The following is a 57671-nucleotide window of genomic DNA, read 5'->3' on the forward strand; positions in this document are numbered from 1 at the left end:
GCGTGTTGTATCACCGTCGTTCCCCGCTCGACCATCTGTGGCAGTTGAAAAACCAACTGGTGTCCGGTGGCGAGTTGGTGCTGGAAACGCTGGTCATAGAAGGGGATGAAAATCAGGTGCTGGTGCCGGGAGAACGCTACGCTCAGATGCGCAATGTTTACTTTATCCCCTCGCCCGCCGCGCTGACGCAGTGGCTGCAAAAATGCGGTTTTGTGGATATCCAGGTGGTGGACATCTGCACCACCACACCGGATGAACAACGCAGAACAGACTGGATGATCACCGAATCACTGGCTGATTTCCTCGATCCGAACGATCGGAATAAAACCATTGAAGGTTATCCTGCGCCGACACGCGCCGTGTTGGTGGCACGTAAGCCTTAACACGCTCGGCGGCTGTTATGTCGGGGCATAAGCCCCGTCATCAATAGGGGGAGCATGATGAAGCGCTAAAATACGTCCGGGAGCTTAGAGCGCATCATCTCCCTTCTGTCAATCCGCTGCCCATCTACGATGAACGTTCCATCGCCCACGGCGTGGAGCATTCTCTTCTCGGCTCGCGCATCGTCGTAATACGCGGCAATACCGTCAAGCACGATAATGCTATGTTGGTCGATGATGTCGACAACCCGGCATTCGATATTTGCCAGGCTCTCTTTGATGAGCGGCGCTTTAACATGCCGACCGCGCACTGGCGTGAGCCCGAACTTGCGAAACTTATCGGTGTCTTTCCCTGAACATGTTCCAATACCGACAACCGTATCGATCATGTCGACCGTGGGAATTGAAATCACACACTCTTTTGAGGTTTGAAGCGCGGCGTATGAATAGTTCCACGGCCCGGTCGTAATGGCGAATGATGCCGAGAACCCCAAAACCATCGTCCAGGTGATGGTCATCACATTATCTTTCTGACCATCGTGGGTCGTAACCAGGATGACCGGTCCCGGTTCTATCAGCGTGAACGCTTGCTCAATGGGAAGATCTTGCATATTCGCCTCCATCCTACGATCTATAGTATAGATTTTAGCCTACGACAGCCATGCGCGCCGCCAAGTCGTTAACGAAGATGGCGTGCCTATACATGGTTTTTATGAATATCAGCGAGAAATATATTCGCACAGCTGTTCTTTATATAACGTGCTTACGAGCGTGCTGTTACCGCAACCCGGTGGATCGGTAATAACGATCTTCATTTTCTTTCTGTTGCAAACACCGCAACTTACCTATAACTATAATGAATAGAATGTTATCAATTCATGCTTTGACATGTATAAACTTCCGGTATGCGTCAGGACGGCGACACCGCTAATGCGGCCTCTCCGCGTGAAGATGAGAATGGCAATAATCTTGGCAGAGCGATGCGGCACATATAATAGGTTTCTATCCTATGATTTCCGTGATAAAAGAATGGCACATAATTATCTGAATTATTTCAATTTTATTACAAGCAACCATACTGCAAGGCACCAAAATGAAAACCGTAAAAGCGATGAATATGCAAGAGGCCCGGCAACTCCTTAGCGCAGGGCGATATCAGAAAGTTGAATTGGCTTTCGACATTAGCAGTGATGAATTTTTCCAGGTCGCGAGCGAATGGTGCGCCCGTGGCGCAAAAATAAAACATGAGAATGGTAATTTCGTTTTGAAAATCAAAAGCGTTTGTCATCCATCAGAAAAATGACCCGCCATTATCGTTCGGTGCGCACCCGGCATATAAAGAAAAAAAGCCCCGGCAACACGCCGGGGCTTGGTACTCGCAAGCAAACCTGATGGTAAGCTGCGCGGCAAGGTGCTCTGGCAGGCTGAGGTCGCTCAACCTGAAATGTTTATGAAACCGACGATGCCGTGCGATCTGAACTTAACGCTCGCTTCATTGCCGCGACCACGTCGCCATCGACACAATATTGGTTGAACTCATCAATATCGGTATCCGTGCACATGGAAACGCCAATTTTACGATACCGCATCACTGATGGAGCCCACAGCCCTGCGGAGCTGTGTAATTCCCGAATACCGCTTTGCTGAAACTTGTGGAGATTGGTTAACCGCACACCGGATCCGGCCATAATGATTGGACCGCAACTGGCATGAGTTAGTTCACGCAATAATGCTAATCCGTTTTCTGCCGTCTGCTGTTGCCCGGATGTCAGGATGCGGGCGATCCCCAAATCAGTCAGCTGTTGCAGCGCAACATGCGGATTCAGGCACAGATCAAATGCGCGATGAAAAGTAACCTCCATGCCTTGAGACAGGGCCATTATTTCTTTCATCCGTGGTAAATCAATATGTCCTTCCGCGTCAAGAATACCCACGACAACGCCGGGAAACCCCATATCCTTCATTAGTGCAATATCGTGTTTAATCGCGGCGAATTCCGTTTCACTGTAACAAAAATCACCGCCGCGAGGACGGACCATCGGATGAACGGGAATAGTTATTTTTTCACGAGCAACCCGCAATAGACCGTATCCCGGCGTTAATCCGCCATCCCGTAGCCCGGAACAGAGTTCAACCCGATCGGCTCCTGCCTGTTCCGCGGTCACTGCGCATTCGATGCTATAGCAGCACACCTCCAGTTTTGCCATCTCCACCTCCATTAAAACCAATAAATTGCATTTCTCTTTTTAGACAAAGAGTGAGCCTATCCTAATAACGGGAATAACTAACTATGGCATTCATGCGAGCGCAGTAAGGAGACGATGGTCACAATGAACGAGATAAGTAACAGAAACAAATATGACATAAACCACAATTTTATTAATATTTTTTAACGTGATGATTAGGCACCAAACTAATTAATTGTCATTAGCTAAAATGGTCACTTGTAATCATTTTTATTTGCTATCGTTTTCACTTATGACAATTTCGCGAATATCAAATGAATGAAATTTTATGGTTACCTTACCATTAGACGCAGCCAAGGTCGGATTAGGCAGCCTCTCTTTTTCACCCTGCGGTGAATTAAAGTTGAGTTTCACCCCGTGCGAACACAACGCTTCGTCGGATAAACACGCCAGCGCCCTCTGATACAGCGTATCAGGCTCTCCCGGCAAGACTAATTCCACATGCTCCCACCCTTCATGGGGATAATGTTTCTTCCCTGGCCAGGGTAACTCGATACAATCAATCTTCCATGGGCCGACGTTGACTTTAGAATCCAATATAAACAAGCAGATAATCCGCCCATTAATCATTTTTTCAGAAAACAACGTCCCGATGCGCAGCAATTGCGCTTTCCAGCGTTCAGCGGTCACATTTTGGTGACAACGCAACGAAATATGATCGGCGCGGAATTGCGTCAGATCCAACTTAAGTAACGCGGCCAAATCACTTAAGTCTTGTTCAAAACGCTGTAAATCCAGTAGCAGATCTTTAGGTAACATAACGGATATAAACTCCTTACTAGTTATTTAAACTGTTAAAGAATAATTTACATGGCGATAATATCCGTATCCATAATTTTTTGTTAATAAAGCTATATTTTTTCTTTCCGCGCTTGCTCATACTTTCAGCGTAAAAAACAGCCATAAGATTATTATGATAAGGGCGAAGCAAAAAGATTGATTAATAAACATATCGCCAACATCACTTCATACCGCAGGGTGTAACGAACACCCCCTGATAGGCTTACTAAACCCAGTGTTATAGGTGAGTAAAAACCGATGACCATGCTACTACATTAAGTAGAAATAGTATAAATGCCTTTTATTGTCCCTCTGCGTATATACGCAGCCCATGTACCATACATACTCCATTTTGTTGAGAGTTATCTTAAATAAAATTCCCCCCATTGAATGAAGAAAAAAAAAAGGATAATTTGAGCTATCAAATAATAATCTTGAGTCATAATCATGGTGCTATTAATCATTTCCATTCTGCTGATTATCATTGCGGCCTATGCTATTTTTCGCCACTTTAGAGTCAGGAATGAACAAAAAATCGGGGCGCATCCCAGAACCAGAAAACGTTAACGAAGGCGTATTTATTGTTGCGGTATTTTTACATAAAAATTATAGCGTTCCCTTAGTATTTTCTATTTTTTCATTTCATTCACCCACGTTTAATGTAGGCATGCCATCCGTTGCGCTCCCCCCCATCTGCTGACTCGTCAAGGCAAATATGGTATAAGCAGGGCTTGATTTTTTATTTAAGGTAAACCGGTGAACATACAGGCTCTTCTTTCCGAAAAAGTCAGCCAGGCATTGACCGCAGCAGGGGCTCCTCTCGGGAGCGAAGCTCAGGTCCGCCAATCGGCAAAAGCACAGTTTGGTGATTATCAGGCCAACGGCGTGATGGCCGTGGCCAAAAAACTTGGCATGCCGCCTCGTCAATTGGCGGAAAAAGTGGTTCAGCTTTTAGCGTTGGACGGCATCGCAACAAAAACAGAAATTGCAGGCCCCGGCTTTATTAACATCTTCCTTGATAAACAGTGGGTTGCCGACCAGGTAGAGAATGCGCTGAGTACGCCGAAACTGGGCGTGGCGCCGGTTGAACCACAGACTATCGTCATCGACTACTCCGCGCCCAACGTCGCGAAAGAAATGCATGTGGGTCACCTGCGTTCCACCATTATTGGCGATGCCGCCGTTCGTACACTGGAGTTCCTTGGCCACCATGTCATTCGAGCCAATCATGTCGGCGACTGGGGAACGCAGTTCGGCATGCTGATCGCCTATCTCGAAAAAGTGCAGAATGATAATGCCGGCGAGATGGCGCTGGCCGATCTTGAAGCGTTTTACCGTGAAGCGAAAAAACATTACGACGAAGATGCCCAGTTCGCTGAAAAAGCCCGCGGCTATGTGGTGAAGCTACAAGGCGGCGACGAATATTGCCGTCAGATGTGGCGCAAGCTGGTTGACATCACCATGACGCAAAATCAGCTCACCTATGAGCGTCTTAACGTCACGCTGACCAAAGATGATGTGATGGGCGAGAGCCTGTACAACAGCATGCTGCCAGGCATCGTCGCAGACCTGAAAGCGAAAGGCCTGGCGGTTGAGAGCGAAGGCGCCACGGTGGTATTCCTTGATGAATTTAAAAACAAGGAAGGCGAACCGATGGGCGTCATCATTCAGAAGAAAGATGGCGGCTATCTCTACACCACCACGGACATTGCCTGCGCGAAGTATCGTTATGAAAAACTGCATGCCAATCGCGTGCTGTACTACATCGATTCACGCCAGCACCAGCACCTCACGCAAGCCTGGACCATCGTGCGTAAAGCCGGTTATGTCCCGGATTCCGTCAGCCTGGAACATCACATGTTCGGCATGATGCTGGGCAAAGACGGCAAACCGTTTAAAACGCGTGCGGGCGGTACGATTAAGCTTTCCGATTTACTGGATGAAGCTTATGAGCGCGCTTGTAAACTCATCGCGGCAAAAAATCCGCAAATGGACGACGATGAATTGCGTGCGTTGGCGAAGGTGGTGTCCATCGGCGCGGTAAAATATGCTGATCTATCCAAAAGCCGCACCACTGATTACATCTTTGACTGGGATAACATGCTGGCATTTGAAGGCAATACCGCGCCTTATATGCAATATGCCTACACTCGCGTGGCATCCATCTTTAAACGCGCGGATATTCAGGAAGATAGCCTGACGCAGCCGGTTATTCTGAGCGACGAACGTGAATTTGTTCTCGCCACCCGCCTGCTGCAGTTTGAAGAGACCATCACGACTGTCGCCCGCGACGGCACGCCTCACGTGATGTGCGCTTATCTATACGATTTAGCTGGCCTGTTCTCCGGTTTCTACGAACATTGCCCGATTTTGAATGCGGAAAACGATGGCGTTCGTCAAAGCCGCCTGAAACTGGCGCTGCTGACGGCTAAAACGCTGAAGCAAGGTTTAGATACGCTGGGTATTGAAACCGTAGAGAAGATGTAATCTTTACCACCACCGCCATTCCCCTATCACTTCCGTTCCGTCATCCCCGCTCAGGCGGGGATCGCCTTCCGCTGGCAGCGCCGCGTCCCGGCACGGGCGGGGATGACGGATTGACGGGTTAGGTCGTCGTCAAACCGACGCCCGTCTCCGGGCGTTGATTATCTCAAAGGCTGCGGCGGGCAAAATCCCGCGGACGAAAACCCAATAAGGCCAAGGCGGCAAAGTAGGCTCCCGCCCCGGCCACCACAACCGCCAGCAAACGGAAAATCCTGAAAGTCATACCGCCCACATCCCAGGCCGGCATCCACCACAGCATCGCGACCAATACCAACGACATCACAATAACGGCGACGGCAAGTTTCGACAGGAAACTGAACCAGCCCGGTTGAGGATGAAAAATGTCCTGCTTGCGCAATTGCCAGAACAGCAGTCCCGCATTCAGGCAGGAGGCCAGCCCAATAGACAAGGCCAGTCCGGCATGTTGCAGCGGTCCGATGAAGATCAGGTTCATGATCTGGGTCAGGATCAAGGTGACTATCGCGATTTTTACCGGCGTCTTAATATCCTGCCGGGAGTAAAAACCGGGAACCAGCACCTTCACCACGATAAGCCCCATCAGCCCCACGGAATAAGCGATTAACGCACGCTGAGTCATCGCCGCATCAAAAGCGCTGAATTTCCCGTATTGGAATAGCGAAACCGTCAGCGGCTGCGCCAGAATCCCTAATGCGACGGCGCTCGGCAGAGCCAGCAGAAAACACAGGCGCAATCCCCAATCCATCAAACGGGAATATTCATCATGATCGCCGCTGGCAAAACTTTTCGCCAGTGAAGGCAGCAGAATTGTCCCCAGCGCCACGCCAAGTACGCCCGAAGGAAATTCCATCAATCGATCGGCGTAGTACATCCACGACACCGCCCCTTCACTGAGGAATGAGGCGAAAATGGTGTTAATGATCAGGGAGATTTGACTAACCGAGACCCCCAATACGGCGGGCGCCATCAATTTCATCACCCGCCAGACGCCGGGCTCCCGCCATTTAATCCGGGGCAGGACCAGCATACCGATCTTCTTCAGGTGCGGCAGTTGATAACCCAGTTGCAGCACCCCGCCAACCAGCACGGCCCAGGCCAATGCCATCACTGGCGGATGAAAATAGGGCGTGGCGAACAACGCAAAGCCGATCATGCTGACATTTAATAGCGTCGGAGCAAAAGCCGGCACCGAAAACCGGTTCCAGGTATTTAGCACCGATCCCACCATCGATGCCAGTGAAATCAATAAGATATAAGGGAAAGTGACGCGCAGCAGCGCCGATGTCAGTTCAAACCTATCGGCAGTAGCCGCAAAACCGGGCGCCGTCACCATAATCACCCATGGCGCCGCCACCATCCCGGCCACCGTGACCAGCGCCAGAATCAGCGTCAGCATACCGGAAATGTAAGCAAGAAAAGTTCGGGTCGCTTCATCGCCCTGCTGGCTTTTATATTCGGCCAGAATGGGAACAAAGGCCTGAGAGAACGCCCCTTCAGCGAAGATACGGCGCAACAAGTTGGGAAGTTTAAAGGCCACAAAAAAGGCATCTGTCGCCATTCCGGCGCCAAAAACCCGCGCCACGATTGCATCACGCACAAAACCTAAAAGGCGCGAAAGCATGGTCATTGAACTGACGGCTGCCAGTGATTTAAGTAAATTCATCCGATTTTATTCTGAAATGTTCGGGGGTTCCGATTGACCCTTCTGCGGTCATCCTGATTTCGCGGTGCGACTAGTCTACGCATTGCGCGCTCAATAGCTACCAGGGATTGTGATAACCGCTGAATTTTTCAGCTCATTCTCAATAGTTCTTCTATTACTCGCTGGGCCCGTAATGCCTGGTAGCCCGATGTTTCCGCCGGTTTCTGTTGTTCCAGCGAATCAATAAAATGATTCACCGCGCCGACAAATCCCCGTTGCTCCAGCGTGGTTTGCCAGGACGGTACTGATTGTTGCGTCGTCAGCCCGCGATGTTCCTGACGCCACTCCTGCATATTGTCAACCTGATAAAGCGCACCGTCGGTCACGGCCTGCACCCGTTCTCGCTGGCTACCGGCACGGCGGTGCATACTGGTGGTTATTTGTCCGCCATCGGTCTGAAAATGGTGTTCGGCATAGTGAAGTTGCCCTTCCGTATTACATTGCAACACGCCGCTGACTAACCTGGCCTTTCCTTCCATCAGCCAGAGGGCCGTATCAACCACATGCAGATAATCATCCAGCAGGGTAAATCGCATGTCCTGCGGCCCCACATTATCAATACGATGTTTATCCATTCGTAGCGACGCCGGCTGTTTTAATTGATGCTTTAACTGCTGGTATAACGGCGCAAAACGTCGGTTAAATCCAACCATCAGCACCTTTTGCCGCTGCTGCGCCAGTTCAATCAGCGCTTCAGCCTGTGCAATCGTCTCCGCCAGCGGTTTATCGACATACACATGAACGTCAGCGCTCAGTAGCGTACTGACGACGGAGAAATGCGTAGCGGTGCTGCTGTGAACAAAAATAGCGTCGCACGCCGCCGCCAGGGTTTCCAGATCGGTAAAGGCGTCCATCCGATACTGCCGGCAAATGCGTTGCGTCTTGGTCCGATCGGGAGAAAAAGCGCCGATCAATTGCCAACGATTAGCCTGAGTGAGTATCGGTAAATAGGCTTTTTGCGCAATTGAACCTAATCCCACGATACCAATTCGGGGCGTGTTGCCCAGCGAATCAGGATTTGTTGCATGATTGGCTTCCGCCAATGAACTCGCTACCATGGATATCTCTCTACTAACGATTTACCTGCTATTCACGATAGCAGTTCGGCAAGCCGCCGCTTAAGCTCCGCGACGTCCTTCTCCAGCGCGTCAACTCGGGCGGCTAAAGAGTGATCCGCCGCATCCTCCTCCGTTGCCGGCGTCAATTCCTCGTTCAGCTCGCCGCTGAAAAGATGCATATAACGACTTTCACGCTTGCCGGGTTCACGAGCCAGACGCGCCACAAACGGCCCATCTTCGCGCTGCTGCAGGTGTGTCAGCACGGTTTCCACTTCACTCATGTCGGCGAATTCATGCAGCCGAGCAGCCCGCGTCCGCAGTTCGCCGGGCGTTTGCGCGCCACGCAGCAGCAGCGTCGCCACCAGCGCCACTTCGGCGGGGGAAAATTTCAGATCGCCAAACTCTGAATTACAAAAGCGGTGCTCATATTTGACCACCCGATTGCCAAATCCACTGAGCGTGCGCAGGAAATGTTTTTTCACCAGCAAATCGAGCGTCTGCTGAACGTCGCTTTCACTCAGCTCCATCACCGGTTCACGATTCGTTTTCTGATTGCAGGCCGTGGTCACGCCGTTTAACGACATCGGGTATTGTTCCGGCGTGGTAATCTGTTTTTCCAGCATGCAGCCAATCACTCTCGCTTCTTTGGCGCTTAACTGATATTTCATCATGATTCCTCAGCGTTGTGGCTTCCACTCATTATTTGTCAGCGCGGTCAAAACGTGATCCTGCCATTTCCCATCGATAAGCAGATAATCTTTCGCGTAACCTTCCCGCTCAAAACCCAATCGCGCCAGTAAATTCCCGCTGCGGTGATTATGCGGCATGTAGTTGGCCATAATCCGGTGCATATGCTGCTGACGCTGCATATAGCGTATGGCCGGTTGCAACGCTTCGAACATCAGCCCCTGCCCTTGCCATTTTTGGCCGAGGGAATACCCCAGATAACAGGCATGGAAGGCGCCCCTAAGCACATTGCTGAAATTCGCCACTCCCCAAACCTCATTTTCTTTTGGATCAAGCAGCAAAAAATAGTAGGCGCTGCCTTGTTTATTCATATCACAGATCATACTCAGGCGCGACTGCCAGCCGGACGGGTAACAATGACTGATATCCCGGATGGGTTCCCAGGGCTTAAGAAAATCACGATTCTCTGAATAGTATTCCGCCAGACGCCAGGCATCACGCTCATGAGCCAAACGCACCACCATCCGCTCGGTTGTTAAATGAACTTTTGATGGCGTAGAACGATAGCCAAACATTCCCCCCCCTAGGTTGCGGGTTGCTCGATAAGAAAAATTTATCAGGATGAAAAGGTAAATAACTTCTGTCAGCAGAAAATATTGTTTACTGCTGATAACACTTACTATAACCGGAGAAATTCTCCATCGTAAAACCCCCTTCGCTGAGTTATTGCTCAATCGGCCCGATAATCCTGAATTTTCTATAGAAAATGTTACTCAGATATCATTCTGACGATAAAAAAATATTATCCATCAACAGGCTATCCCAAACGAAAAATAGAGTACAAAATAGTCACTGCCGTTATTTTTTCTTCCTTCTTCTTCGTGGTGAAACATGCCTCTGATGTCGCAAGCTCGGAGCTTGGGTAAATATTTTCTATTAGTGGATAATATGCTGGTGGTTTTGGGCTTTTTTGTCGTCTTCCCCCTTATATCCATTCGCTTTGTCGATCAGCTAGGCTGGGCCGCGCTATTAGTCGGTATTGCTCTGGGCCTACGCCAGTTTATTCAGCAAGGGCTGGGGATTTTCGCCGGCGCGATTGCCGATCGCTTCGGTGCAAAACCGATGATCATTACCGGAATGCTGTTACGCGCTTTCGGTTTCGTATTTATGGCTATCGCCGACCAACCCTGGCTGTTATGGTTGGCCTGCGCGCTTTCCGGGTTGGGCGGGACGTTATTCGATCCGCCCAGAACCGCGTTGGTCGTTAAGTTGATCCGCCCCCAGGAACGCGGGCGTTTCTATTCCCTGCTGATGATGCAGGACAGCGCCGGGGCGGTAATCGGCGCGCTTATCGGCAGTTGGCTGCTCCGCTACGATTTCGAACTGGTTTGCTGGGTCGGCGCCCTGATTTTCGTGCTGGCGGCGGCGATGAACTGGCGATTCCTGCCAGCCTATCGCACGTCGACGGCCAGAACTCCCATGCAAGAAGGCATGACGCGCGTCATCCGAGATCGGCGTTTCCTGACCTATGTGCTTACCCTGACCGGATATTACATGCTGTCTGTTCAGGTATTACTGATGCTGCCGATTATGGTGAATGAAATCGCCGGCACGCCAACGGCGATAAAATGGATGTACGCCATCGAGGCAACGCTGTCGTTGACATTGCTGTACCCCATCGCCCGCTGGAGCGAAAAGCATTACCGTCTGGAGCAGCGTCTGATGGCCGGATTACTGGTGATGTCCGTCAGCCTGTTTCCGATTGGGTTGACCACCAGCCTGCAATCCTTACTGATGTTAATCAGTCTGTTTTATATCGGCTCGATCATTGCCGAACCCGCCCGTGAAACGCTGGGCGCCTCGCTGGCCGATTCTCGGGCGCGGGGCAGCTATATGGGATTTAGCCGTCTGGGATTGGCATTGGGAGGCGCCATTGGTTATAGCGGCGGTGGTTGGCTGTTCGACGCCGGACATGCATTGAATCAACCCGAACTGCCCTGGTTTATGCTGGGCGTTATCGGCTTCCTGACGCTGGGCGCGTTGTATTGGCAGTTCAATTTGCGCCGCATTGAACCCGCGATGCTTGGCGGTCACTGATCCCCCTATTTTACCGGCGTATTTGATCTCGCCGGTAAAGCGCCTCATACTTTCCTAATACATTCAATTGATTGTTACGCCATCGTTTGATGGCTAGTTTCATTCACGGCCGCCTATGCGGCCATGGTCTTATCAGTGAATCAGAGGATACCGAGTATGAAATTATATGTTTACGATCACTGCCCTTATTGCATAAAAGCACGCATGATTTTCGGCCTGAAGGATATCCCTGTCGAACTGCTGATTTTAGCCAATGACGATGAAGAAACGCCCAAAAAGATGATCGGGCAAAAAATGGTGCCGATCCTGCAGAAAGATGACGGCAGCTTCATGCCTGAAAGTATGGATATTGTTAATTTTATTGATCATTACGATAATAAACCGCTATTAACCGGCCCAACCAACCCGGCAATCAATGCCTGGTTGCGCAAAGTCTCCGACTATACAGCCCGGTTGGTTATTCCACGTTTTGCAAAAGCCGCCTTTGAGGAATTCGCCTCCGCATCGGCCCGGCAATACTTCATCGATAAAAAAGAGGCGCAGATAGGCAGCTTTGCAGAGCACCTCAGCCATTCCGCGGGCCTGATTAAAAAACTGAATAATGATCTGCTGGAACTGGATCCGCTGATCGTTCAGCCAAATGCCTGCAATGGCGAATTATCCACCGACGATATTCACCTGTTCCCCATGTTGCGTTCCCTGTCGATCGTGGCTGGCGTCACACCGCCGTCACGCGTCGCCGCCTATCGTGACAACATGGCCAAACAAACGCAGATCACCTTACTGAGCAGCCTCGCACAATAAGAAATGCAACGGCTCGCGCCCCATGCCCGATGTGGAGCGTATAATGCCATGACCACAGATAGCGCGACTTTCAGCGCTATCTGATTGGTGAAACCCTCCTCGCGGTGCACCCTGAATTTGCAATAGATTACAATGCGAAAGAATGATAATTGAGGCCAGAATAATGAAGAAGTTGGGATTCGCTGCCACAGCATTGCTGTTTATATTTACGCTGAGCGGTTGCAATAAGCTGACCCAGTACACGCTCAATGAGCAAGAGATAAACGAATACCTGCAAAAGCACAACGATTACCAGAAACAGCTCGGCATACCTGGCGTAGTGGATGCCAATATCGTATTGACCGATCTGTCCAGCCAAATCGGCAGGGCCGAGCCAGGCAAAGTCACCCTTTCCGGCAATGCGAAAGTTGATATCGCCTCGCTGCTCGGCAATCAGACCGCCGATCTGAAACTGACGCTGAAGGCTCAGCCCGTATTTGATAAAGATCAGGGAGCTATTTATCTAAAAGACATGGAATTAGTCGATTACACCGTTCAACCGGAAAAAATGCAGACGGTGATAAATACGTTGAGTCCTTATCTAAATCAATCACTGAAAACCTACTTCGCACAGAAACCCGCCTATATCCTGAATGCGGATAACAGCATGGCGGAGTCATTAGCGAAGAAAATGGCAAAAGGCATTGAAATTAAACCAGGACAAATCGTTATTCTGTTCACTGACTGATACACGCTTCCGGTGACAGCAAGGCTGTCACCTCTCTTCTGCCTATCGTTATTTACTCTGCGTCGGCGTCCGGCAATGCTTCCGCTTCATCCAGCTCATCGCGCATTACATCTAGCGCTTCACGACAGATAATCGCTAACGTGCGGTAAAACGCCGTCGTGGCATGACTTTCAACTTTTCCTAAAAAAAGGTTGCTCCAGGGCAGCAGATATTCATCAAAGAGGGCGATCTGCGCTGCGGTTTCGTCATCCTGCGACTGATCCTCCAGCCATGACGCCGCCAGTAGCAATCCGCCAAAGTGATCGACCGCCCCCTCATTCAGCGGCATGCCCCGCTGTTGTAAAAAAGTACGAACATCCGCCGCGTCCGAGTCCGTCACATACGCTGAACGCCAGGGGGATACGGCGCACGCTTCACCGACAAACAACCTCTGGTAGTCCGCCGCCATAGCAGAAATGTCACATCCCTTCTGTAAGCGCTCCAGCAAAGCATCCTGCTCCAATGGCCAGTTAGGTTGCAGTTTGCCCGCTTGAATCAAAGTCAGCAGCGGGGATACTACCGGATCCTGAGGCTGGCGATGAAACAAGGTGCCCAAGAGACGGCACATGATAGAAAACTCATTCATTCAAAACCTGCTTATTATTTTTAGTGACGCCGTCACAAAGCTGAAAATTCAGCGATGGCGGGCTTTCCTCGTTGTTCAAGAAAGTCCAATATCCGTCGGGGAGTAACGTTCAAAATGCGCTCCTGCGGGAAGTTAACCTCCTGCAAAATACGCTCGCATTGGGTAAAATTGCCCAGAGAAAACGCGATGTGGGAATCAGATCCTAACGATAGCCAACCGCCGGCATCACGCACCGCTTCAGCTATCGCCCGACAGTTTGGCTCGCTTCCTTTACGAGAATGTGTAAAGGAAGAGTTATTTAACTCCAAAGCCACATCATATTTGGCGGCGGCCTCTGCAATGGCACCAATATCAACGGGGAATTTAGGATTGCCGGGGTGACTGATAATATGAGCATCGCCATTGGCCATGGTGGCAATCATCGCGGCAGTATGGGCCTCTTTATCCTGAGGAGGAAATACCGGCTCATGGAAACCGGCAATGATTAAATCCATTTGTTCCAACATCGGTCCGGTACAATCAATGTCGCCTTCCACATTTTTAATATTGGCCTCAATACCGCGTAGAATGCCTACGCCATCCACCAAACGCGGCCAGACCTTCATATTCATAAAGTGCCAATAGTGCGGCGCATCCGCCATATCGGGGCCATGATCGGTAATGGCAAGCAGGCGAATACCCTTTTTCTTTGCCTCGGCGATATAGTCATGCAATGTACTGTATGCGTGAGTGCTGGCGACGGTATGCATATGTAAATCGACGGGATACATGATTTCTCCTGAGTCAGCTTTTAATCAGCAGCATAACATTTTTGCCCACACCTAACAGCTAACGAACGCCTCGACGCGCCTATGTTAACAAAAGTTAAACATTGATTCTGGACGGCACAATGCGCCGTGCCGAATGGAAAACCAGGAATGTGGCGAGTAAAGCAACAAATTGATTTAACTTTAGCTAAACGCACGCAACGAAAGCAGAAGTTTATTGACGCTGTCCGCTAATTTCCCTACATTAGCGCCGTCCGCCGATACGACCACGGCGAACCACGGTGAGGTGTCCGAGAGGCTGAAGGAGCACGCCTGGAAAGTGTGTATACGTGAAAACGTATCGAGGGTTCGAATCCCTCCCTCACCGCCATATAAAGACAAAAGGCTCTGACGCAAGTCAGGGCCTTTTGTCTTTATACGTGATGGACGGTTGAAAAGCCTCGTCAGGGTTCGACAAAACGGCAGGATAGCCGTTTTGGACCGCCAACGGCGGCCCGCAGGGCGAGCGTCACGACGACGCGAGTCAATCCTCCCGCATACATACGCCTTTTCGCCCTTGACGCAAGTCAGGGGCATTTTCTTTTATACGTGATGGACGGTTGAAAAGCCTCGTCAGGGTTCGACAAAACGGCAGGATAGCCGTTTTGGACCGCCAACGGCGGCCCGCAGGGCGAGCGTCACGACGACGCGAGTCAATCCTCCCGCATACATACGCCTTTTCGCCCTTGACGCAAGTCAGGGGCGTTTTCTTTTATGCGTAATGGACGGATGCCCTTTAATAAAAAAGCCTCCGCAAAAGCGGAGGCAGCTCCTTCAGATGAATAACAAGGCGAGTTAAGCCGTCACCGCCTTGTCCTCCATGGCCTTGCGCCAGCCTCCCAACCAGTAAGACCGCGCATTTAAAGATTGATAGGGACAAAGCTCCCTTGACTTGCCGGAAATACCTGCCTGATAACCACGTGAATGTGCCCTTTCAAGGCGATCGCGTTTCTGTCTTTTCATGCCTTATTTCCCTCATTATTTATCTGGTGGAAAAAAAACAGTGATTACTTTCTGGGCAACCACAGACTATGAATAGCCATTACGTCACCAAAGGTCAAGGCGCAAAATTCACGCCAACGTCACATTTACGAACTAAAATGGGAATTTTCCCCATAGGGAAAAAGCAGGAGAGACGGAAGGGAAAGACAAAAAATAAAGCCTCTGAAAGCATTCGGCCACTTCGCCTATCCTTCCAGAGACTTGCTTAAAGAACGGAGATTAATTTACAGAGACAGCCTGCCGCGCGATGGAGTTAGCAACCTGCTGCCAGCCCTGAGCCAATGTTCTGACCAGTGCGTCATAGCCGTCTTCAGACTGCGGCAGTACCACATTAAACGGCTGCTTAAACACCTGTCCGTGATGATTCAACACCCACTCTCCACTAATCACCGCCTTACCATCATAACGACCATGAAACGCGGTTACCGACACGTTCAATACCGACTGTTCGCTGCCCTGAGGCTGTGCCGTCACCAGCCATCCCGGCATGCCATGACTCAGATTAGCCACCAGTGATTGCTGGAGCTGCTGATCCAGCGGACTAGCCCATAAGTTATTACTGGCAATGACATATTGCACATCATTGGTTTGGTAAACCAAACCTGAATTAGCCAAATAATCCGCCACGCTAACGTGCTCCAACCACAGTTGCTGACCGTTTACCGTTTTCTCAACCGACGTAACCCCATCAGGCATCGCCGGTAACTGATAATAGGTTTTCGACGTGTTGCTACTACTACAGGCACTCAGCAACAACACCAACGCCAGAGTCCATCCTTTCATCATTATTTTGCCTTCTTCGGTTGAGGGTCTTCACTGCCCGATGCCTCAAACACCAGGGCATTGCTCTTCTCATTCAAGGTGCGCAGCACGGGTTGCAGTTCACGTAACACCTGATCCAGACGCTGCATATCCGCCACCATCTTATTGTAAGCCGGCGATCCTGGCTGGAAGCCTTTCATGCTGCGGTTCAGCTCAAGTAAGGTCCGCTGCATATCCTGCGGCAAATCCTGCATGGCTTTACTGGAAGTAATCTTATTTAGCGATGCCAGCGTTTTTTGCATTTCACGCAATGTCGCCTGACTTTCCGCCAGCGTTTGCGTCGCTTCGTTTACCATCGGATTCAATGGTAACTCATTGATTTTATCCAATACCGACATCAGCTTTTGCTGAATTTGCGACAGCCCGCCGCCCACGGTCGGCAATACCGGATAACCGTCAATGGTCATCAGCTTTTTATTAACATTTTCCTTGGGATTATTAACCTTTTCCTTCGGATAGAAATCGAGATCGATATACAACGCCCCAGTCAAAATATTGGCGGTTTTCAACGCCGCCCGCAGACCAAGCGGCCGCGATTTCTCCAGATGCTCTTCAAAATTGAAATTGCTTCCCAGATTCTTATCAAACCGATCGGGTTCAATACGGATGAGAACCGGGATGCGATAGTCACTATCGATATTCTGTTTAAGATCTTTGGTGAAGAACGGCACCTGCGCCACCGTCCCCAGACGAATCCCGCGAAATTCGACCGGTGCGCCAGGCTGCAAACCCCGGATTGAATCGCTGAAGAACATCAGGTACTCCTTATACTCGGTGTACAGCGAGTCCTGAATACTGCGCTGATCGTCAAAAAGACGATAGGTCGCCATAGGCTTGGCAGGATCGCCGACTTCCCAGCCGGCCGGCACATCAAAGCTCACGCCGCCGCTGAAAAGCGTCGTCAGCGATCCCATCTCCACCCGCATTCCCTGAGCAGACATATCAAACGACACGCCGCTATCTTTCCAGAAACGAACATTGGAGGTCACCAGGCTATCGTATGGCGCGGAAATAAATAGCTGATAGCTCATTTTCCGTTTTTGGGGATCAAATTCACTCGCTTCAACGGATCCCACCCGATAACCACGAAACAGCACCGGATCGCCGGCATTCAACTGACCGGCCTGTTCACTATCAAGAGTGATGCGGATCCCCTTGGCATCCGGAGAAGCCAGCGGCGGGGTATCGAGCAACGTGAATTCTTTCTTTTCAGCTTCGTGGGAACCCGGCTGAAGTTCAATATACGCCCCTGATAACAACGTACCCAGACCGGAGATCCCCGTTCGCCCCACCTGTGGTTTAACCACCCAGAATGCTGAATCCTCCTTCAGCAGCCGGTCCATATCATCGTGCAGCCGGGCTTTGATTTCCACCCGGTGAAGATCGTCGCTCAGCTCGACGCTTTCCACAATGCCGACATCAACGCTACGGCTTTTGATCGTCGTTTTTCCTGCTTCAATGCCCTCGGCATTGCTGGTCACCAAAGTCACCTGAGGCCCCAGATGACTAAAATGATAAAACAGTATCCATGCCCCGATCAGCACCGTCACAATTGGAACGATCCAGACGGGCGACCAGCGTTTAATCGTTTCTACATCCGCAACGGCGTATTTATCTTTATCTTTCGTCAACGGAGGACTCCTTATGAAAAACATTATCACGGCGATCCCACAGTAACCGGGGATCAAATGTCATAGCGGCGAACATCGTCAGGATCACAACCGAAGCAAACAGCACGGCGCCAACCGCGGGATAAATACTCATTAACCGCCCGATGCGAACCAATGCGGACAATACGGCGATAACGAATATATCGATCATCGACCATCGCCCGACAAACTCCACGACTTCATACACTACGTGCAGGCGTTCACGATCCATCCGCCCTTTTCCTTTGGCGCTCCAGCATAACCACCCTAATGCCAGCATTTTCAGTGACGGCACCATAATACTGGCAATGAAAATCACCATCGCCACCGGATATGATCCGGTGCTCCACAAAAGGATAACACCGGCCATAATGGTCGAACCCGTCTCATTTCCCAGAGATTCCGTAACCATAATGGGCATAAGATTCGAAGGGATATAAAGTATGATCGAGGTAAACAGCAGCGCCATCGTCCACTGTAAACTGTGCTTCCTGCGCGCGTGCCCATGGCAATGACAGCGGGGACAAACCAGTTGGCCCGCCGGTAATATGGCCGTACAACATTGGCAGGAACGTAATCCTTGCGACAATCCGCCGCTTCCCGGTTGCGGTACCGACGGCAGCTTCGGCGGCGGCACAATGTCATTCCATAGCCAGCGGCGATCCAGACTTTGAAACGCCAGCAGTTGCAACACGCAAAACAGGACAAAGGGAATAAAACTGGTGCCGATGCCGATATCCCCGTAGGCCATCAGCTTGACAAAACTCACCAATACACCGGCCAGAAAAATCTCCGCCATTCCCCAGCTTTTCAGTTGGAACAGCACCTTCGCCAGAATCTTTTTCAAGGCCAGCGGCAACGAGAAACGCAGACAAAGCAGAATCATCGTCACCATACAAAAGGCCGGAATAAGCTGAACAAACAGCATAAAGAGCGTGGCGACGCTGGCATAATTTTCCGCCGCCATCACTTTAGGGATTTCTCCCAGCGTGATTTCACTGGTAATCCCCGTCACACGCATGCTCACAAATGGAAATAAGTTGGCCAGCAGCAGCATAAATAAGGCACAGAATGCATAACCGACCGGCCGCTTACGGGGTTCCGCCTGTTCACTGGTTAATGCCGCTTTACAGCGCGGGCAGACCGCTTTTTGCCCATGCGCCAATTGCGGCAGTTTGACCAATAAATCACACTGCGGACATAGCATATAGTCATCATGATGATGGTCGTGGGAACACACTGCCAGCCGCCTCCTTTGGCCTGACGCCGCTTTGCGATGCCGTCAGACCGTAATTGCAAATATTAACCGTTCCTTTGCGCTTCGAGCATTTCCCAACGTTCAAAACAGGATTCCAGCATTTGTTCAGCTTCCGCCAACGACGTTAACACCTGCTGTGTTTCTTCGTGCGGGCGGCTAAAGAAGTCAGGATCGTTCATTTGTGTTTGCAACGCGTCAATTTGCTGTTCCAACTGCTCTATTTTCAACGGCAACTGATCCAGTTCGCGCTGCTGGTTATAGCTTAGTTTACCCACATTACGTTTAGCGGGCTGTGCGGTACGATTATCGGCGGATGAAGATGACGGCGTCGCCACCGTAGCGGCGGTGCGCAATGACGTCGATTCGGCGCGTTGTTTTTGGGCATCGTAGTAACCCCCGACATAGCGGGAGATCTTACCGTCGCCTTCAAAGATCCAGCATTCCGTCACCGAATTATCAACAAACTGGCGATCGTGGCTCACCAGTAACACCGTACCTTGATAGCTGTCGATCAACTCTTCCAGCAGTTCCAGCGTTTCCACATCCAGATCGTTGGTTGGTTCATCAAGGATCAGCAAATTGCTGGGTTTCAGGAACAGACGGGCCAGCAATAAACGGTTGCGCTCCCCACCGGACAAGGCTTTAACCGGCGTCATTGCTCGCTTGGGATGAAACAGAAAATCCTGCAAATATCCAAGCACATGACGGGGGCGGCCATTGACCATCACTTCCTGCTTCCCTTCCGCCAGGTTATCCATAACGGTGCGCTCAGGATCAAGCTCGGCGCGATGCTGATCGAAATAAGCCACTTCCAGCTTGGTTCCGCAGTGAATCCGGCCGCTGGTCGGCATCAGTTCGCCCAGCATCAGTTTCAGCAGCGTGGTTTTACCACAGCCATTCGGTCCGACCAGCGCGATTTTATCGCCGCGCTGTACCTGCGCGGAGAAATTGCGGGTCAAAACTTTATTATCGACCTGATAATTGACATCTTCCAGCTCAAACACAATTTTTCCGGAGCGCGCCGCTTCTTCCACCTGCATTTTCGCCGTTCCCATGACTTCACGGCGCTGCGAACGTTCCTGACGCAACGCTTTCAAGGCGCGAACCCGGCCTTCGTTACGTGTACGGCGAGCTTTAATTCCCTGCCGGATCCACACCTCTTCCTGCGCCAGCTTGCGATCGAATTCCGCATTCTGCAACTCTTCTACACGCAGCGCTTCTTCTTTTCCTTCCAGGTATTTATCGTAATTCCCCGGCCAGGAAACCAGCTTACCGCGATCCAAATCGACGATTCGCGTCGCCATGTTTCGGATAAAAGAACGGTCATGGGAAATAAACACGATACTGCCCTGGAAAGTTTTCAGGAATGTTTCCAGCCAATCAATGGTTTCGATATCCAGATGGTTGGTCGGTTCATCCAGCAACAACACCCTGGGCGCGCTTACCAACGCCCTTCCCAGCGCCGCTTTACGTAACCAGCCCCCGGATAATGAAGCCAGCGGAGCATCAGCCTTCAGTCCCAACTGTTCCAGCACTTCATGGATGCGGCTTTCCAACTGCCACAATCCCTGATGCTCAAGAATCTCCTGCAGCGTGGCCAGCTGATTCATGTTCTTTTCGCTAGGATCGGTTTCAACCAGCCGCAGCGTGGCATGATAATTTTTTAGGTAATCCGCCTGAGCCGCAACGCCTTCGGCGACAAAATCAAAGACGGTTCCCGCGACATCGCGCGGCGGATCCTGTTGCAGCCGGGCAACGATCAGATCCTGCTCATAGGTGATCCGCCCGTCATCCAGCGGAATCTCGCGCGCCAGTATTTTCAGCAGCGTTGATTTGCCCGCGCCATTACGGCCAACCAGACAGACGCGTTCGTTTTCTTCGATATGAAGTTCTGTGTTATCCAACAACGGCGCATCACTGAATGATAACCATGCGCCTGATACACTGATTAATGACATTGTTATTACTTTTCCTCGCCGGCATGCGTTAGCAGCCAGCAGTTATGAATTTGACGGTTGCGGGCAAAATCCTGTGACTGCGTACGGGCGGTGATCTCTTTCGCCACCAGGCCTAACGCCGTTAATCCCGCGATATCCATCTGGAATCCGCGTTTATTGTTGGAAAACATGATCGTCCCGCCACGGCGCAACAGACGTTTAAGATCTTTCATCAAGGCCAGATGATCGCGCTGTACGTCAAACGAGTCCTCCATCCGTTTAGAGTTGGAAAACGTCGGGGGATCGATGAAAATGACATCAAACTGTTCATTGGCACCGCGCAGCCACGACAGGCAGTCCGCGTGGATCAGGCGGTGCTGACGTCCGGTCAGACCGTTGGCGCGCAGGTTTTTTTCCGCCCATTCCAGATAGGTGCGCGACATATCCACGGTGGTAGTGGTGCGCGCCCCGCCCAACCCGGCATGCACGCTGGCGGTGCCGGTATAGGCGAACAGATTGAGAAAATCCTTACCCTGGCTCATTTCACCCAGCATTTTTCGGGCAATGCGGTGATCGAGGAACAAGCCGGTATCCAGATAATCCGTCAGGTTGACCCACAGTTTGGCGTTATACTCCTCTACCAGCAAAAATTCGCCTTTCTGCGCCAGTTTTTCATATTGGCTTTTTCCTTTCTGACGCTCACGGGTCTTTAGAATCAGGCGATTTGACGGCAGTTCCAGCACGCTCAGGGTGGCATTGATCACATCAAACAGGCGCTGGCGGGCTTTCTGCGCATCAATGGTTTTTGGCGGCGCATACTCTTGCACCACCACCCAACTGCCATAACGGTCAACCGCCACATTGTACTCAGGCAGATCGGCGTCATACAGGCGATAGCATTCAATCCCCTGCTGGCGCGCCCACTTATCCAACTTGCGCAGGTTTTTACGCAGGCGGTTGGCAAAGTCCTCGGCAATCTGCCCGGCGTTTTCGCCTTGGCTTTCCGCCAGTTGATAATTTTTCTGCACACAGTCCAGCGGGCCGTTTTTAGCCTTAAACTGACGCTCTGCGCGTAGTTGCAGACAGCTAAGCAATTCCGGCGAGGCGCTGAACAGCGACAATTGCCAACCGCCGAAATCGCTTTTCATCTTACGTCCCAGCATATTATGCAGCGCAATCAGCGCCGGTTCGCTGTCCAAACGCTCGCCATATGGCGGGTTACTGACTATCGTGCCCTTCGGCCCATCCGGTAATGGATTCTGCAACTGCGTCGCGTCTTTCACGCCGAATGTGATGAGATCCCCCACCCCGGCACGACGGGCATTCGCGCGGGCGATATCAATCACCCGGCGATCGTTATCTGAACCAAAGAAACGGGAAGGGGTGTCCCGCAACCCCTGGAGAGCGCGTTGTTGCGCGTCTGCGGTCACTTCGCGCCACAACGCCGCATCATGCTGTAGCCAGGCATTAAATCCCCAGTGGGTGCGATATAAGCCAGGGGCGCGATCGGCCGCAATCATCGCCGCTTCAATCAGCAACGTACCGGAACCACACATCGGATCGATCATGGGCGTGCCTTTTTGCCAGCCCGAACGCAACACGATTGCCGCGGCCAGATTCTCTTTCAGCGGCGCCAGCCCCGCCAAATCGCGATAGCCGCGCTGATGCAGTCCATCACCGCTGAGATCCAACGCCACGCTGGCCGTATCACGCTGCAAAAAAACATTGATGCGGATGTCCGGCTGCTGCTTGGCCACATCAGGACGCTGCCCCGTCTTACGGCTAAAGCTGTCCACAATCGCGTCTTTTACTTTTAATACGCCGTACTGGCTATTGCGGATATCTTCGTTGGTGCCGGTAAAATGTACGGCGAAGGTTTTATCAACCCTGAAAATCGTCGACCAATCAATCGCCTGTACTCCCAGATACAAATCCAGATCGCTGTGTACCTTGAATTCATTCAGCGGCAGCAAAATGCGCGATGCCAGCCTGCTCCACAGCAGGCTTTGATATAGCAGACGATTATCTCCCTGAAAATGCACCCCGCCCTGCACCACGGCACAGGCCTGAGCGCCCAGCGCCTCAAGCTCATTTTTTAATAATTCTTCCAAACCACGGGCCGTGCTGGCAAACAGAGCATTCATATCGTCGATATCACCAATCAAGAAAATTGAGGCGCATTATAGCTAATCCGTGACACTTGTCATAAAGTTGCCGTTTTACTTTAGCAAGGAACAGGTAGTGATCGGCGTAACGCGGCTTTATATTCATCCGGTAAAATCCATGCGTGGATTACAGTTGTCCCACTCCATGGTGTCTGCCAGCGGTCTGGCGCACGATCGTACCTTTATGGTTACGGAACCTGATGGCACATTTATCACCGCCCGTCAGCATCCGCAAATGGTGTTGTTTACCCCGGCGTTGTTACCCGACGGCCTGTTTATTTCCGCTCCTGATGGCCAGACCGTCAGCGTCCGCTTTGCGGATTTCATTCATTCCCCTCAGCCAACCGAAGTCTGGGGCAATCACTTTACGGCGCAGATCGCCCCCGACGTCATCAATGATTGGCTGAGCCAATATTTCCAACGCCCAGTACAGCTGCGTTGGCTCGGCAATGAACCGTCCCGCCGCGTTAAAAAGCGGCCTGAAATTCCGCTCTCTTTTGCTGACGGCTACCCTTTCTTGCTGATCAATGAAGCCTCTTTTCAGTTGCTTCGTCAGCGTTGCCCGGCAGGCATCAAGCTGGAACAATTCCGCCCTAACCTGGTGATAACCGGCGCGGCGGCATTTGCAGAAGATAGCTGGCAGACTATTCGCATCGGCGATGTGATATTCGATGTCGCCAAGCCCTGTAGCCGCTGCGTGCTGACGACGGTCAGTATTGAACGAGGCAGAAAGCACCCTACGGCTGAACCGCTGACGACACTACAGTCTTTCCGCACCGCTGAAAATGGCGATGTTGATTTTGGTCTGAACCTGATTGCTCGCAATAACGGAATTATTCGGGTTGGCGATACGCTGGAAGTGCTGGCGACCAAGCCGCCTCGTGTATATGGCGCCGGCAACGTGGCGGAAAATACGCCGACCCCGCTGCAAAGCGAAAAAACGATAACCATTCACTATCAGGGAAAAAGTCTGAAAGGAAACAATCAACAAATCCTGCTGGAACAGTTGGAGCAGCAAGGCGTCCGTATTCCCTACTCCTGCCGAGCCGGGATATGCGGGTGTTGTAAACTGACATTAGTCAGCGGCGAAGTTTCAACGGTAAAGAAAAACTCAATTGCCGATAACGGCGAAATTCTGGCCTGCAGCTGCATTCCACAAGGCGATATCAGCCTGCAGTAATACCCGCGTTAAACCACTCTGGCATAGTGAAAAGGCGATGCGTCTTGATTATCGACATCCTGAATGGCGACCGGTAATAATCTGTCGTGCATGATTTTTATCGCATCCCCGAGAATCATCTTTTTCGCATTGAGATCGAGTTGCTCTTGGGCCAGCAGACACAGGCTGGCCTTATCACCGGCTTCCGCAACCAGAAAATATGCCGAGTCATGATTCCCGGTTAATTGCACCTGAACGATATCGCCCGTCTGCGGAGCAAACATATTACCGGCGGGCTGCTGCACGAAATGCCAGCTTTTGGGCATCAGCGGTTTAAGAAAACGGCTGGCCACCAGCGCATTCAATATTAATTCACCCTGCAGATCGCGGCTCAATGCCATCTTCTGGCATTTTTCGTTGTAGGTAAAAAACAGCGCCGCGTCATCAACACAGAATGCGCATTCATTAAAAGCATCCGGCGTGAGCATTTTGGATGGGAAACGAGAACGGAATAACATGCCGTTGGCAAGATCCAACATCAGCCGATCATGTTCAGCATCAAAATACCAGCGCCAGCTATCGTCAGGTTTTAACTTCATATTATTTACCCTTCGCCTTTTGTTACACCAATATCGGAAATGGCTGATTGCAGAATCCCTGCAATAAAAAACCGGCAGGTGTTGATAGTTTATTTATTGACTGGGTAAAATATAGACTAGCCGGGGGAATAAATAAACCCCCCGGATATAAATGAATGCACGAAATGATTAGATATGTGTAACGATATCTTTAATCAGACGCGGACCGCGGAAAATAAAGCCTGAATATATCTGAATCAACGTAGCGCCTGCGTCCAGTTTTTCGCGCGCGGCAATCAAAGAATCAATCCCGCCGACGCCGATAATCGGCAAACGCCCGGCTAATTCCTGGGATAGTCGACGAATAATTTCCGTACTCTGCAGTTGCAAAGGACGGCCGCTTAATCCTCCGGTCTGCCCGCAGTGATTTAATCCCTGGATCAGTTTTCTATCGAGCGTAGTATTAGTTGCAATGACCCCATCAATATTATGACGTACCAGGCTATCCGCTATTTGGATCAATTCTTCCTCAGAAAGATCCGGCGCGATCTTTACCGCCACCGGTACATATTTCTGATATTTCTCATTTAACTCTGCCTGTTTATTCTTTATCGACAGTAAAAGATCGTCCAACGCCTCACCATATTGCAGACTGCGCAATCCTGGCGTATTGGGCGAAGAGATATTTATTGCGATATAACCCGCATGGGAATAGATCTTATCCATGCAGATCAGATAATCCTCTTTCCCCTGTTCGACCGGCGTATCTTTATTTTTTCCGATATTAATCCCCAATACGCCGCCAAAACGTGATTTCTTCACATTCTCGACCAGATAATCGACGCCTCGATTATTAAATCCCATCCGATTAATCAATCCTTCCGCTTCAACAATACGGAATAATCTCGGCTTATCATTTCCTGGTTGCGGACGAGGCGTAACGGTTCCCACTTCAATGAAGCCAAATCCCATTGCGCCCAGCGCATCAATACAGTCGCCGTCTTTATCAAGTCCGGCGGCCAGACCCAGCGGATTTTTAAATGACAGCCCCATACAGTTAACGGGTTTGGTAGGAACAGATTGACGGACGAGAAATTCAAAAGGGGTATGGGTAATACGGCGTAATTGTTGGAAGGTCAGCTCATGTGCCCGTTCCGGATCGAACTGAAACAGGGCTTTCCTGATAAAGGGATAGAACATATTGTCTCCTGAGATCCCAATCGCAAATGAATAAAGTCAGAATACCGTTGAGAACGGTAGCCTCTTTTTAGGATGATGTCCCCTTCTTTTATTATAAGAAGGATTGTTTATCTGATTCACGGATTTTTCGGTTTTCTTTGGACCGAATGATAATTTATTAAATATTCCTTGATATTTAACCATGATTTATGATATAGGACTGCATTTTTGTTTGTAGCGATAACCTGCGCATACCCATATGAAAAACACATGACAGCCTCCGCACAAACCCCAAGCGTAAGCGTAAACAACGGCTTGGCAGTAGCTTAGCTACTACATAATATAATTCGTTTTTTATAAAAATTATCAAAATTACTGGCTAAAAAAATAAAAAAAATGGCTTAATATAATATAAATTTACTTTATTAAAAAATAAAAATCCGCGTAACATCATGAAAGTTAGCTAAATTTTTATTCTTGGGATTATTAATAAAATCATCTTTATGGTAAAAATACCGCGCTTACATTTTGTAAAAGGAAAATACTAAAGATGAACAAACATAGAATTAAAAAAATTGCTTTAATAGGGATCGTTGCTTCTTCTCTGGTCTTATCTGGATGTGGAGCCATGAGCACAGCAATAAAAAAAAGAAACCTTGAAGTCAAAACTCAAATGAGTGAAACGATCTGGTTAGATCCGTCAAATGAAAAGACCGTGTATTTACAGATCAAAAATACCTCAGATAAAGATATGGGTACATTACAAGGCAAAATCGCACATGATGTTCAGGCCAAAGGGTACATCATTGTGTCCTCCCCCGACGATGCTTACTACTGGATCCAAGCTAATGTGTTAAAAGCGGATAAGATGGATCTCCGCGATGCACAACGATTTTTGAGCCAAGGATATGAAGGTGCGGCGCTGGGAGCAGCACTAGGCGCGGGCATTACCGCATATAACAGCAACTCTTCCGGCGCTGCGCTTGGCGTTGGTTTAGCTGCAGGTCTAATCGGTATGGCTGCTGATGCAATGATTGAGGACGTGAACTATTCAATGATTACTGATGTTCAAATTTCTGAAAAAACTAAAACATCCGTAACGACAGATAATATCGCGGCCTTACGACAAGGCACGTCAGGCGCAAAAATTCAGACAAGCATCGAGAAAGGTAATCAGCATAGATATCAGACTCGCGTTGTGTCTAATGCCAATAAAGTCAATCTGAAGTTTGAAGAAGCCAAACCTATTCTGGAAGAACAATTGGCCAAGTCCATCGCAAACATTTTCTAAATTTTTACCGGGCTACTGCAAAGAAAAGACAGCAGTGGCCCAATTTATTTTCCATAACCGCTGCTAATTCAACACGCTTTATCGTTTGAAACGCATCAGCAAAAGCTACACACAGCAACACAATCATGCAGTGTGTAGCTTATTCCACACCTTAGTCCTGCAACGCCTTGCCGATTTTCTCAAACAGATCGCCGGATAAATTATCCAATGTTTTCAACTGTTCCAGCGCCTGACGCATTAGCGCCTGACGCTTTGCGTCATAGCGTTTTAAACGGATTAATGGCTCGATCAGGCGAGCGGCGACCTGCGGATTGCGCGTATTGAGATCGGTAAGAACCTCGGTCAGGAAACAATAGCCGCTGCCATCTTCCGCATGAAAGGCGGATGGATTGGATGCGGTAAACGCGCCTATCAGCGAACGCAGACGGTTTGGGTTATTCAAGCTGAACGAGCGGTGTTGCAGCAGCCCGCGAACCCGTTCAAGCACATCCGCTGCCGGACTGGTGGCCTGCAAGGTAAACCATTTATCCATAACCAGACCATCCTGATGCCAGCGATCGTCAAAACTGGCCAACAGCGCATCGCGCCCCGGCAACTGCGCGCTCACTGCCGCAGACAGGGCAGCCAGCGAATCAGTCATGTTATCTGCCCGCTGGTATTGCGTGGAGACCAGTTTGTCTGCCTGGGCTTCATCGCCGAACGCCAGATAGTACAGACACACATTACGCAACGCGCGTTTACCGATATCTTCATGCTCGATACGATATTGCGACAGTTGGTTGTTACGATAAACCGCCAGCCACTCGTCAGCCATCTCTTTCGCCATCGCGCGAACCAGGCCGTCACGCACGGCCGCAATGGCCACAGGATCGATGGTCTCAAACAATTCGGCGATTTCATTTTCGCTCGGCAACGTCAGGATCTGCGATGCCAGCATGGGATCCAGATTCTCATCCAACAAAATAGCGCGGAATGCATCAACCACATGCATAGGCAGCGAAAGCGACTGTTTTTGCTGATAACGGGCCACATTCAGGCGAATGTAATTTGCCAGCAGGCTTTGCGCCGCATCCCAACGGGAAAACGCATTGCTGGCATGACGCATCAGGAACGTCAGTTGATCGTCGCTCCAGGCATAATTCAGTTTTACCGGTGCGGAAAACTCGCGAAGTAGAGAAGGAACCGGTTGGCATGGCACCCGATCAAAAATAAAGGTTTGTTCCGCCTCGGTAACATTTAACACCGAAGACAACATCTCGCCGTTTCTCTGCAATGGGATCGCCTGCCCGAGCTGATCATACAGCTCGATATCCAGCGGAATATGCAGCGGCAGTTTAGCCTGTTTATCCGCCCCTACCGGCGTCATTTGACTGACGACCAGTTTGTATTGCTGGGATTGAGCGTCATAATCATCGCGGATAGTCAGCACCGGTGTTCCTGACTGACTGTACCAGCGGCGGAACTGGGTCAGATCCACGCCGGAAGCGTCTTCCATCGCCTGAACAAAATCATCACAGGTCGCCGCGCTGCCGTCATGGCGCTCGAAATAGAGCCGCATGCCTGCCTGGAACTTTTCTTCGCCTAACAAGGTATGCATCATGCGGATCACTTCCGATCCTTTTTCGTACACGGTCAGCGTATAGAAGTTATTCATTTCTATAACCTGATCGGGACGAATCGGGTGTGACATCGGGCTGGCGTCTTCGGCAAACTGCGCCCCGCGCATCACCCGGACATTATCAATCCGATTGACCGCGCGCGAACCCAGATCGGAGCTGAACTCCTGATCGCGGAAAACCGTCAGCCCCTCTTTCAGACTAAGCTGGAACCAGTCGCGGCAGGTCACGCGGTTACCGGTCCAGTTATGGAAATATTCGTGGCCAATCACCGCTTCAATATTCAGGTAATCTTTATCGGTCGCGGTTTCGGCCTTCGCCAGCACATATTTGGAGTTGAAAACGTTCAGCCCCTTGTTTTCCATCGCGCCCATGTTGAAGAAGTCCACCGCAACAATCATGTAGATGTCGAGGTCGTACTCCAGCCCAAAGCGGGTTTCATCCCATTTCATGGCATTTTTCAATGACGCCATCGCCCAAGCGGCACGATCCAGATTGCCACGGTCAACATACAGCTCAAGCGCCACATCACGGCCGGATCGGGTGGTAAAACGATCCCGCAGTACATCAAAATCGCCCGCAACCAACGCAAACAGATAGCAGGGCTTCGGGAACGGATCCTGCCATTCGATCCAGTGACGGCCATCATCCAGATCGCCCTGAGCGACACGGTTGCCGTTGGAAAGCAGATATGGGTAGCGCGATTTGTCCGCGGTGATACGCGTGGTAAATTTCGCCAGCACGTCCGGACGATCAAGATAATAGGTAATATGGCGGAAACCTTCCGCCTCACACTGCGTACACAGCGCTTCGCCAGACTGATACAACCCTTCCAGCGCGCTATTGGCCGCCGGGTTGATTTCTGTTTCAATACTCAACGTAAACTCAGCCGGTAACTGCGTCAGCAGCAGCCCATCATCCCGTTGCTGATAATGCGACCATGACGAGCCGTCAACACTCAGACTCACCAGCTTCAGGCCTTCGCCGTCCAACTTTAACGGCGCGCCCTGCTCGCCTTGCAGCACCACCTGACTCACGGCTGTTACCTTGGTTTTCTCCGCATCCAACTCGAAATTCAGCGCAATGTCTGTAATGCGGTAATCCGGCGCACGGTAATCATGGCGATATTTCACTTGTGGCTGTTGATTCATATAAAGTTTTCACCTCGTCATAAGCTTCAGAAACTCAGTCTATGCCTGTTACGTCAATGTTACCACGACAAAATAATAAGAATAATAATCCCGCCAGAGCACGTTTGAATCTCGCGTTAAGTGCCCCAATATGTTGTGATGAGGTAATATTTTAATAAGCAGGGTATACTGATCGAACCTTGCCGATTGTCCCGACAGTGGACGCGCGTTTAACGAGGATGCTGTAACGCATTATGACTTTACACACTTCCCCGATTCTAACGTCATTACTGGATACCGACGCCTATAAACTGCATATGCAACAGGCGGTGTATCATCATTATTATGATGTCGATGTAGCGGCTGAGTTCCGCTGCCGCAGTGATGAACTGTTAGGAATCTATGCTGAAGAGATAACCGAGCAGGTTGCTCTTATGCGGTTCTTGGCCCTGAGCGACGAAGAATACCGCTATCTTTCTTCCCTGCCTTTCTTTAAGCAGGATTATCTGGACTGGCTGCGTAAGTTTCGTTTCGATCCGCAGCAGGTCAGTATTGAAAATCATCACGGCAGACTGGATATTCGTATCGCCGGGCCGTGGCGCGAAGTTATTTTATGGGAAGTCCCCTTGCTGGCGGTAATTAGCGAGGTGGTTCATCGCAACCGGTCGCCCCAGGTTGAACTCTCTCAGGCGATTGATCAGCTGCATAAAACGCTTGAGCACTTCCGTACAATCAGCGCGGATGTCGATATCAGCCATTTCAAACTGATGGATTTCGGCACCCGCCGCCGTTTCTCACGCGACGTGCAGCAAGCGATCGTCAGTACGTTGCAGGCCGAGTTCCCTTATTTAATCGGCACCAGCAACTATGATTTGGCGCGACGTTTAAAATTGGCGCCCGTTGGCACTCAGGCTCACGAATGGTTCCAGGCCCATCAGCGAATCAGCCAGGAGCTTGCCAACAGCCAACGCGCCGCGTTACAGATGTGGTTGTACGAATACCCCGATCAGTTAGGTATCGCGCTGACAGACTGCATTACCATGGACGCCTTTTTACGCGACTTCGACTATTCGTTCGCCAACTCTTATCAGGGACTGCGGCATGACTCTGGCGATCCTATCGACTGGGGTGAAAAGGCCATCGCCCATTATCACCGTTTGGATATCGATCCGCTAAGCAAGACGCTGGTGTTCTCTGATAATTTGAACCTCGACAAATCCCTGAGCATCTACCGCCACTTCTGGCAACGGGTCAATCTGGTGTTTGGTATAGGAACGCGGCTCACATGTGATATTCCGGGCGTTAATCCATTGAATATCGTTATTAAGCTAGTGGAGTGCAATGGCAAACCCGTGGCGAAACTTTCCGACAGCCCCGGCAAAACCATTTGTCAGGATCAGGCTTTCGTCTCTGAACTGCGTAAGGCTTTTGACCTGCCGCGCGTCAGAAAAGCCAGTTGAGCGCCGCTTATTCTCTCCCGATTGACTAATCTTTGACCCACTCTTGCCGGAATGCATAAAACTTATGTCATTCCGGCGATTTCTGCTTGTGTCCTGCCTAACGGCAAGTAACATAGCAAAACCCCAATATTCAAGGTTGCTGGCAAACATTAGTCTGCCGCTCGCTTATCTAATTATTGTGGCGTTATGTTCAGACTCATCGTTGTCATTCCCGCTCAGGCGGGAGTCTGCCCGCACCGACGACTCGGTGCCGCATTCGCGAGTATGACGGCAGGAATAACGGGCAATACGTCACGGCGATTGCGGAATAATGCGCGTCTGCCAACTATCGCATTGGGACTGTTACGTTTTTAAACCCTATTAATTGAAGAGAGAATTTTATGAGCGTAGTGCCTGTAGTCGACGTACTGCAAGGCCGTGTCGCCGTTGACAGCGAAGTCACCGTGCACGGCTGGGTGCGTACCCGGAGAGATTCTAAAGCCGGTATCTCCTTTGTGGCCGTTTATGACGGATCCTGCTTTAATCCATTACAGGCGGTGGTTAATAATAATCTCTCTAATTATCAAGATGACGTTCTGCGTCTGACCACCGGTTGTTCCGTGGAAATAACGGGCAAGGTCGTTGCGTCGCCAGGCGAAGGTCAGAGCTTCGAATTGCAGGCATCGGCGGTAAATGTGGTCGGCTGGGTTGACGATCCGGACACCTATCCGATGGCGGCCAAACGCCACAGTATCGAATATCTGCGTGAAGTCGCGCATTTACGCCCCCGCACCAACCTCATCGGCGCCGTTGCTCGCGTTCGCCATACGTTAGCGCAGGCGGTTCACCGCTTCTTCAACGAGAATGGTTACTTCTGGGTTTCAACCCCGCTGATCACCGCATCTGATACCGAAGGCGCCGGTGAAATGTTCCGGGTATCCACGCTCGATCTGGAAAACCTGCCGCGTACCGAACAAGGCAAAGTCGACTTCAGCGAAGACTTTTTCGGTAAAGAAGCCTTCCTGACGGTTTCCGGCCAGTTGAATGGCGAAGCCTATGCCTGCGCGCTTTCCAAAATTTATACCTTTGGCCCGACCTTTCGCGCGGAGAACTCCAACACCAGCCGTCATCTGGCGGAATTTTGGATGATCGAGCCAGAAGTGGCCTTTGCTGCGCTGGACGATATCGCCGGGTTAGCGGAAAACCTGTTGAAATACGTGTTCAAAGCCGTTCTTGACGAACGTGCTGATGACATGGCGTTTTTTGCCCAACGTGTAGATAAAGATGCGGTCAACCGTCTGGAAAACTTTGTCAGCTCTGATTTCGCCCAAATTGATTACACCGACGCCGTTGAAATTCTGCTGAACTGCGGCCAGTCATTCGAAAACCCGGTTTACTGGGGCGTCGATCTCTCTTCCGAGCACGAACGTTACCTGGCGGAGAAACATTTCAAAGCGCCGGTAGTGGTTAAAAACTATCCGAAAGATATCAAAGCGTTCTATATGCGCATGAACGACGATGGCAAGACCGTCGCCGCCATGGACGTATTAGCGCCGGGAATTGGTGAAATCATCGGGGGTTCTCAGCGTGAAGAACGCTTGGATCAACTCGATCAACGTATGGAAGAGATGGGACTGAATAAGGAAGACTACTGGTGGTATCGCGATCTGCGCCGCTACGGCACCATCCCGCATTCTGGTTTCGGACTGGGATTTGAACGCCTGGTGGCCTATGTTACCGGTGTACAAAATGTGCGCGATGTTATTCCTTTTCCAAGGACGCCGAGGAGCGCCGGCTTTTAAATAAAAATTTAATATAAGTAAAACAAATATGTAGAAAAGGAGGGCCGAGAAATTCGGCTCTTTTTTTTAAACTTAGAGATCTCTCACAAAGTTCCCTATTTTTTACATTTTGAAATACAATATTTCCATTTGTTACCCGATTACGAAGTTAGTATCATTTTCGGAGTGGATTAACAGGCCGGTGAATGGAAAACTGCGTTCAGACACAGGAAGACACCAAACTTTCAGGAATAGTTCCGTAAGAAATTATTTATGGCAGTGGCAGGTGTCTTATATAACACCAATGAGGGTAATAATGATGAAGCGCAATATTCTTGCAGTGGTAATCCCGGCTCTGTTAGCAGCTGGTGCAGCAAATGCAGCAGAAATCTACAATAAAGACGGCAACAAGCTGGATTTAACCGGTCGCGTACATGCCGGTTATACGTTCAACGGTGGCGATACTGCGAATGACGATAACACCTATGCTCGTCTGGGCTTCAAAGGTGAAACTCAAATCGCAGACCAACTGACCGGTTATGGCCGCTTCGAATATCAGTTTGACGGTAGCACATCAGAAGACAATCAGACTGGTCGCGATGACAAAACTCGTTTCGCGTTTGCCGGTCTGAAATATGGTGATTTCGGTTCTTTCGACTACGGTCGTAACTACGGTATCACCTACGACACTCTGGCCTGGACCGACGTGCTGCCGGAAAACGGCGGTGATTCCGGTGTTGCCGACACCCTGGCGGGTCGTACCGGTAATGCCGCTACCTATCGTAACAGCAATTTCTTCGGTCTGGTTGATGGCCTGAAATTCGGTCTGCAATATGTTGCTAAAGACGAGAATGCTTCTGGTAATCTTTCTCGCAGCCACGGCGATGCCTGGGGCACGTCTCTGTCCTATGAATCCGAAATCGGCATTGGTGTTATTGCGTCTTACGCTGCCTATGACCGTCTGAATACTCAGCGTACAGGTAATGCGGTTGGCGCTGGCGCCATCGGTGGTCAAAATGCAGATATCTGGGCGACCGGTCTGAAATATGACGCCAACAATATCTATTTGGCTGCAACCTATGGTCAAGCCCGTAACTTCTACAACATCAATAGTGCCAACGGTATCGCTGATGAGAGCAAGATCTTTGAAGTTGTTGCCCAGTATAACTTCGACTTCGGTCTGACTCCGACTCTGGCCTATGTCTCCAGAAAAGACAAAGTTGATAGCCCGACAGCCACTAACACTGGCCGTAACGACTATGCGGTTAAATACGCAAGTGTTGGCGCGACCTATGCCTTTAACAAGAACTTCTCCACTTACGCTGAATACGATATCAGCCTGATTGATAGCGATAACGCTTACGGCATTAATGATGACGACATCGTTAACGTTGGTGTGATTTACCAGTTCTAAGTTTGGCAATGCAGCTGTAGCGATTTGATCGCTCTTCTCGCATAAGGAAAGCAGCGCTTCGGCGCTGCTTTTTATTTTATGACGATACACGCACTGACAAGGACGACGGGTGTATATATATGAACAGATTCCCTATAACGGCCCTCTCTCTTCAAGACCATCTTTATTCTTGCCCGCAAATGTAACGTCCCCTGATTATTTCCCTTTATTTTAACCCAGGCGGTTGGCAAAGCCTTTTACTGGCGGTAATCTGAGAAACCGTGCTTAACCCCTCTGTATGCAATGGAATATATAATCAATGTTTGAAAATATCTCTGCCGCACCCGCCGATCCTATACTCGGACTGTCCGATCTTTTCCGCGCGGATGAGCGTCCGCATAAGATCAATCTGGGAATTGGCGTTTATAAAGATGAAACCGGTAAAACGCCGGTATTAACCAGCGTCAAAAAAGCAGAACAATTTCTGCTAGAAAATGAAACCACCAAAAACTATCTGAGCATTGACGGCCTGCCGGCATTCGGTCTATGCACCCAAGAACTGCTGTTTGGTAAAGAAAACAGTATCATTGCCGACAAACGCGCCCGCACAGCACAAACACCGGGCGGTACCGGTGGCCTGCGCGTTGCCGCCGATTTTCTGGCTAAACAGACCAGCGCCAAGCGCATTTGGATAAGTAACCCAAGCTGGCCGAATCACAAGAACGTTTTCTCCAACGCTGGCCTGGAAGTCTGTGAATACAGTTACTATGACGCGGCCAATCACTCACTAGACTTTAATGGCCTGTTAAGCAGCCTAGCTGCGGCTCAGGCTGGCGATGTGGTTCTGTTCCACGGCTGCTGTCATAATCCTACAGGGATCGATCCTACGGCCGAACAGTGGTCGCAGCTCGCTGAGCTTTCTGTAGAAAAAGGTTGGTTGCCGCTATTTGATTTCGCCTATCAGGGTTTTGCCCGTGGACTGGAAGAAGACGCGGAAGGCCTGCGTATCTTTGCTGAAAAACATAAAGAGCTGATTGTTTGCAGTTCTTACTCCAAAAACTTCGGCTTATACAATGAACGTGTAGGCGCCTGTACGCTGGTTGCCGCCGATGCCGCCACCGCCGATAAAATTTTCAGCCAGGTGAAAGCGGTTATTCGCGCAAACTACTCTAACCCGCCGTCACACGGCGCTGCCGTCGTTGCCACCATTCTATCCAATGATGCTCTGAGAGCCATCTGGGAGCAGGAGTTGACGGCAATGCGCGAACGTATCCAACGTATGCGCCAGCTGTTTGTTAATACGTTGCAGGAGAAAGGCGCCAAACAGGATTTCTCTTTCATTATTAACCAAAACGGCATGTTCTCATTCAGTGGCCTGACGAAAGAGCAGGTTCTGCGTTTACGTGACGAATTCGGCGTTTATGCCGTTAACTCCGGTCGTATTAACGTGGCCGGCATGACGCCGGAAAATATGGCTCCGCTGTGTGAAGCCATTGTCGCCGTGCTATAACGCATTCATACGCATATAATTCTAAAGCCAGCCCTGCGGCTGGCTTTATCATTTCAAGCATTCGGCGTCTGTTCTGACGTGTACCGTTCCCTCCGGCTATTCAGCGCGGCTTGGCTATATTAAATTGATCCAAAACAGGATTTACCGTACGTGCAAAGTCCGCACGGCGATGCCTCAACTTACTTTTAGCGTTGAAAAAACCGACCAGATCGGCAATCCCCATCCCTAGAGCAAGCGCGCCGCTCACGGCCCAACCGACAGGGCCAGCCGCCGCTCCCACCGCCGATGCGGCGGCGGCTCCCGCGGCCTCCCCGGCTATTGCGCCAACCACTTTACCGACCACGGCCGTTCCCGCACGCTCCACTAACCCAACCACCACTTTATTACCGGCGGCTCTGGTCAAATCAGTCGTGTGCATTGATGCCTGACTAAAGCTGACGGCTTTATGCAGTCCGTTTTCTGCCATTTCAAGCGCGCTTTTTATGCCAGGCCGTTCGGTCTCTTTCTGCGTTGACGACGACGAGTAACCATTTGATGATGTCAAAAAGGCAGCCGGCTCCTCAAGCAGCGCCTGAGCTAATTCGGCATCGGACAATTGCAGCCGCAAAGATTCCTGATGAACGTTCTGTTCAAAATGACGGATAACATCGCTATCCTGCTGCAACGTTTCGATATGCTGCATCAGTTGTTGTTCTGTCTGCGACGTATCACGATATTGCCGGCCCGCAATCACCTGTTCAAGCGTCTGCTGAAGCCTGATCAACGTTGCCGCTTTCTGGGATCCACTGTAGTCCTGGGGCCGGTCAAAAACCTCCTCATCCAGATCGGATATGTCGGTTTTCGCCGCCAGCCCCAGCGCCGCCGCATTATGAAAAGTACCCGACGCCTGTTGCGGATCCGCCGGCGCCCGATCTTTTATCCAGCTTTTGATGTCCTTGAACATCAGCTTACCGTCATGTGCAACCCGGGCCAGCTTCTCGCCTTTGACATCCGCATGTTCAAGCTCGCCAAACAGGCCGGGATGCGACCACAGTTTGGCCGCCGAGTGCAACATGGGCGACAGCGCCGGGTTGTCATTCACAATGGCCTGAAGATCGGTCAACGTAGATGTACGTTTATTTTCTGTCGGCTGCGCATTGGCGGATGATTTCGCCGGATCGGCCGCCTGAATCAGCGGGGCATTGGCCAATAACATTGCCGATGACTGAACGAGCCGTCGTGACTGTGCGTCGGCGTCCGGGTGGGCCTCGTTATAGTCTCGCAGACTATCCTGCGCATCTTCGGTTCGTTTCTCCATATTTTTGATAAAACTTTTAATATCCCGGCGAGAGATATAACCATCAGCTTTACCGCCGTCCTTGCCGGTATCCAGCGCGGTCAGCAACGCCGGATTCCGCCGGATATACGCCATCGCTTTATCGGCGTCCGCACCACCGTCGAGCAGCATCCGAGCCGCCGCCAGCGGGCGGTTCAGCTGCTGTGCCGCCGCGCCCCGCTCGCCTTCAGGTAAATGTTCGAGCAGTGGTTGCCACTTATTAAGCGCTTTTGTAATGCTGTATTTGGATTGATCCAGAAAACTCCCGTCAATGACCTTCTCTTCGTCAGAACGCGCTAAAAAGCGCTTCCCTGCCAGCGCCGGTGCGGCGGGACGTTGTAAAAGATCGAATTGCGCTGAACCAGCAGCAGACGATGCGGGAGGATGAGAGGATTGACCAAATTCGATAGCCGCCCCTGTCGAAGACGAAGCACGGGCCATTGGCGCTGCGACGTCATGAGTATTAACTGTGACTCCCGACCAGGCGCTGCTGCCGCCATCGATACGACTCACCACATCCATTCTCCTTAACTAACCGATACATCCGTATTCCTTTGGTGGAGAAAACCGCCGCTGAGTTCCAGTTGCGTCTTTATAAATCGGTCTGGCGGGAATAAACGGCAAATAAAAAGGAGAAGGAGGGATTGAAAGAGACTAAAAAATAAAGGCCACATGACGTGATACCAATCAAGCGTGGGGCGGCGATGTTTCCCCTGCTATCGGGCTTAAATGATCTACTGTGGCCGTATTCGGCGCAAATAGCCGCGTCTACAATCCTCTGATAAACGGATTGGTTTTGCGTTCCTGACCAAACGTCGATATCGGCCCATGACCCGGGATAAACGTCACATCATCCCCTAGCGGAAGGAGTTTATTGCGAATCGAAGCAATCAATGCCTGATGATCGCCGCGCGGAAAATCACTGCGCCCAACGCCGCCATTAAAAATCACATCACCTACTTGCGCCAGACGCGATACAGCATCAAAGAAGACGATGTGCCCAGGCGTATGGCCGGGACAATGGAACACCGCAAGCGTAACGTCACCGACCTTGACCTCATCGCCTTCGTCCAACCAGCGGGTGGGAGTTAACGCTTTGCACTCGCTCAAGCCAAACATACGGCTCTGCTCCGGCAGTCCGGCAAGCCAGAAGGCATCTTCAGCCTGCGGGCCAAGAATCGGAACCTGGTAGTATTCAGCGAGTTCAGCCGCCGCGCCGACATGATCCAAGTGACCATGAGTGAGCAGAATTTGCTTAACGGTAATACCCGCTTGGACAACGGCCTGTTTTATTTTATCTGCATCACCGCCGGGATCGACGATTGCCGCCTCGTGCGTTTTCTCGCACCATAATAACGTGCAGTTTTGGCTAAATGCCGTAACGGGAACGATTTGATACTTCATACTGCTCCAAATATACCCTTCATCGTTAAGTTGCCGCGGCGGCTTAACCTTCCTGCGGCTCGAATTAGTTAGAGTATACGCTATTAACCTACCAGGTACGTACTGGGCCGGTGTCAATATGGACAAAGTTACTGCGGGGATAATAACCGACGCCGCCTGCGCGCATTTTTACTGCCGCTTTACGTAGGTTGGCAAGCTGGACGCCATCAATATGAAAATCCATTGCCTGCCCTTTGGTATGATAACTTTGCTTGGCGACGCCTTTATGATGAGCACGCAACTCATTGTTGGTATCTACCGCACGATATCCGGAAATCAGTTGAACGGGTTTGTTTGTTTCCAACATGACCTGTAATCGGTAAAGCTGATCAAAAAGCTGCGGGTCGATGGTTTTAACTTTATTCGCTCGATAATCACGGAAAAAATGATTCAGACGCGATAACTCTTCTTTATTATAACGCCGGCCGTCAAAAAACTCGGTTTTGATTCGTTCGCCCGTATTAAGGTTATTAAGGGTCAAAATACGTGGGCGGGGGGTAGATAACGTTGCGAATGCCTGACCGGGAAGAAGTGCAATACCTAATGCTGCACCACCCAGCGCAAGCCATTTACGGCGATGATTGTCAATATCTTCCATAGAACGGGTTACCTGACTAAAAGAACGGTATATAAAGGCATAAAAACACACTGCCTTGCACCTTAACCGCCTAAGAAAAGCGAGTCAACCCGCTTTACTCAAGGGAGTGCGGGGGATCGCAATGATTCCCCGCCCGGCAGATCTTCTGTCTGTCCGTTAATTCCCGGAATTTTCATTATTTACTGCAATAACAACCCGGCTTTATGTAAAACCTGGGTTCCCGACCTTGCCGTAATATCATAATTGTAAATATCTGTTCTGAATTGCGGCTTGCCATCATCAGCGACCCATGCGGTCAAATAATACAGACTGACCGGAATCCGGTGTTTGATGGACACATAGGTGGTATTGCCCTGTTCCAGGGTGGACGAGATGCGAGCATTATTCCAGCCGGCATCCTGTAATAACAGGTTCGCCAGTTCAGAGGCCTTATTGACGCGCACGCAGCCAGAGCTCAAAGCACGGATATCCTTCTGAAACAGATTATGGTTCGGCGTATCGTGCAGATAAATTGCTTCAGAGTTAGGCATATTGAACTTATAACGCCCGAGAGAATTGTTTGCTCCCGGCGCCTGGCGCAGACGGTAAGGAAAACGTTCCGGCGATACCATGGACCAATCAATCATCATCGGATCAATCGCTTCCGCATCCTGGCTCCAGCCTGCCAATACCGTGTAACCATGACGTTGCAAATAGCCCGGATCGCGGATTACCTTGGGGATAATATCCTGACGCGTTAGCGTCGTAGGGACATTCCATGGCGGATTGACCACCACATTGTACAGAGAGGAACTCATTAGCGGCGTTTTACGCCGTGGCTGACCGACAATAACCCGCGATGACAGCCGCTCCGCGCCATCCTGATAATAAATCAAGGAGTAATTGGGAATATTGACCATAATTCCCGTATGCACATCATCCCGCAGCAAACGTAAACGCTGGATATTCAGCGCCAATAACGTAGCGCGCACCTGCGGAGATACATTTAGCCAGTCGCGGGTCCGCTTACCAATAACGCCGTCATCATCCAGCCCCTGCCAATGTTGGAAACGTTTTACCGCCTCCACCAGTTCGCCACTGTAGATATTCTCAGATTCGACAAGCGCGCCCTCTGTCGGTTGGTTATCCAACGGCTGGCTTACCGCCGCCGTTGCCGAATTTTCGCTGAATAACGGGATAGACGCTTCTGGCGCCAACATCCCCGTTCGCTGCAGAATTTCACGCAACACGGGAATCGACGGGCTTGACTGCCCCGGGCGCAGGCTTTCAGACAGATTTAACGTCGGCCAGGGGTGATTATCGGCCAGCATGTTTTTCAGTGCCTGATGCATTTTGGCATATTGAGAATGCTGTGGCGCCAATGAAGCGACATAAACCGCGCTATTGCCTGATTTCACAGCATGTTGCCACTGGCTGACCACGCCGGCGGAAGGCGATTGCAAACGGTAAGGGGTACTGCTGTACAACCAGCTATTGCCATTACTTTCTACACCAGAGACAAATTGCAAATACCCCAGCATGGCGTCAGATAACACAATATCGCGCGCGAATCCGCTTATCTGCGGATCGGCAAGCCAGGTCACCCAGGTCGTAAACTGCGGCTGTACGCCGGAAATCGCCAACTCGGCCAATTGCTGTTGAAACTGTTGAACGGACTGAGCGTCCGTCCACATCGGCTGCATATGATGCTGCGCATATAATGATGACAAATCGGAAAGATAGTGGAGCGTAACACCGCTAGGCAATGCCGATAACAAGGCTACCCTGCTATTTTCGGCTGAAACAAACCCCACATTTTTAGATTGGCCGGATAACATCTCGGATGATGTCGCCAGCACTGAAAACGAAGGCAACAGGCTACAAACCCAAATACAACCAGCACCCCACAGTAGCCTCTGCGTTTTTCGTTTATATAACAACATCCATTATCCCCTGTACACATTAACTACAATGCCTTCCACGACAAGCCACGTTGATGGCAGAAATAAAACAGTTCAGCTCAAATATTGCAGAGAAAATGATTATTTTTCTAAGTGGCAATATTTTCATGTCATCGAATACGGCAATTACCATCTTGCCAGACTGAAATATGTCGCCAGCCTCTCTGCTAGTATATAAAGAGAAAATCATTTTTGCTTCAATTGTCACCGGAATATTTTACTGAGCTATCTCCGTCATACTTTAAATCGCGGACATATTGGCTATAACACTTCCCAAAATTAAAGCCGCTCTAAAAAGCGGCTTTAAACATAAAATGTCGAATTAATACCGGCTACGACGCTTGCTCTTGAGTTTCCGCGGTTTCCCCCGCAAACCCCCGCAGTCCAACGACATGAACATGCTCGTTGTTTTGATAAACCTTACGAACCAGTTTATACGTCGTCCCTTTTTCAGGACTGATATTTTCCGGTGCCGCAATGATCAATTGCATTTCCAGACGATCGCAGAGTTCAAACAGCGTCGCAATGGACTTCGCATCCAGACGGGCGGCTTCATCAAGGAACAACAAGCGGCAAGGTGAAATATCTTTGCCGCGCAGCCGCTTCGACTCTTCTTCCCAACTTTGCACCACCATCACCAGAATTGACATACCGGTGCCGATCGCTTCCCCGGTCGACAACGCGCCGCTTTCCGCCCGCAACCATCCGTCGGCTCCCCGGTTAACCTCAACTTCCATCTCAAGGTAATTACGGTAATCCAGCAGCTCTTCGCCGATAGTTTGCGGCGTGCGCTGTCCCATATCGATTTCAGGATTCAGACGCTGATACAGTTTCGCCAGCGCTTCAGAGAAGGTCAGCCGGTTACTGTTAAACAGATCCTGATGCACCTCCTGCTGTTCAGACAGAACATTCAGCAACGTCGTATGCGTTTCACGCACATTCACATTCAGCCGCACGCTTTTTACCTGACCGAACGCCACGGATTGCAGCCCCTGGTTCAGCATGCGAATACGGTTTTGCTCGCGCTGAATCGTCTTGCGAATAATATTCGCCACGCTGCGCGAACTGATGGCCAGCGTCTGCTCGCGCGCGGTCAGTTCTTCAGTCAGCCGGTTCAGCTCAATTTCCATCTGTTCGATGGCTTCAACCGGATCGTCCGTGCGAATAATATCCTGCCGGATACGCTCGCGCAGATGTTGGTAAACCGCGATATAGAATTGAATTTTGCGCTCCGGACGTTTCGGATCTTCGGAAAGACGCAGCACGTCCCGCAGATGTTCGTTGTCCGCCACCGCCAGACGCAATGCCCCCAGCGCCTTATCCGACATGGAACGAAGCTCATCGCCGTCCATATAGGCTAATTCGCGACGGTGCAGCCGCCGTTCGACGCCGTTGTCTTTGACCAGACGCATCACGGCGCACCAGCCGGCTTTCGCCGTCACCACCTGCTCACGCATCTGATAGTAATCGCGCTCAAGTTTGCGGAGTTTTTTCTGCAAACTCTCCATTTCCGCTTCACAGAAGGTAATCTGTTTTTCCAACTGATTGCGGCGCGCACGATTATTACTCAGGGCCGTATGTAACTCATCCCGACGCTGACGGGCGCGGGACTCGGCATCGACATCCGCGCGCACGCCAATATCCTGCAACTCTTGTGTAAGCTCTTTCAGCATGTCGCATTTTGCGTCATACGAGCTCTTCAACGATGCCTGGACCTGACTGTACTGGGTTAGCTGAGCCTGATGCTGGCGCAGTTGTTCACGCGCCCTCATCCGTTCTGCTTCGGCCAGCTCCAGGCGTTGGCGCAGCTTATCGTTAAGGTCGGCGTTTTCGTCCAGCATCCCCGCCGAATCGCTATAGCTGAAGTGCGCGCGGCGTTGTACAACCTCGGTTAACGCAAACTCCTGCTGTTTAGCCTGACGCTGCGCGTTCTGCGCCTGTACGTAATCTTCCTGAAGCTGCTCATGCTGTTGAGGATCGCTCTGCAGCACAGAAACCATCGGTTCCAGTTTTGCCAGCGTATCGCCGTGCTGCTGGATAAAACGAACCGATTCTTCGGTTTCATCCAACTCGGCGCGGATGTCTTCAACCCGATCCTGCAGGCTGTCATCACATAACAGACTGATGCGCGGGATCAGTCTGTTCAACTGGGCGCTGCCCTCTTTAGCCAGCTCGTATTGCTGGCGCTGCTGCTGATTTTCGCTATCAAAATTGGCGATCGCCCGCTCTAGCTCGCCGCGGCGCGAATTCAAGGTGCGAATTTGCGCTTCAGGATCGTCATCAAACGCCACCGCCAGATGCGTGCCGATGAAACGGCTGAAGGCCTGATGTAACCGCTGCGTTTTCTGCACATCAAAGGATAACGTCGCGTATTGCTCCGCCAGGATTTCACGTTCGTCTCGCAGGCTTTCAAGACGCTTTTCCCGCGCGGCGCGGCCAAACAGCGGAACGTCAGGGAAACGGGAATAACGCCACTGCCGATCGGCGACCTTAACCACCACCGCACGTTCCAATTCCTCGACGGCGAAAACGCTGTCATCGAACGACTGAGGATCGCCTTCAATCAGATACAAATCTTCGGGGCAATCTTCCAGCCCGGCCAGTTGCTCGCGCACCAGCGAGAGGTCCGCCACCACAATCCCGTGGCGGGAAGGACCATACAGCGCCGAGAAATAAGGCGCGTCATCCAGCGTCACGTCATCGTAGATTTCTGACAATAATACGCCGCCAAAACGCTCGGCCAGCGCATTCAATCGCGGATCTTCAGATCCGCCGGGCTGGCTAAGACGCTCAATCTGTGTTTCAACCTGCCGTTTGCGGGTAGCGATTTCGTCGCGCTCAACCGTCTTTTCACGTTCAAGCTCCAGCAGTTGCTGCATGTACTCCGTTACCTGACGGCTGTCCGCGAACGTCTCGCCGCTTTGTTCGCTCAACTGCGTCAGCGTTTCCTGCGCCGCCAGCCAAACGGGCGCGCGGGCGGTCAACTGCTGAATACGCTGCTGAACCTGCTCCAGCTCCTGACGCAGCGCCAGCCGTCGTTCCCCCGCCTCCGCAACCAGCGCCGAGAGGGTTTCAATTGTTGCCTCAAGCTCCTGCTGGAGAGACTCAAGGTCTTCCGGCTGATAATCCTGCCCATTGCGTTTACAGAAATCTTGCAACAACCGTTCGGCATCCTGCTGTTCGCGCAGACGCTGTTCCAGCTCCGATAACCGCATCCGCAGCGGCTGTACCCGCTCCGCTTGATAACGCTGCGATGAGCCGTCACGCAACAGATCGCGCGCGACCTGCCAGGCATCGCTACGGCTAACCGCGCCGGCGATACGCGTTACCAGTTGATAAGCCTCCTCAAACTGGCTGTGGGCCGCGTCGGCAACGCTTAGTTTCTGCTCGAGCATCAACAAGAGTTGCGTGGTTTCCTGCTCTTTCGCCTGATAGCTTTCCAGCCATTCATCGACGTTGTCCACGGTCAAATCCGGCAACTGGCATAATGTCCGGGCGCGTTCCAATGCCTGCTGCGCCTGCTGATATTGAATAGCGCGGGTTTGCTGAACATCAAGCGCCTGCTGGTAATCGGCAAGCTGACTTTTCAGCTCATCCACTTCCAGCTCCGCGGCATCGGCCCGGGCTTCGTTTTCCGCCTGCTGTTCACGCGCCTCTTCAACGACTTCATTCTGTTCTTCCAGCCGATAGCTCAGCTCTTCCAAATCGGCGTTATAACGCTCGATTTTTTCCTGCTGACGCATGGCCGTCTGCACCAGATTCAGGTGATCGCTGGCAGCCTGGTAATCCGTCTCCAGATCGCCCTCCGCACCGCTCTGCTCCTCCAGTTCGCGCGCCATTTCCACATGGCGGTACTGTTCGGCGATCAGTTGCTTACGGCTGCCGAACAGATCGCGGCGCAGCTCCAGCGCGCTATCCAGATGTATCCGGCGTTCATTGGCGTGGCGCATATAGTCTGCGGCGACATAAGACGTTGCTTCAGAGATCAAATGCTTAAACAAATCACGATCGGATTGGGTAACGCGAATCGCTTCCAGCGTCATACGGTTTTCACGCAACGCCGCTTCCATATCCTGAAACGCTTTCCGCACGCCGCTGTTTTCCGGCAGCAAGTAGTCACGCAGAGAACGGGTAATGGCGCTGGATATCCCGCCGTACAGCGACGCTTCAATCAGCCGATAGAACTTGCTGCGATCGGATGCCGAACGCAACCGGCGCGGGACAATGCCCAGATCGAACATCAGCGAGTGATAATCCGTGATGGAGTTAAACTGTTTGAACTGAACGCCTTCCATCTCATCAATGCGTTCTTTCAGTTCGGGCAGAGACAGCACGCGCGCCTGACGTTCGCCAACCACCTGGGTCAAAAGCTGCGTCGGCTGTATTGATGTCGGCAGCCCCTGAATAGTGAAGGGTTTAATATCCACCTTGCGATCGCGGCCGGCCACCTGTTGCAGCCGAACCCCAATCAGCACGCGCTGATGCCGTGAATTAATCACATCAATGGTGGAATAACATACCCCGGCGCGCAGCTTGCCGTGCAGGCCTTTGTCGCGCGAACCGCTGGTGGCGCCGGCTTCGGTTGTATTGCGGAAATGCAGCAGGGTCAGGTCAGGGATCAGCGCCGTAATAAACGCCGCCATGGTGGTCGATTTACCGGCGCCATTTCCCCCGGATAAGGTGGTAACCAACTCATCCAGGTCAAACGTACGGGCAAAAAAACCATTCCAGTTAACCAGCGTCAGTGAGCGAAATTTACCGCGTTCAATCATTCCTGTTCATCCTCAGCACTCTCTGACGGGGTATCATCTGTGCGATCGTTCTCATCATTTTCGTCTTTCAGCGACAGGCTACTTTCGATAGGCATCGCTTCACCTTCGCGGATCATCCGCAATTGCGCCTCGCGGGCATCATCGCCGCTACGCACATCGGCACCGAAGCGAAACACGGATTCGGTAATACGAAATTTGTTGTTGTCGCTGCTCATAAAGTAGATCATCCCCAGCCGGCGAAGCCGGTTAAGGGAGGTTCGTACTTTTTCCTGCAGCTTCTGCCGATCCAGATCGGAACCGGTTGAACGCTGGTTAACCACCTTCAGTAATTTGTTTTCATCCGCCAGGCTGAGCAACTCTTCGTATAACTCCTGCTGGCTGAAGATACCTTCATGCGCCAAACGTTCCGGGCTGAGATACAAATAGCAGAGAATTTTCCCCACCATCATATCCAGCTCAGACAAAACCGAACGCGGGATCAACGTGGTTGAGCGGGGGCGCAGGTAGAAAAAACCTTCCGGCGCGCGAATCAGCTCCACATTGTAACGGCTGTAAAATTCTTCCAGCTCTTCCTGAAAATCCATCAGAAAGGCATGATTTTCCAACTCTTCTATCCCGATATGACGGCCAGCGCGTAACTGGCTGTCCAGCGCCGGGAACAACATATTCGACAGCGCTTTCGCCATTTTAGCTGGCATGGTTTGTTCAATATTTGTCGATGACATGGGCCTGTACCTTGGCTCCGTAATCATTGATTACCTGCCATAGCGCAGGCAATCCGGTGAAATCTGATTCGGCCACACCCAGGCGAACTGCCTGGTCGACCACGATTCGGGCAACATCAAAGTGCCGCGAGCGGGGATACTGCGCCAGATATTCGCGCATCACATCGCCCAGATTCAGCGGTATCTGCTGCTCTTTATATTTATGCAGAGCCTGCTCCACCAACGCAATCAATTGCTCCCGCATCTCGCTAAATTCTTCATATTCCAGCTCTTCGGGTAATTCGCCGGTGACTTCATCGCTGCGCAACGCCAACTCCTCATCACGCATATCCAACAAGCGATCGGCGTTGGCGCAGGTTAATGCCCAGGGATGATCAAAATAGCTTTGCACCGACTGGCGCAGGCGTTGTGCAAATACCCGGTTTTTATCCATATCAATCGCCGTACGGATAAATTTATGCACATGACGATCGTAACCGATCCATAAATCGATGGTTTGCTGACCCCAGCTAACAATACGGTCGAGCTTGTTTTGCAGATCGAATACCAGCTTATCAACAAATTCCAAGTTGCTGGCGTTATTCAGGATAGCATCCTGAATGCTCAATAGGCTGGCCTGTAGTTTGTCGCCGGCGGCTTCCAGCGTATCCTGCAGTTCGCGCAGGGTATCCGATGTTTCCGTCAACAGTTGCTCACAGTTGGTAATCGCCGAGCGCCAATCCTGAGTCAACAACGCGGCGATATCGTCTTTGACCCCTTGCTGTTGCTCATCCATTAGGCGTTGGGATAAATCGATACTGTCGAAAATTTCCGCAACGGAATATTTTAACGGCGCAAAGACATTCCGGTGCCAGTGAAACTCATCACCGCCCTCTTCAGCGGCATCCGCCGCCCGGCTCAGCTCCTGGGCCACGATAGAGAGCTGCATAGAAAGGCGCAGCGTCGAAAACTCGCGCTGGCGAATATAGTAATCGGTAATACCAATACCCAGCGGCGTCAGGCGATAGATGGCATTGCCATCCGCCAGCTCACTGGTAAAGCGATTGAGCAATCGCTGACGCACCAAATCATTAATCGCATTATTGGCACGCACGGTTATGGTTTCATTCGTTTGATCAAATCCCTGACTGACGTGGCGAAAAGCGTCAACCAGTTCGCCTTCGCTCATTTCACCATCCATGCGCTCACCGTTCAGTGTCGCGATTGCCAGCAAAAACGCCAGACGTTCGGTGGGAAGTGAAAGGGAAAAATCATTTTTTCGTGCCCAGGCGACCAGTTCGGGTACAGTCTGGGAAAAATCACTCATAATGCATCCTTCAAATGGGTTTTATGCGCCATGACATGGATATAACGCCCCAGACTTACAAAGGGTTCCTGCCGGCAATAACGCTGTTCAAGCTCAAGAATTTCGGCAAAATTATCACTTTGCTGCTGCTTATTCTGCAAATAGTCATGAAACACCCGCACGCCCGTTTTTCCACTGATGGAGAAGCCTAGCTCATCAAGCCAGCCATAAACCTGCTGCGGATCCAGCGGATGATCGGGAGATAACGATCGCCGTTTACGCTTCGGCATACCCGCCTGCACGTACGCAAAATTACCCAACACCATGTTACGCATCAGCAAACCATGACGGTTATAGAACATCAGGGATAAAACGCCGTCCGGCGACAAACAATCATACAATATCTTAAGCACTTGCTGAGGTTGAGCCACCCATTCCAGCACCGCGTGAAACAATATCAGATCGGCGGGCCTTTCCATATACTGCCCGATATCCTGTGCGGCACATTGTACAAAACGCATGTTATGATCCACATTTTGCGCGGTTGCGGCATTTTTAGCACGCTGAATCATCTCATCTGACAAATCGCACAACAAGACCTGATGTCCTAAAGCCGCCAGACGGCAGGCCATATGCCCTTCTCCCCCGCCGGCATCCAAAATCCGCAACGGGCGTTCGGGAAACTGCGCCAGCAGACCGCTGAGATCCTGCCATAACACCGCCTGCCTCAGTTTCCCCTTGGTGGTGCCATAAATATTTTGGGCAAACTTTTCAGCGATATCGTTAAAATTGCGATCCTGCATCGGTCAAAGGTTCCGCGTCATGATAGTTAAAGCGAATAAAAAACGCATGGAAATTCAGTGCGCCGGAGATTGTTGAAACTGCTATTTTGGCACAGGCTGACTTAGAATAAATCGTCTTACCCCATGATATTTGCCCGGATGCGGCTTTTTCAGCCAAAAGGAACATAATTTTATGTCGTTTATCATTAAAAAGGTTATCGGCAGCCTGTTACAGCCACTCCCCATGCTCTTGCTATTGATGGGTATCGGTCTGTTATTAATTGGATTCACTCGCTGGCAACGCGGTGGTAAAACGCTGATTTTAGCGAGCTGGCTGACGCTGGTGCTGATCAGTGTTCAACCGGTCTCCGATCGGCTCTTATTGCCCCTGGAAGCGCACTATCCAACCTGGCAACCAGAACAGGGCCAGCCTAAAGTGGATTACATTGTGGTGTTGGGCGGCGGATATACCTATAACCCGGACTGGGCGCCGAGTTCCAACCTCATCAATAACAGCCTGCCGCGCGTAACGGAAGGCGTCCGGCTTTATCACGCCAACCCGGGCGCAAAAATGATTTTTACCGGCGCCGCGGCACAGGGTAATCCGGTAACCAGCGCGAAAACAGCGGCGCTGGTCGCCGAAAGTCTGGGCGTTCCGGCGCAGGATATCCTGACGCTGGATACCCCCAGGGATACGGAAGAAGAAGCCATCAGTGCAGCAAAAGTGATGGGCAAACAGCCGTTTTTGCTGGTGACATCGGCTAGCCACCTACCGCGCGCGGTCCGTTTTTTCCAGGCGCAAGGACTGAGCCCTATCCCGGCGCCCGCCAACCAAATGGCGATCACGACGGCACTCAACCCATGGGAGAAAATATTGCCATCGGCGTATGCGCTGTCACATAGCGAGCGGGCATGGTACGAAACGTTGGGACGCATCTGGCAACGGCTGAAAGGCGTCAAACCGGTGCAGGATACCCCGGAACAATCAGGCTAATGCCGCTTGGGATTACCGATCCATTCCAGAGGGGTTGCCAGGCGCGACGATGCATAACTCCCGGCGTTTTATCAGCCGGGACACCGCGCGGGAAGGTTATCGTCGCGCCGTAAACCCAACCCTCATGGATCAATCAGGCCGTATTGCGTTCTATTCCAACCAGGGAGACAATTCACGCGAGGCCATATCAAACAGCCGTCGATCCAACTGCCCGGTATGAATATAACGGGCCGCCGCCTCCCAGATAACATACAGCCAGCGGCGATAGACAAATGACTCGGCAACCGGCGCTTTACTGAGGTAATGATATAACAGTTGCTCCGGCATGCCCGGCTCACACAACCGCATCAGTTCATACTCTCTGGGAGCCCAGAGCATCACGCCCGGATTAATCATCGCCAGTAATTGATCGCTGCGCGAATCTTTCAGCATGCTACGCAAAGAGAGATTGCCGTGCACCAGTACGCAGCTGTCGTTGAAACCATCAAATAAAGCGGGCAGACATTGGCGAGAACGGTAAAGCAGACTGCGATCCGCCTGTGTCAATAACGCCGCATTAATATTGAGCAACGTAGCCCACAACACTTCCAAACGTTGTTGATACCAGCTAAACCAGTCATTATCCTGCGTACTGTCGACGGAGCCGACGCAACCGTGACTATCAATACGATGCCAGGCCAGCACATTTTCCACAATCTGATCCATCAGCAACGTCCAGCGTTGCGCTGTCCGGGTCGGCGCTTCAACGGAGACGCCGCGCAGACGCTCGATCAGCAGCAGCTCTTTATAAGGCGACTGCTGAGTAATCACCAAACCATATACCGTGGGAAGCCGAACGTCCCCTTCTCTCGCCAACATAGAGAGTTTATAGGCTTCTTGTTGCGCCACGCCCTGACAAACATAGCTTTTGGCTAACAAAGGGATTGCGTTGCCTTCCTTATCATACAAGGCATAAAGATGCGCGTAAGGCTGCTCGCTTACCCGCTCAAGTCGACTAAGGCTTTCCCCAAGGACCGCACTTAATTCAGCTTTTAATTGTTCCATAAATAGCCAGACCTCTGCTTGGCAGAATCGCTTTATATTCAATCATGCGATTAGCCGGGGGTAATTTCTTCAATACAGATCAAAGAAAGGCGGATCGAGAGAAACGGTAACGGCTTCGCCTGACAGGAAAACAGAGAAAAAACCGGCTGGATAAACCATCATGAGGCGGGACGTCGTTGGCGGAGAAAATAGTTGGCAGGCCGAAAAGTTGGCAGCCAAACCGCCGCCAACAGACAAACTATGACAGCTTCGCTATCGCTTCACGCACGCGAACCAAATCTTCCGGCGTATCAACGCCTACGCTGGGAATGGCTTTTGCCACCGCAACGTGAATTTTCTCGCCGTACCACAAAACACGAAGCTGCTCCAGCAACTCAATTTGTTCCAGCCGACTGGGCGCCCAACCGACATAGCGACGCACAAATCCCGCTCGATAGGCATAAATACCGATATGCCGTAAAAAGTGATCGCCGATGGAATCCCGCGTGTGGGCAAAGCGCTCGCGCTCCCAGGGGATCGTCGCTCGAGAAAAATACAGCGCGTACCCTTCGGCATCCGTCACAACTTTAACCGCATTGGGATTAAACGCTTCTTCACTGGTTTCAATCGGTACGGCCAGCGTCGCCATACCGGCTCGGCAGGTCGACAGATTCTCAGCGACCTGGCGAATGATCACCGGCGGAATCAACGGTTCGTCACCCTGAACGTTCACGATGATTTCATCGTCAGAAAATCCATAACGCTCAATAACTTCAGCCAGGCGTTCCGTTCCGGAATTGTGGTCCGCGCGCGTTAAACAGACTTCTCCGCCAGACTGACTGACGACGTCCTGCACGTCCGGATGATCGGTCGCCACAATAACACGCTGAGCGCCAGATTCCAGCGCACGCTCCATCACGTGCACAATCATTGGCTTTCCGTTGATATCCGCCAGCGGTTTGCCCGGCAAACGGCTTGAGGCAAAACGCGCCGGGATAATGACATTGAAGTTCATTGTGTGATCTCGTCAGCCCCTAATTTACGCGCTTCATGCTCAAGCAACACCGGAATACCGTCACGCACCGGATAAGCCAGACCATCGACCTTGCATATCAGTTCCAGTTTTTCTTTATTAAAGTACAGTCGTCCGTTACATACGGGACAAGCAACAATTTCAAGCAAACGGTGATCCATGCTTCCTCCATTAAGAAGCTAACAAGGTTATATACCCCACATCTTGCAAGCTGTAGCCGTGCTATTCACTCATGCCGCCCGGCCGCGGCCCGAAATCCATTGGGTATCGTCATAACAATTACGGTCTGTCCCTCTACGCTGGCTAATGCTTAACCGACAGCGCTGCCAGCCGGTCAATCAACCGTGCGGCCTGCGGCTCCGCCAATACCGCATCGACGGGCAGATACCACCAGTTCCGGCTGGCGAATGTCCGGCATTTAACCGCATCCTTTTCCGTCATCAGCAGGGGTTGCCGTTCATCGGCGGTCAGTTGTTTCAGTTGGTCGGGCTGATAGCTTTGGTGATCGGCAAACGCCACTTCACGTGAAATACTCACGCCGGCGTCACGAAGCGTAGTAAAAAAACGCTGAGGGTAACCAATGCCCGCCATCGCCACCACATTTTGTAACCGACTTACCGGACGTTTTTCTCCAGAGAGCAGATTAATCGCCATTCCTGACGTCAAATGCATCGCGATCTCTCCGGCTTGGGCGGTTCCGCCATTCACGATAACCGCATCCACCGAGCGCAACCGGCTTTCCCGTTCACGCATTGGACCGGCCGGCAACCACCAGCCGTTGCCAAAGCGCCGGATGCCATCCACCACAACCAGCTCAATATCACGGGCCAAGGCATAATGCTGTAATCCGTCATCGGTGATCACCATATCCAACGGATAACGCGCCAGCAATGCTTCCACCGCCAGACGCCGCTGAGGGGCAACGGCGACCGGCGCGCCGGTACGCTGATAAATCAGTACCGGTTCGTCGCCCGCCTGTGCCGTGGTTACATCGTCATCAACCAGCAACGGGTAATGTTGCGCTTTGCCGCCGTAACCGCGGGAAACCACGCCCACCCGGTATCCTTTACGCTGTAGCTGTTCTACCAGCCAGATAACAACCGGGGTTTTACCGTTGCCGCCCGCCGTCAGGTTCCCCACCACAATAACCGGCACTGGCGCCCGCCAGCTTTTGCGCCATCCCCGGCGGTAACTCTGGCGTATCAGAAAAGTGATAAACCCGTATAACACCGACAACGGGACCAGTAGCCAATAAAGCGGCGAGCGCCCCGACCAGATGCGTTCAATCATTCGCCAAACTGCATTTTGTGTAATTGGGCATAGGCGCCATTCTTCGCCAGCAGCTCGGAATGCTCGCCGCGTTCGATAATGCGCCCATCTTCAACAACCAGTATTTCGTCCGCTTTTTCAATGGTGGATAAGCGGTGCGCAATCACCAACGCGGTACGATCTCTTTGCAGTTCGTCCAGAGCGGATTGAATGGCCCGCTCCGATTCCGTATCCAGCGCGGAGGTGGCTTCATCCAACACCAGGATAGGACAATCACGCAATAATGCACGCGCGATGGCGACACGCTGACGCTGCCCGCCGGAAAGCAGGACGCCGTTTTCGCCAATCATGGTATCCAGCCCGTGTTCCATCGTACTGATGAAGTCCATGGCGTGCGCCATTTTAGCCGCCCGCTCAATCTCTTCACGGCTATAGCGATCGTTGCAGGCATAGGCGATATTATTGGCTATCGTGTCATTAAACAGGTGCACATTCTGTGACACCAACGCAACCTGGTTACGCAAAGACGCCAGCGTATATTCGCGCAGATCGTGCCCATCCAACAGAATTTCGCCAGATTGGATATCATAGAAACGGGTGATCAAACTAGCGATAGTCGATTTACCCGATCCTGAACGACCAACCAGCGCGACGGTTTTACCCGGTGGAATATGCAAGCTGACATTTTTCAACGCCAGGTTATCTCTACCCGTATAGGCAAAATTGACATTGCGGAATTCCAGATCGCCCTTGGCGCGCGCCAGCTCCAGCTTGCCGGTATCTTTTTCCTGCTCCATATCCAGAATGGCAAACAGCGTCTGACAGGCCGCCATCCCGCGCTGGAACTGAGCATTGACGTTAGTCAACGACTTGAGCGGGCGCATCAGCGCAATCATTGATGAGAAGACAACCGTAATCGTCCCGGCCGTCAAGGTTTCCATCACGCTTGGAAAGCTGGCGGCATACAAAACAAAGGCCAGCGCCAGCGAAGCGATCAACTGGATGATAGGATCGGAAATGGAAGCGGTGGACACCAGCTTCATGCCCTGGCGCCGCATGCGGTTACTGACTTTATTAAAGCGCTGGGCCTCAACATCCTGACCGCCGAAAATCAATACCTCTTTATGGCCTTTTAGCATTTGCTCCGCGCTGGTGGTGACCAGCCCCATCGTATCCTGCATATTCTTACTAATATTACGGAAACGTTTGGAGACAACCCGGATAGCCACTGACACAATCGGCGCAATGACAATCAGGATGATCGATAACTGCCAACTGTAATAGAACATCAGAATGAAGAGGCCGATGATGGATGCCCCTTCTCTGACAACCGTAATCAAAGCGTTTGACGACGACGCGGCGACCTGCTCGGAATCGTAAGTAATGCGGGACAATAGCGTCCCGGTTGATTGTTGGTCAAAAAAACTAACCGGCATTCCCATAATGTGGTTAAACAGCCGACGACGCATCCCCATAACCACTTTTCCGGATACCCAGGCCACACAGTAGCTGGAAACGAAACCGGATGCGCCGCGCATCAGCATCAATCCAATGACCACGAGCGGCATCCACAGCAAAACAGAACGATCGGTTTTACCAAACCCCTCATCAAGTAACGGCTTGAGGAGAGACAACATCAACGTATCGCCAGCCGCATTAACGACCAGCGCGATCGCGGCCACAATTAGCCCCGCTTTAAAGGGAGAGATCATCGGCCATAGGCGACGAAACGTCTGCCAGGTGGAGAGATCTTTATCATTCAGCATGCAATAAACCTGAGCCCATAAGAAATAGCCGCCTATTTTACTCATTATACCGCTTTACGCCAAACCACTGATGATACCAACGGGGCGATAATTGCTCTCTGAAGCGTAATACCTGCCATGAGTCGTTGAAAAAACGTACGCTTAATTGTCCTGACGTCGCGGTATCAAGCCACTCATAACCATACTGGCGATAACGAGCCACAATTTTTGTCGCGGGCAGCCGCCACGGATTATAACGCGCGCTGGATGATATGATGCGTTGCGCCTTCACCGCACGAATAAAAGGCGGAGAAGACGAACTGCCGCTGCCATGATGGGGAATTTGTAACAAATCCGCCGTCAGCGCATTTCTCTGCCAGCGGACCAGTCTTTGCTCCGCATCTGACTCAATATCGCCGGTCAACAACACGCGGTAGTTGCCACCATCAATGCGAACCACGCAGGAATCGCTATTCTCGGCCCTATTCACCTGAGCGGCCGGCCACAAAACCGTAAAGGACAATCCCTGCCAGAACCACCGCTCGCCCCGCCGGCAAGGCCGGTGATCCGGTTGTGTAAATGGACTGAAAATTTCCGCCGCCGGATAAGCGGATTTCAATACCGCCAATCCGCCGATATGATCCATATGGCTATGACTTAAAATAATTTTTTCCACAGCCAAACCACGCCAGCGCAGGTAGGGCAATATCTCTTTTGTCGCCATATCGCCGGTGTCCCAGCGGTTTCCCGTGTCATACAAGACGGCTTTCCCGTTGCGCTCGATCACCACAGCGAGCCCATGCCCCACATCCAGCATATCGACCCGCCAGTTCGGCTGTTCGTTTTTCATCCGCGACATCACAAGAAGAATGATTAAGCTGACAAGGCTGGCGGGATAATAGCGCCACCACGCGAAACGCCAGATCACAACGCATAACCAACCGGCAATGCTGCCGGCCAGCAGAGAATCCTCGAGATCGACCCAGCCGGTCTGCATCATTGTCAGGGGAGTAAACACCGCCCTCAACGACATATCGGCTAACCACCACAGCCAATAATCCAGATCGGTGACGTACATAGTGGGCAACGCCAGAAGAACCAGAGGCGTGGTAATAAATGAGACGACAGGTATCGCCCATAGATTTGCCGGCAAAGACGTCAGGCTGAAACCGTGAAACATGCCGACTTGCAACGGCATCAACAACAGCGTCATTCCCATCTGCAAATGCAGCCAGCGTAACCAGCACCAATAAATACCGTGTTGGCAACGTTGCGGTAAGGGCGCCCATTGAAACCAGAAAATCAGTGAGGCCACGGCAAGGCAAGAAAGCCAGAAACTGTCGGACAGCACGCTGAGCGGATCAAAGACTAAAATGAGCGCGATACACCACAGCCACACCTGCCATGGCGAACATATCACCCCTTTTGTTCTCAGCAGGATCCACACGCTAAGCGCCAACGCCGCTCTTACCGCGGGCGGATTGCCGCCAGCGAGCCAGACATACGCCCATGACACCAATCCGCTGACGAATAACGGGAAACAATAGCCAATGTTATGAACGGGCAAAAAATATTGCACGGCCCTTGCAACGCCCCAGCCGAATAACGCAGCAAGGGCGATATGCAGCCCGGAAATCGCCATCAAATGCATGGTGCCGGTTTTCTGCAACGTCATTTTTGTTTCAGCGTTCACCGTTTTCATTTCACCGAACGCCAGCGCCAGCAAAATAGCGCGCCACGGCAGCGACATTATCCGCTGTTCGGCATGAGAAATAATACGCTGACGCAGATCGCAGGATGCGTCTATGACCTGGGCTGCCGTTATTCGTCCTGATAGCGGCTGGCGTTTCGCAACCGCCCAGCGCTGGCTGTCGAATCCCCCTTGATTAAGGCGGCTGTGCACCGGACGGAAATTGGCGGCGATCCGCCAACGTTGCCCGCCGCACCAGTTTTGCATATCAGGCGGCAGCATCACCTGAGCATACAGCGGAGGATATACCCAGCGACGGCCTATTTTCTCCAATCGGACAATCGCCCAGGGTTCGTCAACCCCGGCGAAGCGTATGCTGTTAATCGTCGCCACCGCAGTAACGGCACGCTGAGTAACCTGTTCGATTTGTTGCAGCAGCGCCTGCGCCGTTAGTCCTGACCAACAAAAAACGAACAGCACGATGGCCATGAATCGCAACGCGCAATGGCGGGCTTTCATCCCTATCATTACCGACAACGCTATCCCGCCCCATAGCATTATTTGCGGCGGAATATGCGGCAACATCAACAGCGGCAGGATACCAAGGATCGCAGCAATGGCGAGGGTGCTTACGGATATTCGGTTCATCGTCCGGCCACGTTGAGGAACGGCGGTTCGGCCATTTCAGGGTTTCAGGAAGACGAATCTTGTAA

At 51.4% G+C, this 57671-nt stretch carries 45 protein-coding genes and 1 tRNA gene (1 of these 46 only partly in view); 14 read left to right on the forward strand and 32 right to left on the reverse strand.

The features are described from left to right. A protein-coding gene (gene cmoB, locus ACN28R_RS09045) for a tRNA 5-methoxyuridine(34)/uridine 5-oxyacetic acid(34) synthase CmoB (protein WP_095834200.1) crosses the window boundary here: on the forward strand, positions 1-383 show its end. 589 nt of this gene lie to the left of the window's left edge; only the last 383 of its 972 coding nucleotides appear in the window; the start codon falls outside the window, past its left edge; its stop codon occupies positions 381-383. A 65-nt stretch (positions 384-448) separates the two neighbouring features. Here the strand turns inward: cmoB and ACN28R_RS09050 are convergent, their stop codons facing one another. Continuing rightward, entirely contained in the window at positions 449-991 is a 543-nt protein-coding gene (locus ACN28R_RS09050) for a flavin reductase family protein (RefSeq protein ID WP_048639969.1), read from the reverse strand. 482 nt (positions 992-1473) lie between these two features. On the opposite strand from ACN28R_RS09050, the gene ACN28R_RS09055 reads away from it, so the two are divergent. Further along, a complete protein-coding gene (locus ACN28R_RS09055; RefSeq protein ID WP_048639155.1) occupies positions 1474-1683 on the forward strand; it encodes a hypothetical protein in 210 nt (69 codons plus the stop codon). Positions 1684-1828: 145 nt separating this feature from the next. On the opposite strand, the gene cutC is transcribed toward ACN28R_RS09055, so the two are convergent. Further along, positions 1829-2587: a copper homeostasis protein CutC gene (gene cutC / locus ACN28R_RS09060; RefSeq protein WP_048639156.1), complete on the reverse strand. Its 759-nt coding sequence runs from the start codon at positions 2585-2587 to the stop codon at positions 1829-1831. A gap of 249 nt (positions 2588-2836) precedes the next feature. Continuing rightward, positions 2837-3412: a VOC family protein gene (locus ACN28R_RS09065; RefSeq protein ID WP_372490562.1), complete on the reverse strand. Its 576-nt coding sequence runs from the start codon at positions 3410-3412 to the stop codon at positions 2837-2839. 750 nt (positions 3413-4162) lie between these two features. Between ACN28R_RS09065 and argS the strand changes: the two genes are divergently transcribed. Then, positions 4163-5893 carry an arginine--tRNA ligase gene (gene argS, locus ACN28R_RS09070; RefSeq protein ID WP_095834201.1) on the forward strand — a complete coding sequence of 577 codons (1731 nt, stop codon included), beginning with the start codon at positions 4163-4165 and terminating at the stop codon, positions 5891-5893. Positions 5894-6056: 163 nt separating this feature from the next. Here the strand turns inward: argS and murJ are convergent, their stop codons facing one another. The 4 genes from murJ to rimJ form a co-directional block, all read right to left on the reverse strand. Continuing rightward, the gene (gene murJ, locus ACN28R_RS09075; protein ID WP_095834202.1) at positions 6057-7592 is read right to left on the reverse strand and encodes a murein biosynthesis integral membrane protein MurJ; all 1536 of its coding nucleotides are present in this window, start codon (positions 7590-7592) and stop codon (positions 6057-6059) included. 128 nt (positions 7593-7720) lie between these two features. Continuing rightward, the gene (locus tag ACN28R_RS09080) at positions 7721-8689 is read right to left on the reverse strand and encodes a Gfo/Idh/MocA family protein (protein WP_095834203.1); all 969 of its coding nucleotides are present in this window, start codon (positions 8687-8689) and stop codon (positions 7721-7723) included. Between the two features lie 32 nt (positions 8690-8721). Next, positions 8722-9357 (reverse strand): YceH family protein, encoded by a 636-nt coding sequence (locus ACN28R_RS09085; protein ID WP_095834204.1) that lies wholly within the window; start codon positions 9355-9357, stop codon positions 8722-8724. A gap of 9 nt (positions 9358-9366) precedes the next feature. Next, the gene (gene rimJ, locus ACN28R_RS09090; protein ID WP_095834205.1) at positions 9367-9951 is read right to left on the reverse strand and encodes a ribosomal protein S5-alanine N-acetyltransferase; all 585 of its coding nucleotides are present in this window, start codon (positions 9949-9951) and stop codon (positions 9367-9369) included. A gap of 316 nt (positions 9952-10267) precedes the next feature. Between rimJ and mdtH the strand changes: the two genes are divergently transcribed. From mdtH to ACN28R_RS09105, 3 genes are all read left to right on the forward strand, one after another. Next, a complete protein-coding gene (mdtH, locus tag ACN28R_RS09095; protein ID WP_048639162.1) occupies positions 10268-11473 on the forward strand; it encodes a multidrug efflux MFS transporter MdtH in 1206 nt (401 codons plus the stop codon). Positions 11474-11629: 156 nt separating this feature from the next. Further along, the gene (grxB, locus tag ACN28R_RS09100) at positions 11630-12277 is read left to right on the forward strand and encodes a glutaredoxin 2 (protein WP_095834206.1); all 648 of its coding nucleotides are present in this window, start codon (positions 11630-11632) and stop codon (positions 12275-12277) included. Positions 12278-12440: 163 nt separating this feature from the next. Beyond that, entirely contained in the window at positions 12441-13004 is a 564-nt protein-coding gene (locus ACN28R_RS09105; protein ID WP_095834207.1) for a lipoprotein, read from the forward strand. Between the two features lie 52 nt (positions 13005-13056). Here the strand turns inward: ACN28R_RS09105 and ACN28R_RS09110 are convergent, their stop codons facing one another. Both ACN28R_RS09110 and ACN28R_RS09115 read right to left on the reverse strand, forming a co-directional pair. After that, positions 13057-13629, reverse strand: coding sequence for a TorD/DmsD family molecular chaperone (locus ACN28R_RS09110; protein ID WP_095834208.1), 573 nt, complete (start codon positions 13627-13629; stop codon positions 13057-13059). A 32-nt stretch (positions 13630-13661) separates the two neighbouring features. Then, on the reverse strand, positions 13662-14399 hold the full coding sequence (locus ACN28R_RS09115) for a phosphatase (RefSeq protein ID WP_095834209.1): 738 nt from the start codon (positions 14397-14399) through the stop codon (positions 13662-13664). Between the two features lie 277 nt (positions 14400-14676). On the opposite strand from ACN28R_RS09115, the gene ACN28R_RS09120 reads away from it, so the two are divergent. Next, a tRNA-Ser gene (locus tag ACN28R_RS09120) sits at positions 14677-14766 on the forward strand. Between the two features lie 464 nt (positions 14767-15230). On the opposite strand, the gene rmf is transcribed toward ACN28R_RS09120, so the two are convergent. From rmf to rlmKL, 6 genes are all read right to left on the reverse strand, one after another. Then, complete coding sequence (rmf, locus tag ACN28R_RS09125; RefSeq protein WP_072065898.1) at positions 15231-15398, reverse strand: ribosome modulation factor; 168 nt, start codon at positions 15396-15398, stop codon at positions 15231-15233. Between the two features lie 258 nt (positions 15399-15656). Beyond that, positions 15657-16223 (reverse strand): membrane integrity-associated transporter subunit PqiC, encoded by a 567-nt coding sequence (gene pqiC / locus ACN28R_RS09130; protein ID WP_048639167.1) that lies wholly within the window; start codon positions 16221-16223, stop codon positions 15657-15659. Beyond that, the gene (gene pqiB, locus ACN28R_RS09135) at positions 16223-17914 is read right to left on the reverse strand and encodes an intermembrane transport protein PqiB (RefSeq protein ID WP_095834210.1); all 1692 of its coding nucleotides are present in this window, start codon (positions 17912-17914) and stop codon (positions 16223-16225) included. The genes pqiC and pqiB overlap by 1 nt, the downstream gene beginning before the upstream one ends. Beyond that, complete coding sequence (gene pqiA / locus ACN28R_RS09140) at positions 17877-19115, reverse strand: membrane integrity-associated transporter subunit PqiA (protein WP_048639971.1); 1239 nt, start codon at positions 19113-19115, stop codon at positions 17877-17879. Before pqiA ends, pqiB begins: the two co-directional genes overlap by 38 nt. Positions 19116-19210: 95 nt before the next feature. Continuing rightward, positions 19211-21124, reverse strand: a complete 1914-nt coding sequence (locus ACN28R_RS09145; RefSeq protein WP_095834211.1) for an ABC transporter ATP-binding protein — start codon at positions 21122-21124, stop codon at positions 19211-19213. A gap of 5 nt (positions 21125-21129) precedes the next feature. Continuing rightward, a complete protein-coding gene (rlmKL, locus tag ACN28R_RS09150; protein WP_095835767.1) occupies positions 21130-23247 on the reverse strand; it encodes a bifunctional 23S rRNA (guanine(2069)-N(7))-methyltransferase RlmK/23S rRNA (guanine(2445)-N(2))-methyltransferase RlmL in 2118 nt (705 codons plus the stop codon). A gap of 97 nt (positions 23248-23344) precedes the next feature. Here rlmKL and ACN28R_RS09155 point away from each other — a divergent pair, with 97 nt between their 5' ends. Beyond that, the gene (locus ACN28R_RS09155) at positions 23345-24448 is read left to right on the forward strand and encodes a YcbX family protein (protein WP_095834212.1); all 1104 of its coding nucleotides are present in this window, start codon (positions 23345-23347) and stop codon (positions 24446-24448) included. An 8-nt stretch (positions 24449-24456) separates the two neighbouring features. On the opposite strand, the gene ACN28R_RS09160 is transcribed toward ACN28R_RS09155, so the two are convergent. Then, entirely contained in the window at positions 24457-25026 is a 570-nt protein-coding gene (locus tag ACN28R_RS09160) for a cell division protein ZapC (RefSeq protein ID WP_048639171.1), read from the reverse strand. 168 nt (positions 25027-25194) lie between these two features. Then, positions 25195-26205: a quinone-dependent dihydroorotate dehydrogenase gene (pyrD, locus tag ACN28R_RS09165; protein ID WP_048639172.1), complete on the reverse strand. Its 1011-nt coding sequence runs from the start codon at positions 26203-26205 to the stop codon at positions 25195-25197. Between the two features lie 529 nt (positions 26206-26734). Here pyrD and traT point away from each other — a divergent pair. Continuing rightward, positions 26735-27475, forward strand: coding sequence for a conjugal transfer complement resistance protein TraT (gene traT / locus ACN28R_RS09170; RefSeq protein WP_095834213.1), 741 nt, complete (start codon positions 26735-26737; stop codon positions 27473-27475). A 151-nt stretch (positions 27476-27626) separates the two neighbouring features. Here the strand turns inward: traT and pepN are convergent, their stop codons facing one another. Beyond that, positions 27627-30242 (reverse strand): aminopeptidase N, encoded by a 2616-nt coding sequence (gene pepN, locus ACN28R_RS09175; RefSeq protein ID WP_095834214.1) that lies wholly within the window; start codon positions 30240-30242, stop codon positions 27627-27629. Between the two features lie 233 nt (positions 30243-30475). On the opposite strand from pepN, the gene pncB reads away from it, so the two are divergent. The 4 genes from pncB (at position 30476) to ACN28R_RS09195 (ending at position 36344) form a co-directional block, all read left to right on the forward strand. Further along, complete coding sequence (gene pncB / locus ACN28R_RS09180) at positions 30476-31681, forward strand: nicotinate phosphoribosyltransferase (RefSeq protein WP_095834215.1); 1206 nt, start codon at positions 30476-30478, stop codon at positions 31679-31681. 380 nt (positions 31682-32061) lie between these two features. Beyond that, positions 32062-33462, forward strand: a complete 1401-nt coding sequence (asnS, locus tag ACN28R_RS09185; protein WP_048639175.1) for an asparagine--tRNA ligase — start codon at positions 32062-32064, stop codon at positions 33460-33462. A 295-nt stretch (positions 33463-33757) separates the two neighbouring features. Continuing rightward, on the forward strand, positions 33758-34855 hold the full coding sequence (locus tag ACN28R_RS09190; RefSeq protein ID WP_048639176.1) for a porin: 1098 nt from the start codon (positions 33758-33760) through the stop codon (positions 34853-34855). Positions 34856-35153: 298 nt separating this feature from the next. Continuing rightward, the gene (locus tag ACN28R_RS09195; protein ID WP_048639177.1) at positions 35154-36344 is read left to right on the forward strand and encodes an amino acid aminotransferase; all 1191 of its coding nucleotides are present in this window, start codon (positions 35154-35156) and stop codon (positions 36342-36344) included. 100 nt (positions 36345-36444) lie between these two features. Here ACN28R_RS09195 and ACN28R_RS09200 read toward each other — a convergent pair whose 3' ends face one another. From ACN28R_RS09200 to cmoM, 8 genes are all read right to left on the reverse strand, one after another. After that, positions 36445-38175: a type III effector HrpK domain-containing protein gene (locus ACN28R_RS09200; RefSeq protein WP_236840208.1), complete on the reverse strand. Its 1731-nt coding sequence runs from the start codon at positions 38173-38175 to the stop codon at positions 36445-36447. A 252-nt stretch (positions 38176-38427) separates the two neighbouring features. Beyond that, complete coding sequence (locus ACN28R_RS09205; RefSeq protein WP_095834217.1) at positions 38428-39063, reverse strand: MBL fold metallo-hydrolase; 636 nt, start codon at positions 39061-39063, stop codon at positions 38428-38430. 88 nt (positions 39064-39151) lie between these two features. Continuing rightward, a complete protein-coding gene (gene mepK / locus ACN28R_RS09210; RefSeq protein ID WP_095834218.1) occupies positions 39152-39700 on the reverse strand; it encodes a peptidoglycan L,D-endopeptidase MepK in 549 nt (182 codons plus the stop codon). Between the two features lie 179 nt (positions 39701-39879). After that, positions 39880-41622 carry a L,D-transpeptidase gene (ldtD, locus tag ACN28R_RS09215; RefSeq protein ID WP_095834219.1) on the reverse strand — a complete coding sequence of 581 codons (1743 nt, stop codon included), beginning with the start codon at positions 41620-41622 and terminating at the stop codon, positions 39880-39882. A 350-nt stretch (positions 41623-41972) separates the two neighbouring features. After that, positions 41973-46412 carry a chromosome partition protein MukB gene (mukB, locus tag ACN28R_RS09220; protein ID WP_095834220.1) on the reverse strand — a complete coding sequence of 1480 codons (4440 nt, stop codon included), beginning with the start codon at positions 46410-46412 and terminating at the stop codon, positions 41973-41975. After that, positions 46409-47137, reverse strand: a complete 729-nt coding sequence (mukE, locus tag ACN28R_RS09225; RefSeq protein WP_095834221.1) for a chromosome partition protein MukE — start codon at positions 47135-47137, stop codon at positions 46409-46411. The genes mukB and mukE overlap by 4 nt, the downstream gene beginning before the upstream one ends. After that, entirely contained in the window at positions 47118-48443 is a 1326-nt protein-coding gene (mukF, locus tag ACN28R_RS09230; protein WP_048639183.1) for a chromosome partition protein MukF, read from the reverse strand. The genes mukE and mukF overlap by 20 nt, the downstream gene beginning before the upstream one ends. Further along, positions 48440-49225, reverse strand: coding sequence for a tRNA uridine 5-oxyacetic acid(34) methyltransferase CmoM (gene cmoM, locus ACN28R_RS09235; RefSeq protein WP_048639184.1), 786 nt, complete (start codon positions 49223-49225; stop codon positions 48440-48442). The genes mukF and cmoM overlap by 4 nt, the downstream gene beginning before the upstream one ends. A gap of 172 nt (positions 49226-49397) precedes the next feature. Between cmoM and elyC the strand changes: the two genes are divergently transcribed. Beyond that, positions 49398-50198 (forward strand): envelope biogenesis factor ElyC, encoded by an 801-nt coding sequence (gene elyC / locus ACN28R_RS09240; protein ID WP_095834222.1) that lies wholly within the window; start codon positions 49398-49400, stop codon positions 50196-50198. Between the two features lie 150 nt (positions 50199-50348). Here the strand turns inward: elyC and ACN28R_RS09245 are convergent, their stop codons facing one another. From ACN28R_RS09245 to ACN28R_RS09270, 6 genes are all read right to left on the reverse strand, one after another. Further along, a complete protein-coding gene (locus ACN28R_RS09245) occupies positions 50349-51242 on the reverse strand; it encodes a YcbJ family phosphotransferase (protein ID WP_048639186.1) in 894 nt (297 codons plus the stop codon). Between the two features lie 238 nt (positions 51243-51480). Further along, entirely contained in the window at positions 51481-52236 is a 756-nt protein-coding gene (kdsB, locus tag ACN28R_RS09250) for a 3-deoxy-manno-octulosonate cytidylyltransferase (RefSeq protein ID WP_048639187.1), read from the reverse strand. Continuing rightward, positions 52233-52415: a Trm112 family protein gene (locus tag ACN28R_RS09255; protein ID WP_048639188.1), complete on the reverse strand. Its 183-nt coding sequence runs from the start codon at positions 52413-52415 to the stop codon at positions 52233-52235. The genes kdsB and ACN28R_RS09255 overlap by 4 nt, the downstream gene beginning before the upstream one ends. A 142-nt stretch (positions 52416-52557) precedes the next feature. Further along, positions 52558-53544, reverse strand: coding sequence for a tetraacyldisaccharide 4'-kinase (gene lpxK, locus ACN28R_RS09260; RefSeq protein WP_095834223.1), 987 nt, complete (start codon positions 53542-53544; stop codon positions 52558-52560). After that, positions 53541-55289 carry a lipid A ABC transporter ATP-binding protein/permease MsbA gene (msbA, locus tag ACN28R_RS09265; protein ID WP_048639974.1) on the reverse strand — a complete coding sequence of 583 codons (1749 nt, stop codon included), beginning with the start codon at positions 55287-55289 and terminating at the stop codon, positions 53541-53543. The genes lpxK and msbA overlap by 4 nt, the downstream gene beginning before the upstream one ends. Positions 55290-55326: 37 nt before the next feature. Further along, positions 55327-57606: a ComEC family protein gene (locus ACN28R_RS09270; protein ID WP_183096752.1), complete on the reverse strand. Its 2280-nt coding sequence runs from the start codon at positions 57604-57606 to the stop codon at positions 55327-55329. Positions 57607-57671: the final 65 nt, after the last annotated feature.

This window comes from Brenneria goodwinii, from assembly GCF_002291445.1.
Taxonomy (GTDB): Bacteria; Pseudomonadota; Gammaproteobacteria; order Enterobacterales; family Enterobacteriaceae; genus Brenneria; species Brenneria goodwinii.

Excerpts from the sequence above, each read along its gene's own strand:
- ACN28R_RS09050 (WP_048639969.1), bottom strand. The coding sequence starts at position 991 with ATGCAAGATCTTCCCATTGAGCAAGCGTTCACGCTGATAGAACCGGGA.
- ACN28R_RS09055 (WP_048639155.1), top strand. The coding sequence starts at position 1,474 with ATGAAAACCGTAAAAGCGATGAATATGCAAGAGGCCCGGCAACTCCTT.
- cutC (WP_048639156.1), bottom strand. The coding sequence starts at position 2,587 with ATGGCAAAACTGGAGGTGTGCTGCTATAGCATCGAATGCGCAGTGACC.
- murJ (WP_095834202.1), bottom strand. The coding sequence starts at position 7,592 with ATGAATTTACTTAAATCACTGGCAGCCGTCAGTTCAATGACCATGCTT.
- ACN28R_RS09080 (WP_095834203.1), bottom strand. The coding sequence starts at position 8,689 with ATGGTAGCGAGTTCATTGGCGGAAGCCAATCATGCAACAAATCCTGAT.
- ACN28R_RS09085 (WP_095834204.1), bottom strand. The coding sequence starts at position 9,357 with ATGAAATATCAGTTAAGCGCCAAAGAAGCGAGAGTGATTGGCTGCATG.
- rimJ (WP_095834205.1), bottom strand. The coding sequence starts at position 9,951 with ATGTTTGGCTATCGTTCTACGCCATCAAAAGTTCATTTAACAACCGAG.
- mdtH (WP_048639162.1), top strand. The coding sequence starts at position 10,268 with ATGCCTCTGATGTCGCAAGCTCGGAGCTTGGGTAAATATTTTCTATTA.
- grxB (WP_095834206.1), top strand. The coding sequence starts at position 11,630 with ATGAAATTATATGTTTACGATCACTGCCCTTATTGCATAAAAGCACGC.
- ACN28R_RS09105 (WP_095834207.1), top strand. The coding sequence starts at position 12,441 with ATGAAGAAGTTGGGATTCGCTGCCACAGCATTGCTGTTTATATTTACG.
- ACN28R_RS09110 (WP_095834208.1), bottom strand. The coding sequence starts at position 13,629 with ATGAATGAGTTTTCTATCATGTGCCGTCTCTTGGGCACCTTGTTTCAT.
- ACN28R_RS09115 (WP_095834209.1), bottom strand. The coding sequence starts at position 14,399 with ATGTATCCCGTCGATTTACATATGCATACCGTCGCCAGCACTCACGCA.
- rmf (WP_072065898.1), bottom strand. The coding sequence starts at position 15,398 with ATGAAAAGACAGAAACGCGATCGCCTTGAAAGGGCACATTCACGTGGT.
- pqiC (WP_048639167.1), bottom strand. The coding sequence starts at position 16,223 with ATGATGAAAGGATGGACTCTGGCGTTGGTGTTGTTGCTGAGTGCCTGT.
- pqiB (WP_095834210.1), bottom strand. The coding sequence starts at position 17,914 with ATGTTTTTCATAAGGAGTCCTCCGTTGACGAAAGATAAAGATAAATAC.
- pqiA (WP_048639971.1), bottom strand. The coding sequence starts at position 19,115 with ATGCTATGTCCGCAGTGTGATTTATTGGTCAAACTGCCGCAATTGGCG.
- ACN28R_RS09145 (WP_095834211.1), bottom strand. The coding sequence starts at position 21,124 with ATGTCATTAATCAGTGTATCAGGCGCATGGTTATCATTCAGTGATGCG.
- rlmKL (WP_095835767.1), bottom strand. The coding sequence starts at position 23,247 with ATGAATGCTCTGTTTGCCAGCACGGCCCGTGGTTTGGAAGAATTATTA.
- ACN28R_RS09160 (WP_048639171.1), bottom strand. The coding sequence starts at position 25,026 with ATGAAGTTAAAACCTGACGATAGCTGGCGCTGGTATTTTGATGCTGAA.
- pyrD (WP_048639172.1), bottom strand. The coding sequence starts at position 26,205 with ATGTTCTATCCCTTTATCAGGAAAGCCCTGTTTCAGTTCGATCCGGAA.
- traT (WP_095834213.1), top strand. The coding sequence starts at position 26,735 with ATGAACAAACATAGAATTAAAAAAATTGCTTTAATAGGGATCGTTGCT.
- pepN (WP_095834214.1), bottom strand. The coding sequence starts at position 30,242 with ATGAATCAACAGCCACAAGTGAAATATCGCCATGATTACCGTGCGCCG.
- pncB (WP_095834215.1), top strand. The coding sequence starts at position 30,476 with ATGACTTTACACACTTCCCCGATTCTAACGTCATTACTGGATACCGAC.
- asnS (WP_048639175.1), top strand. The coding sequence starts at position 32,062 with ATGAGCGTAGTGCCTGTAGTCGACGTACTGCAAGGCCGTGTCGCCGTT.
- ACN28R_RS09190 (WP_048639176.1), top strand. The coding sequence starts at position 33,758 with ATGATGAAGCGCAATATTCTTGCAGTGGTAATCCCGGCTCTGTTAGCA.
- ACN28R_RS09195 (WP_048639177.1), top strand. The coding sequence starts at position 35,154 with ATGTTTGAAAATATCTCTGCCGCACCCGCCGATCCTATACTCGGACTG.
- ACN28R_RS09205 (WP_095834217.1), bottom strand. The coding sequence starts at position 39,063 with ATGAAGTATCAAATCGTTCCCGTTACGGCATTTAGCCAAAACTGCACG.
- mepK (WP_095834218.1), bottom strand. The coding sequence starts at position 39,700 with ATGGAAGATATTGACAATCATCGCCGTAAATGGCTTGCGCTGGGTGGT.
- ldtD (WP_095834219.1), bottom strand. The coding sequence starts at position 41,622 with ATGTTGTTATATAAACGAAAAACGCAGAGGCTACTGTGGGGTGCTGGT.
- mukB (WP_095834220.1), bottom strand. The coding sequence starts at position 46,412 with ATGATTGAACGCGGTAAATTTCGCTCACTGACGCTGGTTAACTGGAAT.
- mukE (WP_095834221.1), bottom strand. The coding sequence starts at position 47,137 with ATGTCATCGACAAATATTGAACAAACCATGCCAGCTAAAATGGCGAAA.
- mukF (WP_048639183.1), bottom strand. The coding sequence starts at position 48,443 with ATGAGTGATTTTTCCCAGACTGTACCCGAACTGGTCGCCTGGGCACGA.
- cmoM (WP_048639184.1), bottom strand. The coding sequence starts at position 49,225 with ATGCAGGATCGCAATTTTAACGATATCGCTGAAAAGTTTGCCCAAAAT.
- elyC (WP_095834222.1), top strand. The coding sequence starts at position 49,398 with ATGTCGTTTATCATTAAAAAGGTTATCGGCAGCCTGTTACAGCCACTC.
- ACN28R_RS09245 (WP_048639186.1), bottom strand. The coding sequence starts at position 51,242 with ATGGAACAATTAAAAGCTGAATTAAGTGCGGTCCTTGGGGAAAGCCTT.
- kdsB (WP_048639187.1), bottom strand. The coding sequence starts at position 52,236 with ATGAACTTCAATGTCATTATCCCGGCGCGTTTTGCCTCAAGCCGTTTG.
- ACN28R_RS09255 (WP_048639188.1), bottom strand. The coding sequence starts at position 52,415 with ATGGATCACCGTTTGCTTGAAATTGTTGCTTGTCCCGTATGTAACGGA.
- lpxK (WP_095834223.1), bottom strand. The coding sequence starts at position 53,544 with ATGATTGAACGCATCTGGTCGGGGCGCTCGCCGCTTTATTGGCTACTG.
- msbA (WP_048639974.1), bottom strand. The coding sequence starts at position 55,289 with ATGCTGAATGATAAAGATCTCTCCACCTGGCAGACGTTTCGTCGCCTA.
- ACN28R_RS09270 (WP_183096752.1), bottom strand. The coding sequence starts at position 57,606 with ATGAACCGAATATCCGTAAGCACCCTCGCCATTGCTGCGATCCTTGGT.